Origin of the sequence: Shewanella glacialimarina, from assembly GCF_020511155.1 — a bacterium.
Classification (GTDB): Bacteria; Pseudomonadota; Gammaproteobacteria; order Enterobacterales; family Shewanellaceae; genus Shewanella; species Shewanella glacialimarina.
On the sequence record NZ_CP041216.1, the window covers coordinates 4,317,274 to 4,374,944 of the forward strand.

Genomic DNA, 57,671 nt, shown 5'->3' on the forward strand with positions numbered 1-57,671 from the left:
AGATACCCCAAGCTCTAATTGTTTTAGTGGCCTAATGGTGCCACGAAAATTCCACAGCAGTGGATTTGCTACAGCTCGCTCTTCTTCCAAACGGCTAAAACCAGCAGATAATGTCCAGGGGCCTACCCAGGATAAAAACGGAGTTTCAAATGCAGCTGCATTATTACGACTAAGCATCAATGAAGGTGCTGGACGGGCGTTATTTGACTTAATTAACCCGGAATCAAAACCTGGACCCCACCACTGACTCAAAGTACCTGCTGTTACAATCCAATTGCCTACAACCACAGAAAGATAAGAGTCATCTAAACGCACCTCTTTATCATCTAAAGGGTCGTAATGGGCTGATGCGCTCACCTTGTACGCGAATCGCTCCCCCATATATTCATAACTAGCGACTAGATCACCTTTTTCACGATAATCTGAACCAAAATGCTGAAAACGAGCAGCATCGCTAGCCGCATTTGCTTTAACTTTAGCATCGCCGCGATTATCTATGGCATTTTGATAATAGAAATTCACCCGAGAAAAAGCATCTACTAAATCAACTGACATCAGTGATGGTTCAGCTGTAGATAAATCAACACCTATACCTGACCACATTAACGGATAGGTATTAATAGGAACCGTGATGATACCGGCATCAGCTAAAGCTTGAATATCAGCCCGTAAATAAATATCAGATGTATCAACCCAAGGCGAAGCTTCAGACTGAGTAATCTGAAACATTGCTAGCACACCCAAAGCAACACTTAACGAAGAAGGCCTAAATCCTTTTAACATAACCCTATTTACCTTGTTGCAGCGCATGCATCTGCGCAATTTTCATTTTCAGTGCTACTGCCACCTGTGGATGAACAAATTGAGATACATCACCGCCGTGTAAAGCCACTTCTTTTACTAAGGTAGATGATATAAATGAATTTTCTTCAGCTGGAGTTAAAAAGACCGATTCTAAATCAGGGCTTAAACGACGATTCATGTTAGCCAGTTGGAATTCATATTCAAAATCAGACACCGCACGCAAACCACGAACCAATACACTAGCTTTTTGTTCTTTAGCAAAATCAACTAATAACCCTGTAAATCCTACCACCTCAACATTATTTAAATGAGCGGTAACCAAATTAACCTGTGCTACACGCTCTTCAAGGGTAAATCTAGGTTGCTTAGAAGGATTAGATGCTATACCAATAATTACGTGTTTAAACAAACGCGCAGCTCGTTCGATAAGATCGGCATGTCCATTGGTAACAGGATCAAACGTCCCAGGGTAAATTGCTCTTCTGTGCATAGGTCCTCTGTTATAGGCAATAGCTATATAAAAATCGAAAAATACCTGCCCTTTTTATCGGCTCAATATAGCATACATATTGCTATGATTGACTCGTAAGTCGTTTTCAAATAATTCGAAATATGACAAGACCAGCTCTTTATCACCTTTGATTTAGGTTAATCTGTAAAGCACATACTTAACTTTGCACTATCAATGGAAGTTATCATTTCAATCTTGCTTTTAATGAACTTTGCTCAAACTACCTAAAAAAGATATAACTCTTAAAACTATTTTATGGAATGAGTTTAAGATACTGAGTTGCACTATATTCAATATCAACTTGTTTAAATATTTCTGTATCTGCGATGAGAGGATACTCATTCAACGCTTGTTCCATTTTAATTGCTAACGCCTGCGGATCGCGTCTTGGTACTAGAAACTGTGCACAATCTTGAGTCAAAATCTCATTGGGTCCAAATGGGCAATCAGTGCTTACAACAGGGGTTCCGCATATCAAACTTTCCATAATGACATTGCCAAAACCTTCATAGTCGGAACTGAGTACTAATAAGCGAGCGTGTTTAATCCAAGAAAATGGGTTGTCTTGAAAACCAGGACAAATAACACGATCAGCGACCCCATATTTAGCAGCAAGTTTTAATGCCTTTTTAGGGTTATTACACAGCAATACTAAAGGCAGTTTTATCTGCATTTTTGCAAGGGCACTGAACAACACATCATGACGCTTTTGCTTAGCGACTCGGCCCACATGAATAATATAATCACCCTTCGGAATTTGCACATTGGGTAAGCTCGCACTTTCGCGGATACTTTCAATATCAAAAGGATTATAAATAGTCTGCATAGACATAGGTTTGATACGCTTTTGCTTAATGATATCTTGTTCAATACCTTTTGAAACCGTGATTAAACGTTGACCGCTTAATGCTTTTTTTGCCCGCCACATGCCAAAATAGGCCAACGGGCCAAGTTTCATTTCACGCCTAAGCTCTTCTTCAATCGCATTATGAATAACACAAAAAAGTGGGCTTACCTTTGCCTGAGTCAACAGTAAGTTGGTTCGGTCTAAATTAGAGAAAAACACATCAAATTGGCCCAAATGGTCCGATAATGTAGCTATCCAATCTTTAATGCGTTTAACTGAGCGATGTTGTACAAACAAGCCATCAATATGGCGTTGCCCTTTGGTAAAACAAAAATGTACTGGGATATCTTGAGGCAACGTATAATCACAATGTGGACTAAGCACTAATAAATGCGGCTCATGCCCTAGTCGCTTAAACTCTCTTGCCAGGGTTAGGACTATTTTTTCTGCGCCTCCACCAGCCAAACTATCAATAGCAAGACCTATGCGCTTAGCCATTTTAAATAACCTCACCGAGCAAACGGGTGACTTCAGCCATACAAATATCTAAACCTTCGGCATCACTTTCCAATTGCATCGCATTAATTAATTTTTGCCCATTAAGCGGCGTTAGTAATAATTGCACAGTATTAGTCATATCGACGACATTTGTATCACAACTCAAGGCTAACTGGTGCTGCGTACAACGTTCAATTCTACTCGGTTGATCTTTAGCTACAGCAACCGCTAACGTTGGCACATTTAGGGCGATTGCTTGTAATAAAGTATCGCCACCGCTAAGTACTGCAGCTTGGGCATCGCTCAGTAAGCTAATAAAATCCAGACTGGTAAGCTCAGGAATAACAATGATACCTTCCATGTCGGCTAACTCTTTAGGGTAGTTAGGACCAAAGATCATCAAGCTTGGAATACCCGTTAGCTTAAACAAGTTAGATGCTGTTTGGGCAAAAATATCTGCGGCTAAGCTATCACCAATTCTATGACCACCAGAACCGGCGCTGTAAAGTAAATATTGGCCTGAGGTAATACCATAATATTGCTGTAACACTTGTAGTCGAAGAGGATCCGGCTTTGCAAAAATAGACCCGGTAAAAATAGGAAAAGGGCGCTTAATCAGGTTGAGTTTGAACTTATCAAATCGGGTAATATCACCGATAACAAATTCAGGCTGAACCACCCAATGACTATCTGTTACTAGCGCACGCTCAATTTTCATTCCTCGAGAACGCTTACGCCTATGCTGGCTAACAAACACCACTTTTGCCCCACTTTTATGAGCATGTTTCAATTGTGCTTTTCGCCCTGCAGCATCAAAAATAACTAAGTCAGGCTTTAAATTATCCACCAGCAAATTAACTTCTTTAACTCGCTTTGTCGGAGTGTCATCGACTAAATGGGTAACATAAGGGCAAGAGCTGGCATAGGGGGCACGACTATTCAGTACAAACTCAATTTGGGCATCTGGCCAACGGGCAGCAATTTCATCAGCCACAATTTTAGAACGCATATATTCTCCAATTCCTTCTTCTGAAGACACTGGAACAAACAAGATAACATGCGCTTTTGCCATTAAATTTTTCCCATTGCTACATAACGTAAGCAATATTAGTTTCCATTATATTTACGACTAGAGACTTATTTATGACGCCAGTATTAATGCGCTTTATAAACCACAAGGAGGGTATTTATACCAGTTTTCACCTTAGGATGAAATGCAGTCAAAAGCTTGAACAACCATTTCAGTAGTGATCATCGTCATTAACTGATCGCCTTTGGCTCTTTTTCCCCAAGGAATGTCGCCCTGTACTTGTATCGCTATAGCTTGTGGATAAACGCTCACGGTATGTTGGCGATAGAAATAGGGCCCTGTTCTATCAGGGTTAGAATGTGCATATAGACCAATAACAGCAGTATCCTGAGTCACCGCCATATGTAATGGTCCGGTATCGGGGGCAAGCACCAGTTTAGCCTGTTTTAAGACCGCAAGCAGTTGCGTTAAGGATGTTTTACCGACTTGGTTGTCTAACATATGTTGACTGTGTGATTGAATCGCATCGGCTAAATCTTTTTCTAGTTTTGTGGGGCCACCGCATAACATCACGCTAAAGCCTTGCGATATCGCATAATCGGCCACGGCAGCGTAGCGATCAGGTAACCAGTTACGTTCAGCTTTACTCGCTGCCGCGCAAATCACCAATACCTTATCATCACCTATAAGTAGTGAGGCAAAGTCGGTATCAGCTTGTGGGACAGGAATATGCCAACGCGGGGTTAAGTCTGTCACACCAATGGCTTTGGCAAACCCCATAAAACCATCTAAAACATGTGGAGTTGCTAGTGGAGCTACCGCATGGTTGGTCACTAGCCATTGGCCTTCTTTGGCTCTGGCCTTATCAAAACCAACTCGAATACGGGCGTTAATCATCAATGATGCAATTGTGGCTCTTAAAGCCACTTGCATATGTAAAAGCACATCGAATTTTTGTCCGGCTAATGTTTTACGCAATGCAGCATAACTTCGCCAACCTTGGGACTTATCAAATATGACAAACTTTATCCCAGGGAGATGCTGTAATAATTGATATTCTACTTTACCTATAATCCAGGTAATACTTAACTCTGGATATTGTCGCTGAATGGCTTGTACCATAGCCACGGCATGACACACATCACCAATGGCGGACAGCCTTAAAAGGCATAATGATTTCATCTTGCTAGGGTCAAACTTCATGGGCGTCCAATGTAAGATTAAGCAAGCGAAGTTGCCAGTGAATGCAAGTGAGTGATCTTAAGGTATAATGCCCTTTTGATCTAGCAGGGTTATCAAGTATTCATGCAGCTAAAATCCATACCCGACGGCGTCATTGCATGGTGCCCACCATCGGCAGCACAATTAACTGTCGACAGCTTTACCGTTGAGCACTGGCAGGCGAAAGATGCTGTAGTTGGCCAATCCAAAGGACGCTACACCACCTGGTTTGTACAAACCGGTGCTGAACATCAGCAACAACAGTGGGTATTACGTCATTATTGGCGTGGTGGATTAATGGAGAAATTTAGCCGTGATGCTTACTTTTACACAGGATTAACCCGCACACGTGCCTATGCTGAGTTAGCCTTATTAGAGCTGCTTTATCAAGAAGGTTTTGCGGTACCAAATCCCATTGCAGCTAAAATTGAACGTTTTGGTCTGTGGTATCGTGCAGATATTATTATTGAACGAGTCGCTGGCGCGAAAGATCTGGTTGCTCACTTAGCTAGCCAGCCACTTACTGAGGCTCAGTGGCACGCATTGGGCGAAACTATTGCTAAGTTTCATCTGCGTGGGGTTTACCATGCCGATCTTAACGCGAAGAACATTTTAATCTCTGGTGATTCATTCTCGTTAATCGATTTTGATCGCGGTGAAATTAAATCACCGCAGAAACAATGGCAACAGGCAAATTTACAACGATTATTGCGCTCGTTTAACAAAGAGCAAACTAAGCAACCGGCCTTACCATTCACCACAGAAAACTGGCAACAATTAATCCAGGGCTATCAAACGCTAAACCCAATAGGGCTGTAAATTAAGCGCCAATAAAAGCAGCCTATTGAGCACTTTCGTGTATTTTAGTGCGTTAATAACTGCGCGATTAGCGCATATTGCTTTTCAAGTGCGCCTTTATTTTGCTCAACAACACCACGAGCAGCTAGCACAGCTTGTTGATAATCTTGCTGATGTTCAAAAAAGTGCAGTAGTGTGTCGGCAAGTTCACCAGCATTGGCTACCACTTTAAGACCTCCAGCTTGCTTCAGCAGCGCAGTAATTTCGGCGAAATCCCAATGATTAGGCCCCAGAGTGACGGGTAAACCCATTGCTGCTGGCTCAAGTGGGTTGTGACCACCGCTCTTAATTAACGTGCCGCCGACAAAAGCTTGGTCTGCGGCGCCATATAACATGACTAACTCACCCATAGTATCGCCAAGTAACACTTGAGTGTGTTCAACCACGTTATCATTCATACTACGACGCGCTAATTGCAGACCTGCTTGAGCAATGGTAATAGCTGCTAAATTAAATTGCTCAGGATGACGCGGCGCCATAATTAATAAAGCCTCAGGATATTTGGCTAACAGTTGTTTATGTGCAGTTAATATCGCGTCAAACTCACCGGGATGAACACTGCCCGCGACCCAAATAGGCGCTTGTTGGCGTTGCCATTGCAGCCTTAACGCTTGAGCTTGCTGCAATTTTTGTGGATCAATTGTAAGGTCAAACTTTAAACTGCCACACACATGCACAACGGCGGGGTCAATGCCTAACGAAGTAAACCGGCTAGCTTCTGCTTGGGTTTGCACCGCAATAGCACTTAATTGTTTTAACATAGGCTGAGTTAGCCATGACTTACTTTGGTACTTTTTAGCAGATTTAGCTGATAAACGCGCATTCGCCAGTACTAACTTAACGTGCTGTTTATCTGCAAAATATAACAGGTTTGGCCACAACTCGGTTTCCATAATGATCAACATTTGGGGTTTTGTCTGGCGTAAAAATCGCTTCACTGCATAAGCAAAATCCAGCGGTAAATAGCAATGCTGTACTTTATTGCCAAATGCTTTGAACACTTCGCTAGACCCTGTTGGGCTAGTCGTGGTGACGGTAAATTTATATTCTGGATAGGTTTTCATCAGCTTTTTGATTAGTGGCAATGCAGCTAATGTTTCCCCCATTGAGACACAATGCACCACCACATCGGTTTTTGCCCATTGGGTTAAAGCAAAACGTTCACTCCAGCGACTGCGGTAGTCAACACTCTTATAGGCACGCACGCCAAAATAAATCACAACTAATGGAAACAAGAGGTAAAGAAATATCGAATACAGAATTCGGAACATTAATTAGCTACTTTTGAGATTTTTGCTTGTCAGATAAACACAATGTTAACATAATCATAATTCATAGGGATATGGACTGTCGATTATCATGTCGCCATAAGCGTAAATGACTTTTTGTTGAATTTGGAAACCGCATGAAAACCCGCGATAAAATTGTTTTTGCAAGCCTCGAACTGTTTAATGAACACGGTGAACGTGCCACAACAACCAATCATATTGCTGCCCATTTAGGTATTAGCCCGGGTAATTTGTATTACCACTTCCGCAATAAAGAAGACATCATTAACTCCATATTCAGTTTGTATGAAAGTCATTTAGAGTCGGGGTTTAAGCCGTACGATGACATCCCAATTACGGTTGACTTACTGATTGGTTATTTTGATGCCATGTTTTATACCCTATGGCAGTTCCGCTTTATGTATGCCAATCTAGCCGATATTTTAAGTCGTGATGATGCGCTTAAAAAACGTTATTTACATGCCCAGCAGCAGGTATTAAATCGCTCTAGTGATGTATTACGAAAGCTGAAAAAAGATGGCATTTTAGCCGTAGATGATGATCGCATTATCGACTTAGCAGACACCATTAAAATGATGGTGAGTTTTTGGATTAGCTACCAGTTAACGCAAAAGAGTATTGGCACCATAACTAAAGCCACTTTATACGATGGTTTATTACGGGTTATGATGATTTTTAAAGCTTACTCAACGCCGTCATCCATCGCGACATTTGACCGTTTAGAACATCATTATCGTGATATCGCTAGCCAAGAGCGCGCTGCCGCAGCGTAAACTCTACAGCCATCAAACAATGTTGCCCGAACCCGCTACAATAGTATGTGGGTTGGCGGTATTTTCGATAACGATTCATTCATAATTCTGATTAGATTTTCTAATCGAAACACCTCAATTGCCCTAATCTTATTAATGTTGCATTTGCCACTATAAAAAACACTGTGGGACAACAAAAATACAGGTTAGAATGCCATCAACTCCAACTGACCTGCCCCGTGTAGACCGATTTTACACTGAGGTTTGGATTAGCATAATAACCAATATCTAGGAGAAAAAAGGTGGCCTCAACCTCTTTCTATGACCGTATCAACCAACAAATTGCCGATGTAAAAACCGATGGCTTATATAAAAGTGAGCGTGTAATTGCATCTGCTCAGCAAACCTCGATTGAAGTTAATCACACTCAAGTCATTAATTTTTGTGCTAATAACTATCTAGGTTTAGCGAATCACCCTGACCTTATTGCAGCAGCAAAAGCGGGTTTAGACACCCATGGTTTTGGTATGGCTTCGGTGCGTTTTATCTGTGGTACTCAAGATATTCATAAGCAATTAGAAGCAAGCTTAAGCGCGTTTTTAGGTACTGAAGATACTATTTTGTATTCTTCCTGTTTTGATGCCAACGCCGGTTTGTTCGAAACCTTATTAGATGCCGAAGATGCCATTGTGTCTGACGCACTTAACCACGCTTCAATCATTGACGGCGTACGCTTATGTAAAGCGAAACGCTTCCGCTACGCCAATAACGATATGGCTGATTTAGAGGTCCAATTAAAAGCGGCTCAAGACGCTGGTGCGCGCAATATTTTGATTGCCACCGACGGTGTATTTTCGATGGACGGCGTAATTGCCAACCTGAAAGGCGTATGCGATTTAGCTGATAAATACGGTGCATTAGTGATGGTCGATGACTCTCACGCGGTAGGTTTTATTGGTCAAAATGGTCGAGGTACTCACGAGTACTGTGATGTTATGGATAGAGTTGACATCATTACTGGTACTTTAGGTAAAGCATTAGGTGGCGCATCAGGTGGCTTTACTGCCGCTAAAAAAGAAGTGGTTGAATGGTTACGTCAACGTTCACGCCCTTACTTATTTTCAAACTCTTTAGCCCCATCAATTGTCAGTGCGTCGATTCGCGTACTGGAAATGCTACAAACAGGGCAAAACTTGCGTGAAGCCGTATGGGAAAACAGCCGTTATTTCCGAGAAAAAATGACAGCAGCAGGCTTTACTTTAGGCGGCGCAGATCATGCCATTATTCCGGTCATGATTGGTGATGCCAAACTCGCGGGCGATTTTGCTAACAAATTACTGGCAGAGCATATCTACGTGGTAGGTTTCTCATTCCCTGTTGTCCCTAAAGGGCAAGCACGTATTCGCACCCAAATGTCAGCCGCACACACCCGTGAACAATTAGACCATGCTATCAATGCCTTTACCCGAATAGGTAAAGACATGGGCATTATTTGATCTTAGCCAAAACGACAACAGCTCGGAAATAGTAGGTTATTAAGATGAAAGCACTAAGCAAATTAAAGCCTGAAGAAGGCATCTGGATGGTTGATGCACCAAAACCAGAAATGGGTCATAACGACTTATTAATCAGAATCCGTAAAACGGCCATTTGCGGCACAGACGTACATATCTATAAATGGGACGAGTGGGCGCAAAAGACTATTCCGGTTCCTATGATTGCAGGTCATGAATATGTCGGTGAAGTTGTCGGCATCGGCCAAGAAGTGCGTGGATTTGCAATTGGTGATCGCGTATCAGGTGAAGGCCATATTACCTGTGGTTATTGCCGTAACTGTCGTGGTGGTCGCACCCATTTATGTCGTAACACCTCTGGTGTGGGTGTAAACCGTGATGGCGCATTTGCTGAGTTTTTAGTATTACCAGCATTTAATGCCTTTAAAATTCCAGCGGACATTCCGGATGAATTAGCCGCTATTTTTGACCCATTTGGTAACGCTGTTCATACTGCATTATCATTTGATTTGGTCGGTGAAGATGTATTAATCACAGGTGCTGGGCCTATTGGTATTATGGCAGCGGCGGTTTGTAAGCATGTGGGCGCTCGCCATGTGGTGATTACCGATGTTAACGAATACCGCTTAGACTTGGCCCGCAAAATGGGCGTAACACGCGCAGTAAACGTCGCCAAAGAAAACTTAAAAGATGTGATGAAAGATCTTGGCATGACAGAAGGCTTTGACGTCGGCTTAGAAATGTCTGGGGTGCCATCAGCATTCCACGCCATGTTGGACACCATGAATCACGGCGGCAAAATTGCCATGCTAGGTATTCCTGGTGGCGATATGGCTATTGACTGGAGTAAAGTCATTTTCAAAGGGTTAATCATCAAAGGTATCTATGGCCGCGAGATGTTTGAAACCTGGTATAAAATGGCCAGTTTAATTCAGTCGGGATTAGACCTGTCACCTATTATTACCCATCATTTCAGTATTGATGACTTCCAACAGGGCTTTGATGCCATGTGTTCAGGCCAATCAGGAAAAGTGATATTAAATTGGGACTAATTTAGGCGTAATCCTAAATCTCACCAAATATCCACACCAATAAGGGGTTGTATCAATACAACCCCTTATTACATAATCACGTTTACTTTGTTATTTATTCAGTTATTTTATCTTAAGGTGAAGCATGTCGACTTTTAAGCATTTATCTATTAACGAACTCATCCATATGACTACAGATTCTAACGATGTACAGATTGTTGATATTCGCGATGGCGCCACTTTTAATGCCGGGCATATTGAAAACTCGATCAATTTAACTAACGAAAATATCGCTCAGTTTATTGCCGATGCAGATATGGATAAGCCGTTAGTGGTTGTCTGTTACCACGGTATCAGTAGCCAAGGCGCCGCGGGCTACCTTATTGAGCAAGGTTTTGATGACGTCTATAGTCTAGATGGTGGGTATGCAGCATGGGGAGCAGCCCACGCATGATAGAAATAGGCCAACTCGCTAATGCCCGTGCAGCCCAAGCCTTGATAGATTATCTAAAAGGTTTAGGCATTCAATGCCATATTGAGCCTTTACCCCAAGGCGTGGCCATTATGTTAGTTGAGCCGCAATACGAAGCAAAAGCTCGCAATGAATTCGCTCAATTTGTGCAGCACCCTTATGATGACAAATATCTACAGGCTTCGTGGGACAACGGTAATACCCAATCAAAGTTTGACTATGGTTCAGGTGTTTTAGGCTTAACCCAGCAATTCATTACCGGTGCTGGGCCACTGACGTTAATCACCTTTTTTAGTTGTGTTGCTGTATATGCATTAATGAATTTAGGCATGGGTAACGCCACATTTAGCGCGTTATCATTTTTTAGCGCAGTTCCTGACAGCAACCTGAATCAAGTTTGGCGAGTATTCACCCCCTCACTAATGCATTTCTCAGCTATGCATATTATTTTCAATTTACTCTGGTGGTGGTATTTAGGCGGCAAAATAGAAACTCGCTTAGGCACAAGACCCTTATTATTTTTACTGCTTATGGCGGGCACCTTACCTAATGTTTTGCAATTTTTTATCACGGGCCCAAATTTTGGTGGCTTATCAGGCGTAGTCTATGCGGTCGTAGGATATACCTGGTTAATGGGGGTCCGAAAATCTGATTGTGGTATTGCACTACCACAATCATATATGGGTTTTATGATGATTTGGCTAGTACTGGGGTTTACCGATTTATTAGGTATGCCAATAGCCAACGGAGCGCATGTTGGCGGTTTGTTAGTGGGCTTAGCCCAAGCACTATTTGATAGTCGAAAATCAGCTAAAAGCTAACCCAATATATCAATCTTTTTCAGAAAATAGAGTAAGAATTTAGCCTACCATTTCCAATACTTTATTCACTAACTTCTCAATCCCTGCATTGGCTTGTGCAATATTAGTAGCCAGCATATATGCTGGGGTAGTGACTATTTTATTCGCCTCATCAACAATAATATCGTCAACATTAGCAGCATGATGTTCGCCGCCCATTTCATTAAATGCATGAGCGGTTTCACTGTCACGGCCAATAGTACCTTTAACATTAGTGTAAATAACAGGCAGCATCATAGGGGCAATACACATGTAGCCTACTGGCTTATTCGCCAACGCAAACTCCCGCAAAAAGGTTTCAACAATAGGTGAAATAGTGCAATCACTACCGTTGGTGGCAAAATTAGATAAATTTTTTGCCGCACCAAATCCACCAGGCACAATTAGACCATCAAACAGTTTAATGTCTAAGGTTGTAACGTTAAGCACCTCCCCTCTGGTAATTCGTGCTGACTCAATTAACACATTACGAGTTTCTGCAACTATAACCTCACCAGTTAAATGATTAACAACATGCATTTGCTCAATATCAGGTGCAAAACACTGGTAATTTACACCTGCTCTGGACAGTGCCAATAAAGTTAATACTGCTTCATGTACTTCTGTGCCGTCAAACACGCCACATCCACTTAATAATACTGCAATAGTTTTCATTGTCGGTTCCTTCACCTTAATATTGATTACGTTATTTTTTAACAAATGCTCAACAAAACACTTGATCTGATTAAAAATCGTGCTAACTTAGCTCATCCAATTTTTTGTAAAGTCAGTTATTCAATTTTACAACGTCACTCACTACGAAAAATCAAAGAACTGGATTATTGGATAATTAACCCTATTAAATGGATGTATCTGATGTAGTTTGCAACGCTAAAAAATCTTAAATCTATCGTTTATATATCAAGGGGCTAACCCAGTTAAATAAAAAAGTCCACATAATAAGAATAATTTATAAAACTTATATACCGCTCACAAAAATTAAAATAGTAAATAAAATTCAACAAGTTAAGTTTTTCAATTCTAGTCGCATTTAAAACTATCCTGTTATTTACACAAAATGACTCACAGACTTATCCACAGGCTGTGACCATTTTACGTGGTCATTTTTCTTGACACATGCAGCTTGAGTTAAGTTACTCATAACGTTCAAACATTCACAGTCCATTTCATGCTATATTCACTGCTAGTATATTCTTTTCAACATAACAGAAACGAACTCATATTATGCCTATAGTTGCTCATAATCCGCTTATTTTGGTCGATGGATCGTCTTATCTTTATCGCGCTTACTACGCACCACCACACTTAACCAACTCTAAAGGGGAGGCAACAGGCGCTGTATATGGCGTAGTAAACATGTTGCGTAGCTTATTAAGCCGATATGAGCCTTCACATATCGCGGTGGTTTTTGATGCTAAAGGCAAAACATTCCGTAATGACATGTACAGTGAGTACAAAGCGCAACGTCCTCCTATGCCGGATGATTTACGCAGTCAAATTGAGCCATTGCACCGTATTATTCGCGCATTAGGCTTGCCGTTGATCAGTATTGAAGGTGTGGAAGCCGATGATGTAATAGGTACTCTTTCTCGTCAGGCGAGTAAAGAAGGTCGGGCTACATTAATCAGTACTGGCGATAAAGACATGGCCCAGCTCGTTGATGAACATGTCACTTTAATCAATACCATGACAGATACCATCATGGGACCAGAAGAAATAAAAACTAAATTTGGTGTCGGCCCCGAATTGATCATCGACTTTTTAGCCTTGATGGGAGATAAAGCCGATAATATTCCAGGCTTGCCCGGTGTAGGTGAAAAAACCGCCCTTGCTATGTTAACGGGTGTTGGCAGTGTGGCAAAATTACTAGCAGATCCTCAATCTGTACTAGAAGTGAACTTTAGAGGCTCAAAAACTATGCCTGCTAAAATCATCGATAACGCAGACATGTTGAAACTATCCTATGAACTCGCCACTATAAAAACCGATGTCGAGCTAGAACAAGACTGGCATGGACTTGATATTAAACCGCAAAACCGTGATGAACTCATTGCCTGTTATGGCGAAATGGAGTTTAAGCGTTGGTTAGCTGAAGTACTGGATAATAGCAATCCAACAGCATCTAAAACTGAAGAAACGGATGAGCCAAGTTCGTTAGCTGTAGTAATAGAAACTGACTACCAAACCATTTTGACTGACGAGCAGCTTGATCATTGGATAGCCACATTAGGTCAAGCAGAGTTAATTGCAGTCGATACCGAAACCACTAGCTTAAATTATATGGATGCTGAATTAGTCGGGATCTCATTTGCGATAGAGGCCGGAAAAGCAGCCTATTTACCTCTGGCACACGATTATGAAGGCGCACCACAACAGCTAGATAAAGCCGCTGCATTAGAAAAGCTTCGCCCTATTCTTGAAGGCACTAAACCTGAGAAAGTCGGTCAGAACCTTAAATACGACATCAGTATTTTAGCTAATGCTGGCATTAAGCTACAAGGGGTACGTTATGACACTATGCTTGAATCTTATGTGTTTAACTCAGTAGCATCACGTCATGATATGGACGGCTTAGCACTTAAATATTTAGGCCATAAAAATATCAGTTTTGAAGAAGTTGCCGGAAAAGGCGCCAAACAAATCACCTTTAACCAAGTCCCACTTGAAATTGCAGCCCCCTACGCAGCGGAAGATGCCGATATCACCTTACGTTTACACCAACATTTATGGCCAAGAGTCGAAAAAGAAGCCAAACTTGCCAGCGTATTTAATGACCTAGAATTACCCCTTATACAAGTATTGTCCGATATAGAGCGACAAGGTGTATATATCGACTCAATGCTACTTAGCCAACAAAGTGGTGAGTTAGCTCTAAAGCTCGACAAGTTAGAACAAGAGGCTTATGAAATCGCCGAAGAGAAATTTAACCTTGCATCGCCCAAACAGCTGCAAGTGATATTTTTCGACAAGTTAAAATACCCTGTTAAAAAGAAAACACCTAAAGGCGCACCTTCTACAGCTGAAGATGTCTTAGTTGAATTAGCGTTGGATTACCCATTACCTAAAATTATTTTGCAGCACCGCAGTTTGGCCAAATTAAAAAGTACCTATACCGATAAGTTACCGCTAATGGTTAACTCTACCACCGGGCGCGTTCACACAAGCTACCACCAAGCCAATGCGGCCACCGGACGCTTATCGTCTAGCGATCCTAACTTACAAAACATCCCTATTCGTACCGAAGAGGGTCGCCGTATTCGCCAAGCGTTTATTGCACCTGAAGGTCGTAAAATATTAGCAGCGGATTACTCACAAATTGAACTCCGCATTATGGCTCATTTGTCACAGGACAAAGGCCTGCTAACCGCTTTTGCCGAGGGCAAAGACATCCACAAAGCAACTGCAGCAGAAGTATTTGGAGTACATTTTGAAGAGGTCACAACAGAGCAACGTCGCCGCGCTAAAGCGGTCAACTTTGGTTTAATTTACGGTATGTCAGCATTTGGTTTAGCTAAGCAATTAGATATTCCACGCAATGAGGCTCAAACCTATATCGATACCTACTTTGCCCGTTACCCTGGCGTATTAAAATATATGGAAGACACACGAGCAGAGGCCGCAGAACAAGGATATGTCTCAACTTTATATGGTCGTCGCCTGTATTTACCGGAAATAAAAGATCGTAATGCCATGCGACGCCAAGCTGCAGAGCGCGCTGCGATTAATGCACCAATGCAAGGTACTGCTGCTGACATTATCAAAAAAGCGATGATTGCAGTAGCAAACTGGATCAAGCAAGACACTCATGGCGAGATAAGCATGATCATGCAAGTGCACGATGAACTAGTGTTTGAAGTGGACGCTGCTCAAGCAGAGGCGCTAAAACAAAAAGTGTGTCAGCTGATGGCCGATGCGGCCAAATTAGATGTTTATTTACTCGCAGAAGCTGGTATTGGAGACAACTGGGATCAAGCCCACTAAGCTTATAAATGCCAAAATAGTTAACTCGATTCAAGATCAAGCCAAAACCGCGCCGGAATAGCGCGGTTTTTTATCGCGTACAATTAACTCCAATCATCTGATATTAATAACTAAAATCTATGACAATGACAAATGAATAAAAAATAGATATAAGTCGACTGTGCTTAAGCTCACATTATTGTCGTTTTATATGAAAAACAGTTTTCCATTTAAAGTCCAATAGGGTATTATTCTTGTCGTAGGGTACAGAGGTTAAGATGTTCAGTCTTTCAAACCTTTATTTCACTAGCGATAGTGACCAGCCAAATTCGGCGCCTCAGCAATTTTTTGCTGGGGCTTTTTTTTGGTTTTTTTAATCGATTTGTGACTTTAAAACTGCATAGTGGACAAATTAATGGTTATTTGTAATTTTAATTCGAATTTTTAGAGTAAATACTTTAACTAAGTTAAAAATAGCGTTATTATATTTGTATTGAGAGTCATCAAATTGAGTTGATGTCACTTGAGTCTTGTTGAATTTAGCTTCTCCCCAAAAAGAGCTAAAGAATTTTATACCGATAGCCCTATGGTTATCGGTTTTTTTTGCTTGTAAAAAATGATAGACCAATAAAAAAGCGTAATGTGATTAACACATTACGCTTTTTTATTATCGATAAGTAGCTGCTAATCTTGCTGCTCTTGTTGTTCTTTTTCAAGCGCTTGCTGATCAAGTAGCCATTGTGGATTACACCACTTATTTAAAATACTCAGCACTTTTGGCTTACCTGTGCCTTTAGTTGACGAAAATGGCTCAACTTGAACCCAATCGCCAAATTTAGACAAATCTTTACGCACGGCGTTAACTGTTTTCATCTTCACGTTTTGCGCAAGCTTGTCAGATTTGGTCAACAAAGCTAACACGGGAATTTCACTGAACACCGCCCATTCAATCATTTGCATATCTAAATCTTTAAGCGGATGACGAATGTCCATCAATACCACAACACCACTTAAGCAAGCACGTTTTTGTAAATACTCGCCCAACGCAAGCTGCCATTTATTTTTTAACGCTAATGGCACTTTAGCAAAACCATAACCAGGTAAATCAACTAAACGGCGGTCAGCAGCGAGAGAAAACACGTTAATTAACTGAGTACGGCCAGGTGTTTTACTGGTTCTGGCTAAACCTTTTTGCTCGGTTAACGCATTTAATGCACTGGATTTACCGGCATTAGAGCGGCCCGCAAATGCAATCTCAACACCTACATCGCCAGGAAGATATTGATCTAAGTGTGCAATGTCAGGTGCACTGATTAAAAACTTAGTTTGACGAAAGTCGATTTGAGATTCAGACACGGTTTACTCCAGAAAATGTTTACCTAACATCATATTTATGTTTCAAATGCTGCCTTTTGCACGTTTTCGTGTAAAATATCAGCCAGATCACATTATAACTCCAAGCAAATCTTAATATTGTGATTTAAAAAGCTCTTAAATGAACTCTAAAAGCCTCATTTTAAGCAAAATTGTCGCTTGGAAAACTATTTTACCACGCTTGCGGGTTATCCTAGTAAGCTCAGGACAATAAATTAACAAGAAGTTGGAACGCCATGAAAAAGTTAGCTCTTGCGCTGTCTGTAGTAGCCGCTATGTCATCACCTGTTATGGCTGAAGGTAATGCCGAAGCGGGAAAAACTAAAGCACTCGTATGTTCTGCCTGTCACGGTGTTGACGGCAATAGCATGATTGATATGTACCCGAAACTCGCGGGACAACACCCATCATACCTTGAGAAACAGTTAAAAGAGTTTCGTGCAGCAATGCAAACAGGTGGTAAACAAGGTCGTATGGACCCAATCATGGGAAGTATGGCTATCGGGTTAAGTGACCAAGATATTGCTGATCTTGCTGCCTATTACTCATCGCAAAAGCTTATTGTGGCTGATGTGGCCGATGTTCCTGCTGCGGGTGAGTCGCTTTACAAAGGTGGTGATATGACTCGCGGCATAACATCATGTATTGCATGTCACGGTCCAGATGCAAAAGGTATGGCAGCGGCAGGGTTTCCAGCTCTTGGCGGCCAACATGCTAATTACATCAAAATTCAATTAACTAAATTCCGTGAAAAAAGTCGTAATAACGATATGAACGGCATGATGCAAGATATTGCGAAAAAGTTAACCGATGCTGATATGGAAGCTTTATCTAAGTATATTTCAAGCATTAAGTAGTTTTAAATCATAAATCTACTGATTAAATAATGGGTCTGGTTGACCCATTATTTTTGACCGCTAGTTTACGTTTACGTCAACTTCACACCATCAATGCTTGACAGGGTTGACACTTTTAGGGTTAAATACCCCCCGTACCGAGATGAACCCAACTGTTTATTGCTAATAATAATAATGTAAAAACAGATCTCGTACTTTATCATTTAAGATATAAGAATAAATTGAATCAATAATAATAATATACTTACGGCCACTCAATAATAATAACAAAGAGTCGCGATTTCGGTTTGAAATCCAGGTCAGATATTTTGTAAGGGACAGACCAATTGGTCGACATGCTATATAGCACTGCCTTACGCAACAGAGATAAAAGCCAACTGTATTCGCACACAAAGCTCACGCTTAGGATGCATTCACTGGAAGCGGAATATCACTGGAAGGTACTTTATACAAGGATAGTAAATTCACGTCACAGATGACGGTTAGGAATATGATGTGTCATTGATGACCGTCTACGGAAGCTGAAGTCAGGATGATTACAGAGCATATAAAAAAGCGTCATAGATGACCAATAATAATAAGCGCATGGAAAGCTTAAAAAACAAGAAGGATCCGACCGGGAAGTCGCATAGCAAGCATGGATACTTGGAATCAGAATAAGGTGCTTTTTGCACTGTTTATAAGGTGGCAGTTTACTGCCACCTTTTTTCTTGTCTTTTTTTCAAGCTACACTGTATCTCTTGGTGATTTTAAAGCTCAAAAAATCCCTATATACTGTCATGACACATCCTTCTATAGGTGTATAAATATTTAATGATACCCTGCCCTCTGTGCAATCATCAGGCTCAATTTTTTTTGCAGGATAAAAAGCGCGCGTTTTATGTCTGTCCTCATTGTGGCCTAGTTATGGCAGATCCTAAGTCTCATATAAGACCAAGTATTGAAATTCAACGTTATGGCCGAGCACAGAAAGGGGCTAAACAACGGCAGCTTTCACAATTCTTAATGCCACTTTTAGCGCAAATTAATTTACAACAATCGGGTACATTATCTGGGCTTAACTTTGGCCGGGTACTGGATGCACAATGTTTGCAATCAATTAATGAAGCCGGCCATAGTGTTAAGCAATACGATCCTTTTTTTGCAGCAGATCACAGTGTATTGCAAACAACCTATGACTTTGTCTGTAGCTATAAAGTTTTTGAGCATTTTCGCCACCCAAATAAAGAGTGGCAATTGTTTTCTCGTTTAGTTAAACCGGGGGGATGGTTAGCAATTAGTACCCCACTGATGACGGATTTAAGACATTTTAATAAGTGGCATTATAAAAATAATCCCACCCATGTAAGCTTCTATCAACGACAAACTTTCGAATATTTAACCGAAAATAGCGAATTTACGCTATTATTTGTATCGCAGGCGCTCATTTTGATGCAAAAATCATCAGGATCTGGTATAAAGCGCATCCTAATTTAATGCACGTTGGCATTTTGCCGACGTGAGCTGTTTTAAAAAGTAACTGAGATAATTCATGGCGCGCAGTAAAAAAACTCGCAAGGGCGGAGAGAACGGCCCTAAATTTGCACCTAGAGTCAAAAAAGCCGATCGTAAAGATGCTGAAGGAAAACGTGGCGAAACAGGCCGTAAGTCTGGAAGTCGTCATAACGAAGCCTTACTAAAGAAAAGTGCACCCTCTAATGCTGGCAAGTCGACAGACCCTCGTCATGGCAGTAAAAAGCCTGTAGCACTAGCACCTGTGGTCAAAGTATCTAAAGTTGCGGAACAGGATAAGCCTAAGCAACCTAAAATGACTGACGAGCAAAAGTTGCTCAAGTTAGAAGATGACCCACGCCTAAATAGCTTGTTAGACATGCTAGAAGAAGGCCGTGACTTGTCTGCAGAAGATCAAAAGTGGCTTGATGCTCAATTAGACAAAATTGAACATCTAATGGACCGTTTAGGGTTAAATGAGCCAGAGCCAGCGCCAAAAACAGTCAAGAAACCCGCTAAATCAGATTCTGATGATGACTTATTAGCCCGGTTTGAGTCTGGTGAGAATCACTTAAACGATTACTTCTCCAAAGACTAAATAAACTCCCCACTGGCGCTTAATGCGCCAGTTTGTTATTCGTCGTATTCAGCCAATTAAGGAGTCTTTGTGTCTACCGCTCTTATAATCATCGCCATTATCATCGTTATCGCCTCAGGTGCTTATGCCGCATCATTGTTGTTGAAAGTGAAACGCCAAGCTGCCATTAATCAACAAGCACTTGAGGAACGCCTAGCAAAAGCAGAGGTGCGTCGCCAACAAGTCCTTACCGATATTCGTTACATCGCGGCAGCGATGCTAGAGGACCGCTGCGAGCTTTCTGAAGGGGTAATGCGTATTGGTAAGTTATTCGATGCTTTGTCGATGACGGAACAAGTGACTCCGCTTTTCCCGAAGCTGTTCAGCCATTATGACATCATAAGATCTCATCCTATTATGGAAGCGCGTCAAGCGCTACCCAAGCAACAACGTATGAAACTGGATTTTGCCAGAATGCGCTCTGAAGCTGACTTAGGTGAGAGTATTTTGCAAGAAGCTAAAAATATTACTGAGTTCGAACAAGCCCCTACACATTAATTCACCTAACACCAATTGATCTATAATTTAAGCTCTACAGGCCGCTAGGCAGATGCGCCAGATCTACTTAAGCGCTTGCTAATCCAAATAGATTTGTTACTTTAAAATACATAATAAAATAATAAGGCTACCCGTTAAATGGTAGCCACAAATAAAGGGTTACTTATGTTTAATCGCTTCTGTAGCTGGTCACTCACCAAGCTTGGCTGGCAGTTTGATGGCCATATAAATCATAACCAATCATGTGTCATTATCGTTGGCCCGCACACGAGCAATTGGGACTTTGTTGTTGGTATTCTGGCGCGCGGTGCATTAAACACCCCAATCCATTTTTTAGGTAAACATCAATTGTTTGTTCCGCCTTGGGGCTGGATATTTAAAGCAATGGGTGGCAGCCCGGTAGACAGACGTAAACACAACAACTTGGTTGATTCTGCGGTACAGCTATTTAATCAAAATCCAAATTACAAACTTGCATTAGCACCGGAAGGTACTCGCAGTCCTGTTAAACGCTGGAAAAGTGGTTTTTATCATATCGCCCTGCAAGCAGGTGTTGATATTGTGCCGGTAGGCTTAGATTTTAATAGTAAGAAAATAATTATCACCACAGCATTAAAACCAACCGGGGCGATAGAGTTAGAAATAAATCAATTGATGGCTTTTTACCGCACCATTAATGGCCGTCACGCTAAAACCATTCCAGTTTATCAAAAGTAACAAACCAAATAACCACTAGGGCTGCGATTCACAGCCCTATAGTCTGCTAATTTTCTAGCTTATTGACTACTGTGTTGATAGAACGCATATCAATGCCCGTCGGATTTTGGAATGCTTGCAAACCAAACTCTGGTAATACAGCAAAAACATGATCAAATATATCGGCCTGAATCTCCTCGTAGTATGCCCAGCGAATATCATTGGTAAAGATATACAATTCAATCGGTAGCCCCTCAGTTGTCGGCGCCAACTGACGCACCATAAGGGTCATATCTTTGTGTATCTTCGGGTGCTGGCGTAAAAACTCCTGTAGGTAAATCCTGAAGGTGCCTATGTTGGTTAACCTTCTGCCATTAACTGGCATATCAAGATCGCTAATCAGTTGGTTTGCCGTGGTAATTTCTGACAGCTTTTGTGGAATATAAGCTTTTAAATGATTCACTTTTGATAAGCGGCTTTTTTCATCATCGCTGAGAAACTTAATACTATTTACATCGATATTAATTGAACGTTTGATACGGCGTCCGCCAGATTCTGACATACCGCGCCAATTTTTAAACGCATCGGACACTAAAGCATAAGCGGGGATCATGGTGATAGTGTTATCCCAATTACGCACTTTTACTGTCGTTAAAGTGACATCTTCAACCGCACCATCTGCACCATACTTGTCCATTTGGATCCAATCGCCTTTACTCACCATGCGATTAGCTGCTAATTGAATACCCGCAACAAAGCCTAAAATGGTGTCGCGAAAAACTAACATCACCAAACCGGTGGCAACACCTAAACCACTAAAAAAATATACCGGCGAACGGTCACTTAACACGGAAATTATAACAATCAGACCAATAAAAAATAAAAACAGCTTAGTCAGCTGTACAAAGCTTTTAACCGGTAAATTGCGGTTAATTCGTTTAACATCTGCTATCTCATTAACTGCATTCAAACCGGCGTATATTGCGCGGATAATTAATATCACCAGTAAAGCACCAAGCGCACGATCTAAAAACAAGCTTAATACTTTATGTTCGGTTAATACTATCGGCAATAAAAAGTCTAAAATGAGCAGGGGGACTAGCATAGCTAAACGTTCAAACATTTTGAAGCGGATAAAAATATCATCCCAGGTCACACTAGAACGTCGAATAATACGATTAATACCACTCACAAAAAAATGATGAGTGATAAAATAACCAATGCCTGCCACAAGCACACACGCGAGCAATAATACTGAGGTAGAAATACCATCGGTAGGCTGACTATTAATCCCTAAATCTGTTAGCCAAGAGGCCACTTCAACTCGCCAATTTGTATTCACATTCAATCCTATTCATTCAATAGTATGGCTTTTTAATAAGCACAAACATAATAATCACTGGGTAAAAGATGATCAGTTAAATCCATAATTACCCATCTAAAGCCAGTCACAAACTATTATTCTAAATCGTGATTTTAACATTATCATTTCAGCACTTATATGGAAGATTCAACAATATTGATATTGCTCACGCTAAACTATCCTAATCTTTATTTTTCAAGCCCTTAAAAAAGTAAAAAGGACCTTACGGTCCTTTTATTTATTGCTTAATTTCAGCATAGGTTTGAGCTCTAGGACAAAGTAGCATACCTAGCGGCTTGGTATCATGCCCATTGGTAAGTAAGTATTGAAGTTTGCTTGCATCAATAACTCAATAGAATTTTCGATATCAGGTGCAAAGAAACGATCTTGATCGTAAAACGTCACCACTTCACGTAACTCGGCTTTCGCTTTGGCTACCGCAGCACTGGGTTGTAATGGCTTTCTAAAATCAAGCCCTTGAGCCGCTGCCAACAATTCAATTGCCAACACTCCACGGGTGTTTTCACTCATATCCCGTAAACGACGCGCGGCAAAGGTTGCCATAGACACGTGATCTTCCTGGTTTGCAGAGGTCGGCAAGCTGTCTACCGATGCTGGGTGAGCATAGGTTTTGTTCTCAGACGCTAATGCCGCTGCAGTCACTTGCGCAATCATAAAACCTGAGTTTACCCCGCCGTTATTCACTAGAAATGGCGGTAGTTTTGATAAGCTAGAGTCAATTAACAAGGCCATACGGCGCTCAGAAATTGAACCTAACTCAGCTATCGCAATCGCCAAGTTATCCGCCGCCATTGCAACAGGCTCAGCATGGAAGTTACCACCTGATAGAATATCTCCGGTGTCTTGGAACACTAATGGGTTATCTGTTACCCCATTGGCTTCGACACATAGTACATCAGCGGCATGGCGAATTTGAGTTAAACACGCACCTAATACCTGTGGCTGGCAACGTAGTGAATACGGGTCTTGCACCTTGTCACAGTTTGCATGGCTTTGACTTATTTCAGAGTCATTACCCAATAAATGACGGAAAATAGCTGCCGAGTCAATTTGGCCTTTTTGTCCACGCGCAGCGTGAATACGCGCATCAAACGGACTGCGACTGCCCATTGCGGCTTCAACACTCATTGAGCCAATAACTGAACTTGCGGCAAATAAGTCTTCTGCATTAAACAAACCTTCTAACGCCAGCGCAGTTGAAGCTTGTGTACCATTAAGTAACGCCAAGCCTTCTTTAGCCGCTAACTCTAAAGGTTGTAGACCGGCAATTTCTAAGCCTTCTTTGGCGCTAATTAACTCACCTTGGTAACTCATTTCGCCTTCGCCTAATAACGGCAAACACATATGCGCCAATGGAGCTAAATCACCCGATGCGCCAACTGAACCTTTTTCTGGCACACAGGGATAAACACCGGCATTAACCAGCTTGATGAGGAAGTTGATAACCTCAAGACGAATACCCGAAAAACCCCGGCTTAATGAGTTAATTTTTAATACCATCATTAAACGCACGGTCGCATCTTGCATATATTGGCCGATACCCGCCGCATGCGATAATACAATTGAGCGCTGTAATAGCTGTAAATCACCTGGCGCAATTTTGGTGTTCGCTAATAAGCCAAAACCGGTATTGATACCATAAACGGTGCGACCATCTCGCAATACTTGCTGAACAATTTCAGCACTATTGTTAATATCAGCAAAGGCGCTATCGGCAAGTGTTAGCTCAACAGAATTACGACTAATTTGGCGCAGCTCTGCCAGTGTGAGTGTGCCCGGTGTTAATGTGAATTTATGCTTAGTCATTATTGTGTTCCTGCTTTATCACTTGAAATCATAGGTAAATCTAAACCTTGCTCTTTAGCGCACTGTTTTGCGATGTCGTAACCTGCATCAGCATGACGCATCACACCAGTTGCGGGGTCATTCCATAATACTCGACCTAATCGCGTAGCCGCTTCATCAGTACCGTCGGCAACAATAACCACACCAGAATGCTGACTAAAGCCCATACCCACGCCACCACCATGGTGCAGTGACACCCAAGTGGCGCCGCTAGCGGTATTCAATAGTGCATTCATTAATGGCCAATCAGACACCGCATCAGAGCCATCAAGCATAGATTCGGTTTCACGATTTGGACTGGCTACTGAGCCTGAGTCTAAATGATCACGACCAATAACGATTGGCGCAGATAACTCGCCATTTTTAACCATTTCGTTAAAGGCTAACGCTAAACGAGCACGATCTTTAAGACCCACCCAACAAATACGTGCAGGCAAACCTTGAAACGCAATACGCTCACGCGCCATGTCTAACCAATTATGCAAATGTGGATTATCAGGAATAAGCTCTTTGACTTTGGCATCGGTTTTATAAATATCCTCAGGATCACCCGACAAGGCTACCCAACGGAACGGGCCAATACCTTCACAGAATAAAGGACGCACATAAGCAGGTACAAAACCAGGGAAATCAAAAGCATTTTCAACGCCTTCATCAAACGCCATTTGACGAATGTTATTACCGTAATCTGTGGTTGCAGCGCCAGCAGCTTGTAATGCCAACATAGCTCTAACCTGAACAGCCATTGATTGTTTAGCCGCCTTAACAACCGCCGCTTCATCAGTTTTACGCATGCTGGCAGCGTGCTCTAATGTCCAGCCCTGGGGTAAATAACCATTTAATGGGTCGTGTGCTGAGGTTTGGTCGGTTACCACGTCCGGCGTAATGCCGCGCTTAACTAACTCAGTAAATACATCGGCCGCATTACCTAACAAGCCGACCGATACTGGCTTGCCGCTTTTATTGGCCTCATCAATCATGGCTAATGCTTCGTCTAACGACTTGGCTTTTTTGTCTACATAGCGGGTGCGCATTCTAAAGTCGATACGGGTTTCATCCACTTCACAGGTTAATACTGAATAGCCCGCCATAGTGCCTGCTAATGGTTGAGCGCCGCCCATACCACCTAAACCACCGGTTAAAATCCACTTACCCGCAGATGAACCGTTAAAGTGTTGGTTTGCCATAGCGACGAAGGTTTCGTAAGTGCCTTGCACAATGCCCTGCGAGCCAATGTAAATCCACGAACCTGCGGTCATTTGGCCATACATGGCTAAACCTTTTTTATCGAGTTCGTTAAAGTGCTCCCAATTAGCCCAATGCGGTACCAGGTTTGAGTTGGCAATAATCACTCGCGGTGCATTACTGTGGGTTTTAAACACGCCTACAGGTTTACCTGATTGCACTAATAAGGTTTCATCATCTTCAAGACGCTGCAGCACTTCAATAATTTTGTCATAGCTTGGCCAGTCTCTTGCTGCACGGCCAATACCACCGTAAACCACCAAATCTTCCGGGCGTTCAGCTACATCAGGGTGTAAGTTGTTCATTAACATCCGCATTGCCGCTTCTGTTAACCAGCTTTTACAACTTAGCGTTGTACCGTGTGGCGCAATAATTCGTCTGCTTGGGTCGTGTCTTTTATCCATATTTTCCTCTTCAACCTGTTCGGTTTGTTTTATTTTTTCTGTGGCTAACGGCTTGTTGTTCGTTAGTTAATCTGTTTACTTACGGCGAATAACTTATTTATCTATGGTTAACGCTTAAAGGTTAAATGGCCGCCTAATCTAAATTTACTGCCGGGGTGCACTAAACGGGCAAAACTCACCACGCCTTTACGTGACCAGGTACGGCGAGTAATTTGTAAGCAGGGTTCAGTGGCCACTATTTCTAAACGTTGCTGAGTTTGTTCTGTGGCAATAATCGCTTCGACTGTGTGGCGCGCTTCTGTTAATGGCGCAATTTGGGATAAGTATTCATGGGGTGTTTGCTGGCTAAAATCTTGCTTTAGGTAATCAGGGATCAAGTTAGGATTAACAAAGCGTTCCTCTAACTGTAATGGTATACCTTGCTCGCAATGCACTAATACCGAGTGAAATACGGCACTACCCACCTCTAATCCTAACGCGATAGCAATTGGCGCGATGGCGTCTATTTGGGTTAACTCTAGCTGCTTTACACTGTATCCATGGCCGCGCTCTTTAATTTCATCGGCAATATTACGAATATTCAGTAAAGACGATTGCGACTTAAGACCTGCTACAAATGTCCCTAACCCTTGGGTGCGCTCTAAAATGCCAGCCTCGACAAGTTCAGTTAATGCGCGTCTGGCAGTCATTCGACTACAATTAAACATCTCAGTTAATTGATTTTCTGATGGTATGCGGGCGTTCTCTTCCCACTCACCCGCCTCAATACGCGCAAGGATGAATTGTTTAATCTCAGCAAATTTTGCCAATGCCATATGCGGTTCCAATGCTAGAAATGAGGAATAATGGGATATCATCCTAGCTTGTATATACAAGCAAGATCAAGTATTGTTTGATTAACAATCAAAAGACTGAGTAAAGAACATGGCTATGAACTGGGACCACGTGTGGATTGATGTCAACGTTGCCACTATGGATACAGCATCATCAGTGCCATATGGCGCGATTGAAAGTGCAGCCATTGCCGTAAAAGACGGCAAAATAGCCTGGATAGGCCCTCGCGCAGATCTCCCTAAGTTTGATGCGTTAGCCACGCCGATTTACCGTGGTAAAGGTAAATGGATCACTCCTGGCTTGATTGATGCCCACACTCATCTCGTCTTTGCAGGCAGCCGCGCCAATGAGTTTGAACAACGCTTACAAGGCGCAAGCTATGAAGATATTGCTCGAGCTGGCGGCGGTATAATTTCAACCGTAACAGCCTGTCGCGAAGCCGATGAAGAAACCCTATTTGATCTGGGTCGTAAGCGTTTAAATGCGCTTGCTAAAGAAGGCGTTACCACAATTGAAATAAAATCTGGCTATGGTTTAGATACCGAAACCGAATTAAAACTCCTTAGGGTTGCGCGAGAACTCGGCGAGCATCACCATATCGATGTGAAAACCACATTTTTAGGCGCCCATGCCATTCCTGCAGAATATAAAACCCAACCTGATGCTTATGTCGATTTAGTCATTGATGAGATGCTGCCACAAGTGATTAAGCATAATCTTGCTGATGCTGTTGATGTGTTTTGCGAAGGCATCGCCTTTAATCTTGAGCAAACAGAGCGAGTGCTGACAGCTGCCAAACAAGCCGGCTTAGCAATAAAGCTGCATGCCGAACAATTGTCTAATATTGGTGGTAGTGAATTAGCTGCCAAACTTGGCGCTTTGTCTGTCGATCATATTGAACATTTAGATGAAGCAGGCGTACAAGCCTTAAGTCAAAGCGGTACCTGTGCGGTACTGCTACCTGGTGCCTATTATTTTCTACGAGAAACCAAATTGCCACCGATTGAATTGCTGCGTAAATACAAAGTACCCATTGTTATCGCCAGTGATTTTAACCCTGGTTCATCACCAATTTGTTCAACCAAATTGATGCTAAATATGGCGTGTACATTATTCCGCCTAACGCCTGAAGAAGCCCTTAAAGGCTTAACCATTAATGCCGCTAAAGCATTGGGGATTGAAGAAAGTGTTGGTAGTTTAGTGGTAGGTAAACAAGCCGATTTCTGTTTGTGGGATATTAGTTCACCTGCTGAACTGGCTTACACTTTTGGGGTAAACCCTTGCGAGCAAGTCATTAAAGCGGGTCAAATTATTCAGCAGTAAACCCACATAATCCGCTATAAAAAGAGCTTAAACCGACTAGCGATTTAAGCTCTTTTATTATTGGTAATATTAAGTCTAGGTAACCTAGAAACTAAACAATGCCTTCAGGAATAGCTTAAAATTACTCCATTGCATGACGTTTACCTTGTTTGTTTTTCATTGGATCGCCGTCATATCCTAGCGCTTTCCAATCTAAACGTTCACCTTTGTTATGGCAGTCATTACATTGTAATGCTTTGCCTTTTGGTGACACCATATGGTTGATGCGCCACCACATTTCGGTTTCAACAAAGCCATGCTTACCACTGTACTTGAAGCCTTTCTCTATCATAGTTGGGTTAGCTTCCATGCCTAATTTTGCTGCTAAGTCCCAATCAAACTTATCCCAATAGCCACCTTCACCGTACGTTTTAGGGGTTATCAAAATATTGAGTTTAGCATCATAAATTTGCTTACCCGTGTGCACTTTGAAAGGATAGATTTTAGCTTTAGGGTCATTAATATCCCCTAATGGATAAGTTAATTTAATTGTTTGAGTTGGGTCCATTTTATCGCCAGCCATATACGCATCGGCACGGCCATTAAACCAAGCATATTGTGGTTTAACGTCTTTTTGCCAAATAAAGCTACCTTTCTTTTTATTAAAAGTATGCTTACCATATTGATCTGTCGTATCAGGAAGATCTTGCCCTGCAGTTGACCAGTCCCAATGCATTTTTGTCGGTTCATTTTTCGCAAATGACGGTATATGACAAGTCTGACACGCTACGGTTTCCGAGTGGGTATTAAGCTTTTTGTTTTTATGAGGTGCGCCATCATGGCAGTTTTCACAACCAATTTTGCTTTCGCCTCCAGGTGAGACACCCATCGCATTACCGGTAATTTGATGACTTTCAGTGACGTGACAAGTTTGGCACTGGAAATCATTTCCATCGGCATTCATATGCACATCGGTCGCTTTATCTGGATAAGACATGGATGAGTCTAAATCACCGTGCTTAACCGCATCACCGCCACCACCGTAAAAGTGGCAGCTGCCGCAATTATCACGCACAGGCGAACCGACATTCTGGGCTACGTTGGCTAAATTGACTCTTGCTAATGCCTCGCCTGCACCCGCAGGATCTTTAATGTAAGTCCCCGTGGTGTCGTGACAGACTAAACAATCCACTTTAGTCGCGTCCTTAAAGTCGAATGTAGAATCTTTCCAACCATAGCCAGCATGGCAGCTGGTACAACGCGGTTCATTACCGGATATCGACACACAAAAGTTGTTAATACTGTTCTTTTTACCACGCATCACTGTGCGATCAGGTAGCTTTTGTTCTAATTCCCAAGTCCAATGTGAAGATGTCATAAATTCTTCAGCATGTTCTTTATGGCATGTTAAGCATTGTGTAGTCACTTCAGGGCCGTTGGAAAATGGCCCTTTTAGCGCCTCTTTATGGTCAAAGGCAGCCTGTGCAGTGGTGCTTATGGCAAGCAACATAAGGGCTGCAGTTAAGATTTTCATGGTGTATATCCTTACCTCCCTGAGCAGACACTCAGGGAGGAACCAAGTTAGAAGTTAACCGTCAGTGACGCATTAACGTCATAGGCGGTGTCGACAACGGGTAGCATTGAGAACGCGTTACCGGCAATCACATCGTCAACATTCATCGGTGCACCTACTGGTGAGCCACTTCCGGTATATTCATAGTCGTAATACAAACCGGCTAACTTGATAAACATTTTTGGATTTATATCAAAAATATAATAGGCTTCAGCTACATGGCCACGGGTCGCTAGCTTACTGCCGATAGGATCATCTTGCGCTTGGGTGAACGGACTCCAGTATTTAGAACCGTAGTTATATTCCAAGCCGAACTTTCCGTAGGGTGCAGGTATTTGCATACCGACATAAATGCCATAGCCATCTTTAGTGTCACTATGAACCGTTTCTTTTGGCACCATAATGATTTCAGTCCCCGTGCTGTTCAGCTCAGCTTCAAATACTGCGTCACTTAACATGCCGCCAAACAAACCGGCATTACCGTTTGGTTCTGCGCGAGTCCAACCGAATGAAGCAAACATTTTCATATCGTCATCGGTTTCATAGGCATAACCTAGTCCCCCTAAGAACAAATCACCAATCACACCGCTGGGTTGTACGCGGGTAACGAAGTTAAAGTTGTCAAATTTTTGCATGTCTTGATACATAGTTGGAGCAAAGATACCCGCCAGTTGAGTCGGGAATGCCATGGTGCCTGTAAAGCCATCATTGACATCTTTAGCGCCGAATAAAGTGAACTGTAAGAAGTGGTTTCCGTCACTGACAACGTCGATATTAAAACCACCGAGGTGAGTATCTTTGGTGATAATGTCGCCAAATAATTCGCCATTACCGTACTGTGATTCAAATCCTTGACCATAGCAAAAACGCACTGTTTGACCTTCGATACCGGTAATATCACTGAGATCATAGCCTAGCGTTAGGCCATCGAAGTTGAAGTTAACTAAATGACCTGATGGCGTGCCGCCTCTGAGTTCATTTTCACGATAGTGACTTGGTGGGCCGTAGGTTGAAGGGCGGCGTCCAATCGAAAGATAGGTGCCGCTGCCGTTAATGTCTTTCCAGTTAAAATAGGCGCGTTCTACTTTTAATTCATCACCACTGGTGTACCGCTACTGGTGCCATCCATAGTGAATGAATTCCACGAATCAAACACTTTAACGCCAGTAGAGTCTCCCCAACTTTTAAACATGGTTAAACGTCCGGAAAAACTGACGTTATCCCATACTTTAGCATCAATATTTAAACGCAACCGCGTGGTGTAAAAAATCTCATTATCAATATCTTGCTGGGTTTTTGCCCCTAACATCATAGGCATAACGCCTTGTAGCATACCGTTTTGAAACGCGCTGGCTAAATCAGGGTTCGCTATCATCATTTGGCCTAACGGAGAGGTAGCACTATTCGGGTCACCAAATGCTCCTGACATGGCTTTCGCGCCAAAGTCAGAGAAATTAACGTTCATGGCCGGGTTCCATGTGACATTTTGGTAATGTAAAGAATGCGCTTTAGTTCTAAAGTCACCAGTGATTGCAACTCTGTCTAACGCGGTGTGACGTTCGGTTTTATCAACCCGTGAATTTAAATCGTCAAGATCTTCAGTTATTGTTGCGAGCTGTTGTTTTAAATCAGCAATTTTCTGGGCATCTGCGTCTGCCGCAAGGCTAGCACCGCTCATAAAGAGCGCATTAGCAACGAGTATTGATATGAGAGTTCTCATGTTATTTCTCCCCAAACCTGCCTAATAAACAAGTCTATTTGGCAAATTTTAGTTGTAAAAATCCCTGAGGCTTAGCCCCATTATTTTTCAGTTTGATTAGTGGCTGACGTTTTCGCTTAAGACGAAAGGTACTCAGCGTTTATGATTTAGCCGCAGGTTGCTGGTTGATCTGAATCAGCGGCATGGTCATATAAAAACTGTTGAATATCTTTTAAGTCTTTTTCTGACAGTGCCTCAAAAACGGCAGGTTTGGCTTTGTGCATATCGCGAGTGAAAAAGCGATCCCACTGGCTCATGGTTTTGGTCATTGGAGTGAGTTCTTGCCCTTCACTATTTGCACTGTGGCAGGCTTTACATTCTTTTTTGTACAGGTGCTTACCTTTTTTAGGGTTTCCACCTTCAGCGGCCATAACTTGACTACCAAACGATAATGCTATGGCGATTGCTATACTAACTTTAATATAAGTGTTCATCTGTTTATCCTCTGTAGGGCTTTTTATGGGTGCTACGTTAGCAAGGTGTCATTATTTCTTTGCTGTAACTAATGTTACCTAAAAGGGGGTAGTGTTAATTTGAAGTAGATCATATCCATGCAAAAAATCTAATTGATAAAAATATAATTGATAAAAATCTAATGGATATGATTATAACGAGCATGTTATTAATAATTAATCGGTCTTGGCATTACTTAAAAAGCTACGCTAGGGAGGAAATAAAGCTAATAGAACAACCTCGAGGGGGAGTGTTAAGAATATGGGTAATGAGTTAAAACGAAAAAATCGCCCAAATGGGCGATTTTTAATTAATAACAATATAGCCTACGACTCGGCTAACTCATCCAATGGCAACCAATTTACTGTCACACCAGCCTGTTGAAACATCTCTTGTGAAAGCTTAATTTTTTCACCCCAGCGTGATAAAAAATCAGCATTTTGTTCAGGGCAAAAGACGCCAGTAATACCTGTTTGAATTATTTTTGCTGCACAATTAGGGCAAGGAAAGTGCGTCACCCAAATATCGCATCCATCAAGGTCACGCTTGGCAAATAAAATGGCGTTTTCTTCGGCATGCAATGTTTTAAGCAGCTTCATTTCCCTGTCGTCGGTTTCAGCACTGTCTGAAATACCGTGCGGATAACCATTAAAGCCAACTGACACAATACGATTATGCTTGGTGATCACCGCGCCCACTTGAGTCGACGGGTCTTTACTCCAAGATCCCACTAACTCAGCCATTTGAAAAAAACGTTTTGCCCACTTTGAAATCATACTAAAAGCCCTAAATGAATGACAAATAACAATCTTATTCGATAAAACATCATACCTGATTAATAAATCATACTACTAAGATATCTGATGAAGTAATACTTTAGAGACCCTCTAACATCTTGGTCCACTTATCCAAATAAAATGGATGCTCAGTTAAACTAAGCGCACTTCTCAGTGAATCTTTAGCCTTATCGACCTCGCCTAATTGAATATAAGCTTCAGCTAGGGCGGCATGTGCTCCCGCCTCTTTAGGATAAGTTTCAATAGCCAGCATAAAAGTACTTAACGCGGTTTGAGGATCCGTTTTTAACTGACTGTCTGCTAATAATGTTAACGATTCAACAGCTGAAATCTCAAAACCATATACCTGTTTTGACAAGTGCTGATAATACTCAACAATCGCTTTAGCGCCCTGCTTGCCGATAACTGAGTCAGGTTTAACCGTGTTATGCACATCATTAAATATCATCTCAATACCGTTGGCGGTAGCCAGTATAGGTTGGGTCATATAATAACTGCCGTCAAAGCGCTTTATTTGATAGTTCAATTGACTATTGGCATTGGTTTGAATGATACCTTCAAGCTTAGCAAATGAATCTAGTTGCCTCTGCTCAAAGTCACTATCACTGGTGCTAACAAATAGAAATCTTGGTTTGTCTTGCATGTTTTTAAGCTTTTTAGGCGCGTCATTTAGCACATATGCAAAGTCTGCTGATAACACTGGGCTAGCAGCAATATAGGCATTAAATAAGCTAGGACGATTAATTAAGCTGTAGAGCACTAAACCAGCATTACCAGTAAAGCCGTTAAAAATACGAAAGCCGTTGGTGCGATAGCGTTCATCAATTGCGGGCAGTAAATCTTGCTCAAAAAAGTCCAGTAGTGCCTGATCACCTTGTTGCTCTATTGCACGCTGCTTTAACTTTCCCAAGGCTTGATGGCCATCCGGTGCGGTAATAATGATCGTTTCAGGCCATGGCCAACCGCCGTTATGGCTCATCCAGTCGTGCATTCCAACCAGCATTAAATGACTTCTTGGATGTAAATCCAACAGAACAACATAACGTGTGTTCGGTGACTGTTGATAATTATGTGGCAAAGTCACCATGAAATTGGCCGACTCAGCACCCAGTAAAGTGGACGTTACCTTAAGTTCTTCGGTGGTCGAAATGGGGAAAGCGGGTTTAGCATAAGGCTGACTTGACCAGAATATAGCAATAAAAAACATGAGTGCTAAAAAGTAATAACAACGTAGGGATTGAATCATATTCGTCCTTGAAAATAGGTAGCTCAAATGAGTACATCAGTTGATCCTAACTTAACACCCAAAAGCTGAGCGTACAACTTTCAAAAATTTGTTGTGATTTATGATTTACTTACAACAAATCCTCAGCTTAGATAATGCAATTAAGCTAGCCATTAACAACAATAAAGCATAGGATCACAGGCAAGTTAATTTGTTTATTTGGAGTCACAAAACATTATGAGTATTAGAGCCATCATCGTTGATACCGCTGGTACCACTACCGATCTAACCTTTATTCAGGATGTATTATTTCCTTACTCCAAAAAAGCAATGGCTGACTTTCTTGAGCAAAATCAAAGTAATGCATTGGTTGATTACTGCATTAGTGATGTTAAAGATATCGCGCTTGAACCTGAAGCAGATCTTGCCCGTGTCAATGAAATTTTATGCCAATGGATTGATGAAGACCGTAAACTGACTCCATTAAAAACCTTGCAGGGATTGATTTGGAAACAAGGCTATAGCCGCTCTGAATTTAGAGGCCATATCTATCCAGATTTCATCGACAATATTGACCGCATTCTTAACGCAAACCTGCGTATTTATAGCTTTTCATCTGGATCTGTCGACGCGCAAAAATTACTGTTTAGTCATACCGACTCAGGTGATTTAACCGCTAAATTTAGCGGTCATTTTGATACTCGTACCGGTAATAAATTAGACAAGCAGGCGTACAGCAACATTTGTAACACCATCAGCTTAAAACCAAAACAGTTGCTGTTTATTTCCGATAGAGTGGAAGAGTTACAAGCCGCAGAAGCTGCGGGGTTAATGACTTGCCAAATGGTAAGAGAGCCAAGTGCCAACACGGCTAAATTCAAAACCATTACCACATTTGATGAACTGTCTGTCTAACAATCTCCCCCCACTATTAAGGTGGGGGAAGCATTATCACTCTACTTGATTCACTGGCTTTGGTAACATTCGACCAAAAGCAACTGAAACACATGGTTTAATAACAAAGTCATAATCATAAACAGCACTACTATTGCGTGTTATTGCCAGTATTTCATAATCATTCAATTCTACAACGTGTGAATCTGCCGATTTTTCACAACGAGACAAGTTATCTGCCTCGAACGTATAAGCAAATAATGCTACCGCCTTACGCACCCCTAAAGAGTAATTGTGGTGGACCTGCTTGAAGTCAATCTCTTGAAATATATTGATATTAAGGTTCATACCCTCTAGTTGTTTGTCATCTGTGGTACTGAGATTGTCATTCTCTTTGGCTAGAGGTTGTTCCAGCTGGTCTAATATATCCTCTCTCATATTTACATCTTGTTGGTTTAGCACCTGAGAAACTGGACTGTTCGGATCTTCAATATTACTTTCTAGATCAACACCTAACAACATCCACAAATGGTAAATCACCACAAAAGACAACATCACTCTGACTAAAAATGTACTACGTCGAAAAGTACTATGATGTATAAATTGAGGTGACTTGATACCTAATGGCCTCAATATCCATATAAATAAGAAGTAAGCAGGTGACATAATCTGCACTAAAAACATCACGATCCCGCTGATAATAATGAACCAAGCAGGGATATACAGCAGAATGGCGAAGTTATGAGTGTAATTAAAATGTTGAGCTGGCACGCCCACGACATCATTAACCACCGCGCTGGCATTTGCCAGAGCAAAATTAGCGATTATGGCATAAAACAATAACAGTACTGCTTTACCCGCCAGGCTATGCCAAACTTTTTCAAAGATAGGCCAAAACTCTAGCAATATGGCGAGTAAACTGACCAGTGCAACTAAAGCCAATGGCTGCTTAAAAATAAGTAACAAAATGGCAAGCAGATAGAACTTTTGCGCAATAGACAATTGATCACGCAATACAATCAATCGACTAATTAGCTGTTGGAATACTAATTTGGGTATTGCGGCAGCTTCTGGCAACTTAAACGACTTTATTCGTGCAAACATGATTCTCTTACTCACTTTGGCCATCGCATCAGAATACGTATGTTATTTATAAAAGCAGCCATTTAAGCTAATGGCAAAACAATAACATAACGTGTTTTTATACTTGTTGTCAGTATCAATGATTGCTAAATTGGTGTTATATATTAAACGACCGTTTAAAAAAACTTATACCAACTTATAAGAATAAGGATAAGCCACATGGAAGACTTTATCGCTGAACACCCTATCCACACCAAGATCCCGGTCGCATGGGGCGAAATGGATGCCTTACAACATGTCAATAATGCTGTTTATTTTAAATATTTCGAAACTGCTAGATTAGACTTTTTTAATCAAATAAACTTACTAGAAGACTTACATAAAACGGGAGTTGGCCCTGTTTTAAGTGAAACTAACGCACGCTATAAACGCCCAGTAACCTTTCCCGACACCTTAATTATTGGTGTGACGATTAGTGATATTCAAGCTGACCGTTTTATCATGCACTACACTGCATTCAGTGAGGCACAGCAAGCGGTGACAACCCAAGGCTGGGCTAAAATAGTGATGTTTAACTTTAAAACAGGTAAAAAAGCCGATCTAACCCCGCCATTACTCAATGCGCTAACGCTTTATGCCAAATAATAGAGAAAAGAGTATGGATAATATTGCTGTCGTACATCAGCCAGAGCTGCATCGTTTTGTAGCTGGTTCAGAGGATGGGCAAGCGTTGTTGGAATATCACTTAGCCAATAAAACCATCAATTTTCACCATACTTTTGTACCACCATCAATGTGCGGCAAGGGGATGGCTGAAAAATTGGTACGAGTAGGGTTAGGCTGGGCGAATGAGCAACAACTGACTATAGAAGCCAGTTGCAGTTACGTACAAAAATTTCTGCGTTAAATTAGCTAGCATCTCACTTACAGTCGCTAAACGCTTACCCCCGTTAGGTCAGCTAATTGCGTTTTTACCGCATCAGACAATGGCTGACTTTTTTCTGCTTGATAATCGTAATGCACCATAGTGGTTTTTGCTTCGGCGGTTTGCTTGCCTTCTTGCCAGCAACTTTGAGCGATTTCAAAACTGCTGTTACCGATACGGCTAATGTGGGTTTTTACCGTTACCGTTTTACCGTAAAACGTGGGCGCATTAAACGCTATGGTAAAACCTGCAATAATCATATTCCATTTTGATAAATCTTGTCCTGGATTTACAATTTCAAAAACAGGATCTCTTGCCGCCTCAAACCACACCGGAATAACGGTATTGTTAATATGGCCTAGGGCATCGGTTTCACAAAAGCGCGGTGTTAAATCCAAAGAAAACTGAGTCACTGGCACGGTAATTCCTTATTATTATAATCGGTATATTCAGGGTCATCATCGCCAAACTCAATTCAGCGGCAACAAGAGTTTAATAGAGTCATCAAACATCATCAAAGAAGTCTTTGTCTCGAATATACTTATGCATGTAATGATATGCAAACGGTGATATCAACCAGCTTATAATACTTAATAAAAATCGATTTACCGGATGGATATTGTCATAAATTCTTTCATTATGTAGCCACAGCATTTTACCCACATGGTAGTAAATACCCGGTAAAGGAGGCAGAAATGTCACTATATCGACGCCACAGCAAATACGATAAGTACGTCTATGTAATAGATATTGCTGCTGAAAACTCTTAAACCCCGGCGCAGGTTGACCAAATGTCACTACCCGCTTAATTGCTCGGGGAAAGTCTCGCTCTAACCTATCGGCAGCCAGAATAGCCATCGCACCGCCAGATGAATGTCCCGTTAAGCTAATACGTTTACCGGATTGAATTAGAGGAGTCAAAATAGTAAGCAGTTGTTGATAAAGGCTGACACCCGTCAGATACTCAGGAGGTTTAGGGTTGGCTGTTTGCTCCAGTAAATACTCATATCCTCCATGCACTCGATACTCGGCATCAGCAAAAACTTTGGTTACTGGCCAGCACCAGGTATTAATCCACCACTCATTCACCGTTTGCGAACCGCGAAATACCACCAGCACTTCCGTTTGATCTTCACGCCACAGAATTCGTGCACAAACATTGCCCCAACGATTGGCAATCTGTTGATAATTCTCTGCCGCAAACCCTAACTTCTCAGGCGAAAAATCAGCTTTATACGTTACCTTACAAAGCACCGCATAACGTTCATATTGATAGCGCTTAAGTTTTTTCAAATCACTGTAGTCAGTCAAATATTGCTACAAACTAGTATAGTAGCAACTGATGACAGTTCTGTGATGTGTGTAACCAGAAAAAGTTTGTACTTAATCAATTTATCAATTACAAACGCCTTTCGCGTTTAGCTAGCTCTTCAGCTGCAATCTCTGCTTGAACTAATTTATAATCTTCTACGCTATTTAATCGATGCTGAACAAAAATATGATATTGCTTACTACCCAGAATAAAAATAGAGAACACCGCAGCCAAAGCAGCAACCAGCTTAAAGACAAATATCCCAACATAGAACTCATCTATTATAATTAATGGTGTAAGTAGGATTAACAGAATATAAAGGAGACCCTTTAATATCTTTACTGCATAAAATGAACCCTGCACAACCAGAAAATTAACCACGCAAAAAATAAAACAACGACAGCAAGGGCTACTAACGTGACTTCTGGTGGTGAGGAAAAATAAAACGACATTATTAACGAGGTTATAGTGCTTATTGATACGGTCATTAACAGTGAAGCGATTAAAAAGAGTACTATCGACCGTATTGGTGGAATCAACCCAACCTCGGCATTGTTTGTGTTCTGTTTATATTTCATCATTCAACAGCCATCTCTTGATAAATGCCAATAGCCAAATTCTTTACGGTGCCAGAAAATGCACTACCAGAAAAACTCATCGCAGCCCCTAAAGCATCGGTTATTTGAAGCCTAAAAGACGCAGTGATATGTTTTCCTGAGTATTGTTTAACAACGCCTTTTTTAACCATATTTTTCAACGCTTTTTTAGATGCACCAGGGATATTCAATCTTAATAACTCAGCACTTAATCTTCTTTGCTCGGGTCGTGATAGCCCTTTTAACAAATCATATGTCGTCTTTCCCGTTTATGCCTGCATTAACTTAATACTTTTTAGTGTTACTGCCGCAGATGCTCCCGCTCCAGCAAGAGAAACTAAATCTAATGCAGAACAAGTATTTTGATACTAATCTTAGAAATCTAGAAAATAATTAAATGTAGAGCTATTTTCTCTTCTTTGTTGACATTTCAGCCTTAAAAGCCGCTTGAACTTCTTTAAGGTCTTCCGCTGCATCAAATTGATACTGAACAAAAAAATGGTAATGCTTATTATTTAATAAATAAAATGTCAAAAGTGCGGCTATCATACAGATAAAGTAAAAAGGGATATAATGTGTCTTATATTCCATCAACAACACTGAAGGCAGAAACACTACAAATAACACAGAGAGGTAATATTTAAAAATTTTAACAGCAAAAAAAGAACCTCTTAAAATGGCAACATTAACACCGCAAAATACAATCGCAGATCCAAATAGATAAAAAAGTTTTCCTGTAATTTCTACATCTACGTAAAAATCTAGAATAATTAAATTTAATGCTCCAATACAAAATAACATCAGCATAGTAGAAGCTAAAAATGCCAAAATAGACTTAGTTGGCGGAACAAGGCCTACAATATCATCGTCGCTTTTTTGCTTCTTTTTATGTTGCATCAATCAGAAATCTCCTCATAAATACCTATAGCAATTGTCTTTAAGGTCCCACTAAAAGCACTTCCTGTAAAACTCATCGATGCACCTATTCCATCTCTAAGTTTCAGGCGAAATGCATCAGTTATTTGTATTCTGGTATACTTCTTCATCAATCCTTTTCTGGCCATGCTTTTAAGCACTCGACCTGAAGCTCCAGGTAAATTTAATCGATTTATCTCATAATTAAGTCTTTTTTTATCAGACCTAGATAAACCTTTTAAAATTTCTAGAGTGTTTTTACCAGTACCTAACTGCATTAATTTAACAGTTTTAAGAGTCGCTAATGATGCTGCGCCTGCACCTGCCAAGGATATTAAATCTAAAGCTGTACTCGTATTTCTATACCATTCTTGTGAATCTAATAAGTCATTAATACTAGGATCGTACCTCTCGCTATAAATTCTGACCCCACTATTAAAGCATTGCATTGTACTTGCTGTAGATGCTCCAATAGCCAAATAAGTTATAGCACTGCTTGTTCCTCCAGTTAATGGAATAGCAGCCCCGCTTCCCAGTACAACAGTCCAGCCAATAATGGCAGCACCGCAACTTAATACTGAACCAGCAATCTCGCTGACTAGCTTTGACTCTCTAACATTACCTTGGCTACCTCGAAGATGTGAGGCAAACTCAGCTTGATTTAGCATTCTAGGAGGTTCACGCAACACGATTTTAATTGGATTAATTTGACAAACTGGCTCAAATTTTCGTAATTCTATAATCGTAAAATTACTATCAACGAATACAACACCTGCGCCAGCTAACCCATATATATCATCAATATGCTTAAATAGTTTTTCTAAATCTATTTGAGTGTTTATACGATCTCTAAGCTGCTGCTCTTCGAAGCTTTGTAATGCAGTCTTAAAAACAGGCTTACCATTAACCATAGCGATACCCATGGTTCCCTCCACAAGCTATAAGAAAAAATCTATTTTACTTTTATTTCAAATTCACACAATTATCACTAAGTATTAGCTTTTAAAATCAACGCACCAAAAGATTAAAGGACACCTAAGCGTCCTTTAATCAATTACTAACAATCAATCCCTACATTAATAAGAGGTATTAATACATCGCATTAATCTCGTTAGCATACTTGTTATAGATATTTTTGCGCTTGAGCTTCATCGTGGGGGTAATTAAGCCTGACTCCATGGAAAAGGCTTCAGGAAGTAACGTAAACTTTTTGATTTGTTCAAAGCTAGCAAGCTCATGTTGCAACTCTTTCAAACGCTGCTCAAAATGCTCGACCACTTGAGTGTTACGCAGCAAATCGATTGGATTTTCAACGCTAATCCCTTTCTCTTTCGCCCATACCTCTAATGCTTCAAATGCTGGTACAATTAACGCGGACACATAGCTTCTAGCATCCGCAATTATAGCCACCTGCTCTACAAACGGGCAGCAACTGACTTTGCCTTCAACACGTTGTGGAGCAATATATTTGCCGTTGGACGTTTTCATCAACTCTTTAATACGGTCAGTAATATGCAAGTTGCCATCAGCATCTATCATGCCTGCATCGCCGGTTTTTAACCAACCGTCTTCAAAGGCTTCTGCGGTGTCTTCTGGGCGATTAAAATAGCCGCGCATCACAGTATCACCACGCACTAGAATTTCACTGTTGTTACCGATTTTTATTTCCATGGCGTGTAACGGTTTGCCATTTGACCCAGTTACGCGATTACTTAATGTATTACAGGTAACCGTGGCACAGGTTTCTGTCATGCCATAACCACATAAAATAGGCACACCAATACTGTGAAAAAAAGCGGTAACATTCACGTCAAGGGCTGCACCGCCGACAGGCATAAACTTCAACCGCCCGCCTAAGACATTTTGTAACTTGCTAAACACCAGCTTGTTAGCCAATTTCCACTGCACAGACAACATCAAGTTGGCTGGTTTACGGCCTTGGCTAACTTCAAATTGGCGCGCACCTATGCCTATTGCCCAATGAAATAACTTTTGTCGTAAGGCTGGTGCGGTATTTACCTTGTCATGTACTGCGCTATACACTTTTTCAAGAAAACGCGGTACAACACATAATGTGTGTGGTTTTACTGCTGCAATGGCCTGTTTAATGCGATGAGTATCATTTAAATACACATTTCGGCCACCACGACATAACACGTAAAAGCTCCAGCCACGCTCAAACACATGACTTAGCGGTAAGAAGGCTAATGACACATAACCTTCTTTAAAGGCTATTTCAGTATCATGTTGTTCAACCATTGAGGCGATATTACGATAATCCAGCATCACACCTTTAGGATCACCCGTGGTACCTGAAGTATAAATTAGCGTCAATAAGTCATCCAAAGAGGTCTGCGATAAACGCAGTATTAACTCATCTTCGTTAGCCGATGACACAACTGAACTTAACAGAGTGTCTAAATGAAAATGTTCATCTGAAGCTAACACAACTGCACTGTCAAACACCACAATATGTTCAACCGTTGAACACTGAGCTTGGATTTTACACGCTGTGTGATATTGGCTTTCATCACCTGCAAAAATCACCTTTGCCCGAGCATCATTAACAATGAATACAGCCTGCTCCATGGTGCTTGTGGGGTAAACCGGCACAACTACATTACGCGCCTTTAATGCCCCAATATCAGCACAGCTCCACTGGGGACTGTTCTGCGCCAAAATGACCACTTTATCTTGAACATGCAAACCAAAACCAATCAACAACTGTGCTATTTTACTGGTGATAGTATCAAACTGCTGCCAGGAAACCGTATTCCACGGCGCAGCCATTTCAAAACCTTCAAGGGCAATTTTGTCGCCTAAAGCTTGGCTTTTTTGTTGAAGAAGTCTGACGATATGATATTTTTCAAGGATCATTTAAGTGCTACCTTTTTAGCTTACAGCTGTACTGCTTTTTGTTGCATTCTACCTGAAGCAATAATAAACAATAAGAGTTTTTGCTCTATTCATGAGCTAAAGTTCAACTTTTAAACCATTACATTGAGATTTATTGATCCATTAAGCCATTTTTCCACAACTGCTTTCGCCCCAAGGTTAATAGTATTATTGCCAGTAGCAGTAGCGTGCCGTCAGCGACTAGCCAATAAACCATGTTAGCTTGCACCTCAAATGAGTCAAAACTTAACGATATAAATACCGAATGGGCAATCATCAACACCATAGACACTGACAACTGGCTAACACTTCGACTTATGGCCCCAAACCCCAGAGCCATAGCAACGCCCCAACCCGTAGCTAACAGCAAATGAATAATGAATAAGAAAGATAACCCTTGGCCAAATAGATTGCCCACCAAGCAAACTAATAGCATCACTATTAAGGATAGCCCAACAAATCGATAAGAAGCATCATGAAACGCTTTTTGTAAGCCCACTAAGCCACTAAAACAAGGGAGTAAAAATAAAGTTTCACTACTACGCCAACGCTGCAATCGAGTCCAATGCACTAAACTTGCCGCCATTAGTAATAATTGTCCCGCTAAAAATGGTACCGGAAAATCCCAGCCAAATAAGTTAGATAAAACAAATAACAATGAGCCAATAAGAACAATAAAGATAAGTAATAGCGCCAATAATGGCCCCACAAAGAAATTAATAGGATGTAGTTGACGGTTCAACCAATGAAGCAAAATACTTTGTTTTAAGTTAGGTACCCACACCCACCCCATTTCCATGCCATTTAAGTAAAGTTGCCGGGCGTTGGCATGCCAACTTAATAAACTAAACTGTATTCTTACGGCTGCAATCATCACCGCCATCAATACGATTAATAACACTGGAGAAAACTGAGCTGCAACGCTATCGATAAACACTATGCCAATAAATAACAACATTGAAAATTGAAAACCATGTTGCCATCGTAAGCTTAAAACCAAAAAAGCTAACGCCACAATTGAAGACAGCAACACAGTATTAATACCCTGGGGAGCCAAACCTAAAGCAAGTAGCATAGTCAGAATAAAGCACCCAAATAAAATAGCGCACGCTTGCACAACTACATTACGTTGATAGCCTGGAATAAGTCGGCTAGTTTCGGTGGCGACTAAGCGATTTATTTGCCACGCCACCGCCAGTACGGTTGACGCTATAGACATTGACAGCATCATGCTAACGGCACTGGTTTTACCCACGTAAGCACTTAATAATGCGATTGCTATACCCACTAACGCGGTTAACAAAAAGCTAATGCTGCCAATATCGTATGCCCACAAACGCCACATACCTCGATAGCATTGGGGGTTAATAAAATCAGCTAACTTAACACTACCTGGAATAAGCCGTTTACTGGCATGTAAAAAATCGCTGAAAAGGGCTTTCATCGATGCAGCTCCATAAACAGCTGTTCTAAATTCAATGATTGTTGATTTAATAATCCTGGGAATAGCTCATCACCCACACAATCATCCGCCACTATCGTACGGGTGCCTTGGGTTTCAGTTTGATGCAACACAACTAAGTGGGCAGGCAATTGCGCATCAGAACTGACTTTCAATAATTTAACCTGTTCACGTAACGCGTCAATTTCTTTAAACAACACCAACTGGCCTTGCTTAATTAACGCCACATGGCTAGCTACGCGCTCTAAATCTGAGGTGATATGTGATGAAAACAGCACAGCAGAACCAGACTCCAGCGCCAAATCAAACAAATCTGTCATAAATTTGCGTCTTGCTATTGGATCAAGGCTGGCCACTGGCTCATCAAGGATTAACAGCTGAGGTCGATACGCCATTGCCATGATTAACGCTAACGCTTGGCGTTGTCCTACCGACAGTTTCTGCACAGATTGAGTGGCATCTAAATCAAACCTGACCAACCAATCTTGTTCTAATTGAATATCCCAATCAGGATAAAAACTGCGATGTAAATCTAACGCGCGATCGACGGTAAAACCTTCGTAACCAAAAGGCTGCTGTGGCACATAACCAATTTTAGCTTTGGCTTGAGCTGATAACATTAAGGGTGCTTGATTTAACGTACTGATTTCGCCTTGATCAATATCCAATATACCTAATGCACAGCGCATTAAGGTCGATTTCCCTGCACCGTTTTGTCCCAATAACCCCACAACCATGCCCGGTGTGAGTTCTAATGACAGATTATTTAACGCCACACGCGCCGCTTGTTTTCCCTTGGCAGGATAAGTTTTACTGACATTTGAAAATGTGAGTATTGGCGAGACTTCTCTGGTCATTTTTAGCGATTCCTTGCATGTATAATCTAAGTGTTCACTTGGTTGTGTGAGCTTACTCTTGCCAATGCTGGCCAATTAACACTTCTAACTCAGCTAAACTCACACCTAGCTGCTGAGCTTGAGAAATTAATTCTTTAATTTTGGGTTGTAATAAACTGCTACCAGAAGTGGTATGAGTATCTGTGCGAGCCGCGACTATTGAAGGCTGCCCACGACGACGCTCAATCCAGCCTTGATCGACTAATTGTTGTACCGCACGTGATACCGTCATTGGGTTGACCGCTAAAAACTCAGCCATTTGCCTTACTGAAGGTAATACCTCATCAGCTTGCAACTGTCCGCCCACAATCAAACTGACTATTTGATCATGTAATTGACGATATATAGGTTCGCCGCTGCTGGGGTTGACATTTAATAGTTCTAACATTAGTCTCTAACAACTGTATTAATACATTGATACACTCATACACTTATAGTAAGTTAACACAATCATCTAAAAATGCAAAAAGGAAACGTTGCGATGATCTATAGGAAGTTTGTCAGCAAAGCACTTATCTCAAGGCTAAGCCCAACCGCTTTATGCCAATCGGCAAAACTTGCTCGTCGTGGTACCGCTATCGTTATTGCGATGGTGTTTGCCAATATTAGTATTGCAGCTGAAGTCGACAATCAGCTGAATATTATCAAATCAGCTAAAACCAGCGCGTGTTACTTAGAAGGGATGTCTGAGCAGCTACAATGTGGCAAAATTAGTGTGCCAGAAAATCCGCAAAAACCAGATGGAAAGCATATTGATATCCACTTTGCGATATTACCGGCGATTAAAGATACTCACCCAAACGAAGCCTTATTAGCGATAGCCGGTGGCCCAGGACAATCAGCGATTGATAATGCCGCTTGGTTTGACAAATTACTCAGTAAAGTCCGTCAGCAACGTGACATTTTACTGATTGATCAGCGCGGCACCGGTCAATCAAATCTCCTTAACTGCGAAGACAGTGAAGCGATATCTATGTTGTCATTTAACGATGAAAACATAGATGTAATAGCTGAAACAGAAAAGTGTTTAGCGCAAACCGATGCCGATATAACCCAATACGGTAGTGAGACAGCCTTAACCGATTTTGAAGCGGTACGAGAATATTTAGGCTACCAAAAACTGCATCTTTATGGCATTTCGTACGGCACAAGAATGGCGCAGCTTTATCTGCGTCATTACCCCGAAGTACTTGCCACAGTCACACTTGATGGTGTTGTGCCAATGCAACAAAGTGTTATTGCAATTGGCAGTGCTATTGAGCGTGGGTTTGAGTTATTAATGCGAGATTGCGCCAGTAACACCGCTTGCCAAGCACAATATCCAGATTTATTAGCCGACTTTACCACCGTCAATAAACGCCTTAGTGAAAAAGCCATAACCCAAAGCGTGCGTGACCCACAAACCAATGATCCAAGCACATTGTTACTGACCCGCAGTAAGTTTACCGGTGCAATTAGAATGGGACTATATACCCCTGTTATACGCGCACTATTGCCCCACGCAATTCATCAAGCAGCCAAAAAAGATTACCAACCCATTCTGGGTATTTATACTTTAACTTCAGATAGTATCGGCATAGCAATGGGCATGCATGCCTCGGTGGTATGCGGTGAAGATATACACCGTATATCTGATCAAATGCGTAAAGACGCCAAAGAATCTTACATCAGTGCGAGCATGATTGAAGGCCTTGAGAAAACCTGTGAAGTATGGAAAATACCGCCGGTTAAAGACACCTTTAGTGAGCCCATCCGCAGTGATTTACCGACATTATTGTTATCTGGTGAATTAGATCCAGCAACTCCACCTAACTGGGGCGCATTAGCGCAAACAGAAATGACTAATGCTAAGCATTTTATATCGCCATTCGCCACCCATGGTGTGGCAGCTCAAACCTGTGCCAACGATCTCATTGCTGATTTGGTTGACAGTGGTAGCGTGAAAAACTTGGATGCCAGCTGTTTACAAAAAGATGTTCGTCGCAGCTTCTACCTCAACGCTAACACCGTTGAGCCACTCACCGTTGCCACGCAGTCAAACGTTGAAGGCAATGCCACAATCACACCAGCGGCTGAAAATACCGTCGACATGATAAAAGAGACTGCGGCAGATAATGCAACTGACAGTGTAATAGATAACCCAACTGACAGTGTAATAAACAACTCTACCGATAATGCCACTGGCACGGATAAGGAATAATCATGATTTCAGTGACCAATTTATCGAAAAAAATCGGTGATGTTCAAGCATTGAATAAACTGAGCTTTAGCGCCCAAGATGGCCATATAACCGGTTTACTCGGCCCAAACGGTGCCGGAAAAACCACCTGTTTACGCACTTTGTTCGGCTTGTTAAAGCCAGACGAAGGCTATGCAGAAGTAGACGGCATTAACATTGCCGATAATCCTATTGCCGCCAAACAACAGTTAGGCCTATTTCCGGATCCGTTTGGCTTATATGAGCGCCTAACCCCGCGCGAGTATATTACCTACTTCGCTGAACTGAGTGGCATGTCACGCAAAGACGCTAAAGTCGCGACCGAGAATGTCATCAACCAGCTCAATTTAAGTGACATTAGTGACCGACGCTGTAAAGGGTTTTCACAAGGGCAACGGATGAAAACCGCCTTAGCACAGGCGATAGTCCACCAGCCAACCAATATAATTTTAGATGAACCCACCCGTGGCCTAGATGTAATGAGTACCCGCTTATTACGCGATATTTTAGTAGACCTTAAAGCACGTGGGCACTGCGTACTATTTTCAAGTCACGTTATGCAAGAAGTCGCCGCGTTATGTGATCACGTTATCGTTATGGCCAATGGTCAAGTGGTCGCCACAGGCAGTCCAGACGAGCTGTGCCAACAAACGGGTGAGGCTTCATTAGAAGAAGCCTTCATTAAACTTATCGGAACTGACGAAGGGATCGCAGCATAATGAATAAACTCATCGCAATGGTGCGCAAAGAACTCATTGATGCCGCACGTGACAAACGTTCAGTAATGGCGGGTTTATATTACGCCATCGGTACGCCTTTACTTATGTGTGCCATGTTTATGGTGCTAATTGGTCAGCTAACCAGCCCTGAAGATTTAAACATCACCATTAATAAAGCAGATAACGCACCCGATCTAGTGCGTTACTTAGGCAGAAAAGGCATTAACCAAGCAGACTTAACTACTGAGCCAGACGCCGATGTTAAAGCAATTATATTAACCATTAGTGATGATTATGCCGCCAACATGGCCAAAGCAAAACCTGCAGAAGTCATTTTAGAAGCAGACAACTCTAATGAAAAACTGCAAAAGTCGATCCGTCGTCTACAGCTTGAATTACAAGCCTATAGTTCAGAAATGGGCAGCTTACGTTTAATCGCCCGCGGCATTAACCCGCAAGTGATGCAACCATTAAAAGTGAATGTAAAAGATCAAGCCACTCCTGATTCAAAAGGCGGCATGATTTTAGGTATCGCAATTTTCACCATGATTTACTCGGTATTTATTTCGGGAATGAATTTAGCCATCGACACCAGTGCCGGCGAGCGCGAACGTAATTCATTGGCATTAATGCTCAGTCACCCCATTAGCACCCGTCAACTTGTGTTAGGCAAAGTGATTGCGGTAACCACTTTCGCCTTACTCGGCTTAGTGCTTATTTTGCTTATATCCAAAGTGGCCTACACCTTTGTGCCATGGCAAGAGCTGGGCTTTAGCATCAATATCTCCACCGACTTTATGGGACTGATGTTCGTCATTGGTATTCCTGTCGCCTTGATGGCTTCAACCTTACAATTGTTTGTGTCATTTATGGCTAAAAGCTTCAAAGAAGCTCAGTCATATTTAACCATGGTGTTGTTTGTGCCACTGGCACTGTCAATGGCAGCCAGTTACAACATTGCCCCAGATGCATTGCAGTGGTTGCCAGTATCGGGACAACAGCAAGCATTAATGGACTTTATCAAAGGCAAAGATATCCCTATGCTGCAGTTAGCAGTGTCCTCTATTGCCACATTAGTAATCTCAATCGGCCTAATGCTTGGGATGGAAAAAATGCTTAAAAGTGAAAAGGTCGTATTTGGCCTATAACCTTTGTCATTCACCCAATCCTTAGTGTTTATCGGTAAGGATTGGGTCATTAAATACTAGAAAATGAGGAATTTAAAATGGAAAATGATTTCGCAATAATGGCCCTAGTGTTGATTATCGTCATTGGCACTACTGCATCAGAAATGTTTAAGTACTATATGAAGCACAAGCAAAACTCAGACACAGGGAGCATGGCCGAGCTTAAGTCACAAAACCAAGCACTGATTGAACGAGTACAAGTGCTAGAAAGGTTAGTCACCGACAGTGATTTTGAGCTAAAGCAGCAGTTTAAAAAGCTATAATCAGCTGAACTGCCATCAGTTGATTAATTGTTGAGGTTACATTTTGATCCTAATACAGCATCTAAAATGTAGCCTCAATACTAAAAATCTTACGCAATTGCTGTACCTGGCGCCGGCAACGATTTCAACATCAGCAAAACTCGCTTTGTTATGAGTTAATTGGGGTGGATTGATAGTAGCAACGGAGAAAAATAACAGCGCTAAAGTGTGGCTAACGGTCGAACAAAAGGATTTTCGGCATAAATAATAGACAAGCCCACACCAACTCAACCGCTCAAACCGACTATCCTAAATAGAGTATTAGGCGAACCTTAACAACACCGGATTTTATAAGCCTATCCATCAAGACGACTATCCCTAGAGACTATTTGGATTCAGGCTTTACTGATTAATAGCTCTGTGTGCAAAAGCATTTCAACAAAAGCCAAGTCTAAGGCAGCACATTCAGCATCACTTTATTTCGGCCAGTATTTTTAGCTAGGTAGAGCTGCTTATCTGCCAATTTTAATAAATCATGAAATTGGTACTGCAGAGCATTTTCAAGCGACTTAGGCACCACCTGTACCCCAATACTGATTGTCAGCCACAAAGTATCATCAACATGGTGCTTAATGTGTAAGTTTTCCACCGCACTTCGTAATGTCTCAGCGATAAAGGCTACTGCTTGGGTATTATCATCTTTCACAATGACACAAAACTCTTCACCGCCATACCGGGCAACAAGCGCATCATGGGACGCCATGGTCTCCATTAAACAACAAGCAACATCCACTAAAGCCTTATCGCCAGCAAGATGATCATGCTGGTCGTTATAAAGTTTGAAATGATCAATATCTATCATCATCACACTAAAACCCGTCGCTTGTTGATGCCATTCTGCCATCACATTGTCCGCAAAAGCCTCTAATCCACGACGATTAGTGATTTCGGTTAACGCATCCTGAACCGTTAATGTTTCTAAATAGTTTTGTTGTTCATAAAACCGAATTAACAGCTTATTAAATGAATTAGACACATTGTCTATTTCATCAATAAAGTGCTGATTAGGAACCTTAGCCATTAGATTATCATTTGAAGAGGCATTAATACTGCTGTTGAAATGGATCAGAGGTAAAATTAAAAATCGCGATAACATCATCATCGACAATGACACTATCAGGGTAGCAATTAACAATAACAAAATAATTGAAACAGCATCTAACTTAGGGCTTGATCCTTTTCGATGATGCACTGTGATAACCATAGTCTGATCATCAAAGGTATTACGGATCAGCCAACTGTGTGAAGCATTTACTACCTGTAACTGATCAAAGCTAAAAAAATCATTCATGGGTTGTGCATCAGCAGGCGTATTAATCTTTTTATCCATAGAAAAATGCACCATAGAATAGCCGGCAATTTCGTCTATCATCTCCTTATCGACTAACCTGGCCATAGTGATACTACCCGCGATAACGCCATAGCCTTCTGAAGGTAAAATAGTCGTGTTAGTGATATAAAATAACTGTTCTGCTATCACATAATATCCATGACGAGTTGAAGCTTGTTGTGCAGAGATATCTGCCGCAGATGGTAATAAAGTTTTTGCTTCGGTTGCTGTTTTTCCCTCAACAAATTCTCTTAACGCTGAGGAGCCATCACGGATCGATTCATCTAGGTATTGCCAAACCAACTGCTTATCAACAGTATGGATAAACACCGCATCGACATTAGCCACTTCAAATGCATTTGATAATAAATTACTGGCTATGAATTCGTCCGATGGCGCATAAACAAACTCCACCAAACTGTCCCAAACCGCGTAGTCATAGGTTAGGGTGGTTAAATTTTTAGCCGATGCGGAAAAGGCAGCTTTAAGCAAAATATATTCTTGTTGCTGCTGGTCAACAACTTCAGCATTAATGCCAGGAAGGTAAAAAAAGTAATAAATAGTCATAACTAAACACGCAACACTTATCAAAAGTGATGATAACAGCAGCAATGAAAAGCGTTTTAACGTCATGCATATTCACTCAAATTCAAATATTACTATTGAGTGTAGTCGTGATTTTTCATAACGATAATTTATCTATTTATAAATTATCGATAGATTTCATATTTTTAAAACATAAAAAAGCCCAAACAATGTTGGGCTTAAACAGGGTAACAATCAAAACCTATTTTGCCTTAGGCCTAAACGGCTTTATTACCGTTTCATCGCACTCAAGAAACGGCCCCTCCATTAAATCGATACAATATGGAATAGCGGGAAATACTGCATCTAAGCATTCGCGAATTGATTTAGGCTTACCGGGTAAATTAACGATTAATGAATCACCTCGAAGACCTGCGGTTTGACGGGAAAGAATTGCGGTTGGCACAAATTTTAATGACTCTGCACGCATTAACTCACCAAAGCCAGGCATCATTCTATCGCATACCGCTTCAGTAGCTTCTGGGGTTACATCGCGTTTTGCAGGGCCTGTACCACCAGTAGTCACGATTAAACTGCAGCCTTGGTTATCGGCCATATCAATTAAAGTTGCTTCAATAACATCCCGCTCATCGGGTATCACTTGATAAACAGGTTCCCACTGCGAGGTTAAATACTCATTAAGTACGTCAATAATGGCTTTGCCTGATAAATCTTCATAAATGCCTGCGCTGGCACGATCGCTCACTGTAACAATACCGATTTTCGCTTTACTCATGTTATTTATTCCCTAGTGTGGGTAAAAAGTAATATTGATAATAGGCCGTTAATTTAACAAAAAAACCTATGTTCACAAAATCTTAAACTGATATCTTGATCACTGAATGACTATTTGAGTTGTTTAAACGGCATTGTCAGCCATACACGCTATTAAAAGCCGATATAACCGCGCGAAGAGCGGGAGTGTGAAGAGGTGATAACGATAAAGGTTAACAAGACAGCATCATTCTGATGGCAAATTTAAACTGATTAGCACTGATAAAAAACGTCCTCCAACTAGCTAATTATTAACATACTGGGCTAGCACACAGTCGACAGCCATTTGGGCCACTTTGATTAACGCTTCAACGTTTGTTCCTTCTGACGCCTGTACCGACATCCCCTGAAACAAAATTGCCATTAACCTAGCTAGGTCTTCAGGACAGCATTCCTCCTTCAACTCACCCTGCTTTTTAGCGGTTTCAAATCTTGCGACTAAATTTTGATTATGTTGTGCCTTTCGTTCAAGTATGGCCTGTTTGATTGACTCGCTCGCTTCGCTGCACGATAAGGTGCTGTTGGCCAAGGCGCAACCTTGCGGGTGATTAGTATCGGTAAACTGCATAGCCGCGCCGAGTAATAATCCCTTAATAACATCACCAATATGATCACATTGAAATGCCTGATTAAAGAATGATTCAGGTCGACTTTCATATAAATCAATCGCCTTTAGAAACAATTGCTCTTTATTACCAAATGCGGCGTAAAGGCTCGGTTTTTTAATTCCCATCGCAGCGGTCAGCTCGCTTAAAGACGCCCCTTCATAACCATGACGCCAAAATACATCCAATGCTTGTGCTAAAGCAAAATCAATATCAAATCCACGAGGACGTCCGACACAAGCTGTCTTTATTTCTGTCAAAACATCACCTCTTTAAATTGATTAATTGTTGATGATTAATAAGTTAACCAAACACTGAAAAAGAATCAGCACACTTTACCACAACGCCATACTTTGACTCAAAGTCTGAATCACTTACCTGTGGGGATTATTGAGTATGTTACACGCTACCAACATCAAATAAAGACCTTAATGTATCAAGGTTGACCCAAGTCACTAAAGCTAACTTGCCCGGTAACAGATTGCCTCATCGTAAATAACATATCTTATAAAATAATTTAATACTTATCGGTACACATTTAATTGACAGGTCTATTTTAATCTATATATTACCGTTCGGTACAGAACATTTTTTACCTTTTGGTACAAATTTAACTATTAGACAACAAAAGCAACACACTAGATGACATCAAAGCCATTGTTGAAAGGACAATTACATGAACAGATTTACATCAATTCAATCCACACTGATAGTAAGCCTAACCGCATTGCTATTAACCGCATGTGGTAATGAATCGCCTCCACAACAAGCTATGCCACCAGCAGCCATCGAAGTGAATGTTGCCAATGTGATCCATGAACGTATTACCGAATGGGATCAGTTTACCGGACACTTACAAGCTCCTGAAGAAGTTACCCTAGTGCCTCGCGTATCGGGATACATAGAGTCGGTGAACTTTAAAGAAGGGGCGCTGGTTAATAAAGGCGATGTGTTATTTACTATCGACTCGAGAGTTTTTGCTGCCGAAGCTGAACGTTTACAAGCTGAGTTAACCAGTGCCATATCCGCCAATGAACTGGCTAAAAATGATTTTGAACGCGCTAACAAATTGTTTAACCAGCAAGCCGTATCTGAAGAATTAATTGATACTCGTCGCAGTAACTTACACCAAACTGCGGCTGCGGTGGCATCGGTAAAAGCGGCACTAACACGCGCTACACTCAATGTGGAATACACCCAAGTCACAGCACCCATTGCTGGCCGGGTATCTTACGCCAATGAAACTGCGGGGAACTATGTTACTGCGGGGCAAACCCAGTTAACAAGTTTAGTGTCGACCTCAAATATGTATGCCTATTTTGATATCGACGAGCAAACTTACCTTAAATACTCTTCGCTATCGGCTCAAAACCAGCGTCAAGATCCGCGCTCTGGTAACAATACTGTACTAATGGCATTAGCCAATCAAACCGAATTTACTTATCAAGGCGTTATCGACTTTGTAGATAACGCTGTTAATCAGCAAACAGGCACTATCAGAGTGCGTGCTTCATTTGAGAATTTAGACAATCGTTTACTACCAGGCTTATTTGCCCGTATCAGTATTGCTGGCAGTGCGTCATATCAAGGTATTTTAATCGACGACAAAGCGATTTTTACTGACTTAAATAACAAGTTTGTACTTGTGGTTAACACGCAAAACACCCTTGAATATCGTGGTATCACTTTAGGTGAAAAAATTCATGGCTTACGTATTGTGACCGCGGGTTTACAGCCAAAAGACATCATTGTGGTGAATAGCCTGCAAAAAGTGCGTCCCAACGTCACTATCACCCCTAAATTAACAGAAATGGCCGATAGCAGCCAAATTGAAGCACTACATCAAGCACAGCTACTCTTTGATACTCAGCCACTCACAGCACGCGTTGCTGATGACGCTAATCAAGGCTAAGGAACCACAAAATGTTATCGCAATTTTTTATTAAAAGACCGATTTTTGCCGCGGTTTTATCGTTGCTATTTTTTATTTCGGGCGCACTTGCTGTTTGGCAATTACCGATCACCGAATACCCTGAAGTAGTTCCACCAACGGTAGTGGTGACTGCAAGCTATCCCGGTGCCAACCCAAAAGTTATCGCTGAAACAGTCGCCTCCCCACTAGAGCAAGAAATCAACGGTGTTGAGAACATGCTATACATGTCATCTCAGGCCACATCTGATGGCCGTATGACATTAACCGTCACCTTTGCCATTGGTAGCGACGTTGATTTAGCCCAGTCTCAAGTACAAAGCCGAGTTGAGCGAGCTAAACCACGTTTACCGCAAACAGTGCAAAGGTTAGGTATTGTCACCGAAAAGTCATCACCTGACTTAACTATGGTGGTGCATTTAACCTCTCCAGATAATCGTTATGACATGTTGTATCTGTCTAACTATGCGGTGTTAAAAGTAAAAGATGAGCTCGCGCGTATTGAAGGCGTAGGCGCTGTGCGGGTATTTGGCGCGGGCGACTACAGCATGCGTGTCTGGCTAGACCCTAACAAAGTGGCAGCGATTGGTTTATCACCGAATGATGTCGTGGCCGCTATACGTGAGCAAAACCAACAAGCAGCAGCCGGCAGTTTAGGCGCGCAGCCCAGTGGCGATAGCGATTTCCAGCTACTTATCAATGTTAAGGGCCGTTTAGCCAACGTTGAAGAGTTTGAACAAATCATTGTTAAGGTAGGCGAACAAGGTCAAATCACCCGCTTAAAAGATGTGGCTCGGGTTGAATTAGGCGCATCGACTTATGCACTGCGTTCAATGCTAGACAATCAAGACGCTGCGGCATTGCCTGTTTTTCAAGCTTCTGGATCTAATGCGATTCAAATATCTGATGATGTTCGCCTTAAAATGGCAGAACTGTCTAAGTCATTCCCAGACGGCTTAGCATATGACATCGTCTACGACCCTACTGTATTCGTGCGCGGTTCAATTAAAGCCGTGGTACAAACATTACTTGAAGCCTTGTTGCTGGTAGTACTTGTTGTTGTGCTATTTTTACAAACCTGGCGTGCATCCATTATTCCATTAGTGGCGGTTCCGGTATCGCTTGTGGGTACTTTTGCCTTTATGCACCTAATGGGCTTCTCACTGAATGCCTTATCATTGTTTGGCTTAGTGCTGGCGATTGGTATCGTGGTCGATGATGCTATTGTGGTGGTTGAAAACGTTGAACGAAATATTTCTGATGGTTTATCACCTGTTGCTGCCACCCAAAAGGCAATGAAAGAAGTGACCGGTCCCATTGTTGCTACCACATTGGTACTGGCGGCGGTATTTATTCCAACCGCCTTTATGTCAGGTTTAACCGGACAGTTTTATAAGCAGTTTGCACTAACCATTACCATTTCAACCTTTATTTCGGCGATTAACTCGTTAACCCTTAGCCCTGCGCTATCGGCATTATTGCTAAAAGGACATCACGAGAAAAAAGACGCACTTACCCGCGGCATGGATAAGCTATTAGGCGGCTGGTTATTCAATCCGTTTAATCGCCTGTTTGCACGTATGTCTAATGGTTACGGTTGGTTAGTTAAAAAAATCATCCGCTTCGGTGCTGTTGTTGGCATTCTATATATTGGTTTAGTGGGCTTAACTGGCTTACAGTTTGCTAATACCCCTACCGGATATGTACCAGGCCAGGATAAACAGTATCTTATTGCTTTTGCTCAGCTGCCTGACGCCGCATCGTTAGACCGCACTGAAGCCGTGGTTAAAGAAATGTCGCGTATTGCCTTAGCACAACCAGGTGTCGCCCATGCTGTCGCCTTTCCAGGTTTAAGCATTAACGGCTTTACCAACAGTACTAACAGCGCGATTGTATTTACCCCATTAGATAGCTTTGATGACCGCAGCGATCCATCATTATCAGCAGGTGCTATTGCAGCGGCGTTAAATCAAAAATTTGCAGCCATTGACGGCGCATTTATTGCTATTTTCCCACCACCGCCAGTACAAGGCTTAGGCACCATTGGTGGCTTTAGATTACAAATTCAAGACCGCGCTAACTACGGTTACGAAGAGTTGTATAAAGTGACCATGCAAGTGATGCAAAAAGCATGGGCAACGCCAGAACTAGCAGGAGTGTTCTCGAGTTATCAAGTCAATGTGCCACAACTTGAAGTGAACATCGATCGCACCAAAGCCAAACAGCAATCGGTGTCGTTAGACGAATTGTTCTCTACCCTGCAGGGATACATGGGTTCGGTTTACGCCAACGACTTCAACCAATTTGGCCGCACTTATCAAGTGAACGTACAAGCAGATGAGCAGTTTAGACAAACGCCTGAACAAATCGCCCAACTTAAAGTACGTAACAACCAAGGTGAAATGGTGCCTATTGGATCGTTTATTAATGTCACCAATTCATCTGGTCCAGACCGAGTGATGCATTACAACGGGTTTACCACAGCCGAGCTTAACGGCGGTGCTGCACCAGGGTTTAGTAGCGGTGAGGCGCAAGCTGCCATTGAAAAGATTTTAGCGGAAACCTTACCTAATGGCATGACCTACGAGTGGACTGAGATCACCTACCAACAGATCCTCGCAGGTAATGCTGGCGCGTATATTTATCCATTAATTATCTTATTAGTGTTTATGGTATTAGCGGCGCAATATGAAAGTTTAAGCTTACCTTTAGCCATCATTCTCATTATTCCCATGACGCTGTTGTCGGCATTAACAGGGGTGCTTATCTACGGTGGAGATAACAATATTTTTACCCAGATTGGGTTAATTGTCCTAGTAGGGCTAGCAACCAAAAATGCCATCCTCATTGTTGAGTTTGCCAAAGAGTTACAAGATGAGGGCATGGAAGCATTAGAAGCCATACTTGAAGCGGGCCGTTTACGTTTAAGGCCTATTTTAATGACCTCGATAGCCTTCATTATGGGCGTGGTACCTATGGTTTTTTCTAGCGGACCTGGTTCAGAAATGCGTCAAGCAATGGG

At 41.7% G+C, this 57,671-nt stretch carries 52 protein-coding genes and 1 pseudogene (2 of these 53 only partly in view); 22 read left to right on the forward strand and 31 right to left on the reverse strand.

Going from position 1 to position 57,671, the window contains the following annotated elements; translation table 11 throughout:
* From FJ709_RS18940 to FJ709_RS18960, 5 genes are all read right to left on the reverse strand, one after another.
* Nucleotides 1-729, reverse strand: partial view of a capsule assembly Wzi family protein gene (locus FJ709_RS18940; protein WP_226412033.1) — the 5' portion only. 726 nt of this gene lie to the left of the window's left edge; the window shows 729 of its 1,455 coding nt (coding positions 1-729); the start codon lies at nucleotides 727-729; the stop codon falls past the left edge of the window.
* A gap of 58 nt (nucleotides 730-787) precedes the next feature.
* Nucleotides 788-1,294, reverse strand: coding sequence for a pantetheine-phosphate adenylyltransferase (gene coaD, locus FJ709_RS18945; RefSeq protein WP_226412035.1), 507 nt, complete (start codon nucleotides 1,292-1,294; stop codon nucleotides 788-790).
* Nucleotides 1,295-1,568: 274 nt separating this feature from the next.
* Entirely contained in the window at nucleotides 1,569-2,660 is a 1,092-nt protein-coding gene (locus FJ709_RS18950) for a glycosyltransferase (protein ID WP_226412037.1), read from the reverse strand.
* 1 nt (nucleotide 2,661) lies between these two features.
* Nucleotides 2,662-3,732, reverse strand: coding sequence for a glycosyltransferase family 9 protein (locus FJ709_RS18955; protein ID WP_226412039.1), 1,071 nt, complete (start codon nucleotides 3,730-3,732; stop codon nucleotides 2,662-2,664).
* Between the two features lie 132 nt (nucleotides 3,733-3,864).
* On the reverse strand, nucleotides 3,865-4,893 hold the full coding sequence (locus tag FJ709_RS18960; RefSeq protein ID WP_226412041.1) for a glycosyltransferase family 9 protein: 1,029 nt from the start codon (nucleotides 4,891-4,893) through the stop codon (nucleotides 3,865-3,867).
* A gap of 102 nt (nucleotides 4,894-4,995) precedes the next feature.
* Between FJ709_RS18960 and FJ709_RS18965 the strand changes: the two genes are divergently transcribed.
* Nucleotides 4,996-5,730 carry a 3-deoxy-D-manno-octulosonic acid kinase gene (locus tag FJ709_RS18965; protein WP_226412043.1) on the forward strand — a complete coding sequence of 245 codons (735 nt, stop codon included), beginning with the start codon at nucleotides 4,996-4,998 and terminating at the stop codon, nucleotides 5,728-5,730.
* Between the two features lie 44 nt (nucleotides 5,731-5,774).
* Here the strand turns inward: FJ709_RS18965 and waaA are convergent, their stop codons facing one another.
* Nucleotides 5,775-7,040 (reverse strand): lipid IV(A) 3-deoxy-D-manno-octulosonic acid transferase, encoded by a 1,266-nt coding sequence (gene waaA, locus FJ709_RS18970; RefSeq protein WP_226412045.1) that lies wholly within the window; start codon nucleotides 7,038-7,040, stop codon nucleotides 5,775-5,777.
* 134 nt (nucleotides 7,041-7,174) lie between these two features.
* Here waaA and FJ709_RS18975 point away from each other — a divergent pair, with 134 nt between their 5' ends.
* The 5 genes from FJ709_RS18975 (at nucleotide 7,175) to glpG (ending at nucleotide 11,648) form a co-directional block, all read left to right on the forward strand.
* A complete protein-coding gene (locus FJ709_RS18975) occupies nucleotides 7,175-7,831 on the forward strand; it encodes a TetR/AcrR family transcriptional regulator (RefSeq protein ID WP_226412047.1) in 657 nt (218 codons plus the stop codon).
* A 281-nt stretch (nucleotides 7,832-8,112) separates the two neighbouring features.
* Nucleotides 8,113-9,306 (forward strand): glycine C-acetyltransferase, encoded by a 1,194-nt coding sequence (locus FJ709_RS18980; RefSeq protein WP_226412049.1) that lies wholly within the window; start codon nucleotides 8,113-8,115, stop codon nucleotides 9,304-9,306.
* 44 nt (nucleotides 9,307-9,350) lie between these two features.
* A complete protein-coding gene (tdh, locus tag FJ709_RS18985; protein WP_226412051.1) occupies nucleotides 9,351-10,376 on the forward strand; it encodes an L-threonine 3-dehydrogenase in 1,026 nt (341 codons plus the stop codon).
* A gap of 124 nt (nucleotides 10,377-10,500) precedes the next feature.
* Nucleotides 10,501-10,809 carry a thiosulfate sulfurtransferase GlpE gene (gene glpE / locus FJ709_RS18990; RefSeq protein WP_226412053.1) on the forward strand — a complete coding sequence of 103 codons (309 nt, stop codon included), beginning with the start codon at nucleotides 10,501-10,503 and terminating at the stop codon, nucleotides 10,807-10,809.
* Nucleotides 10,806-11,648 (forward strand): rhomboid family intramembrane serine protease GlpG, encoded by an 843-nt coding sequence (gene glpG, locus FJ709_RS18995; protein WP_226412055.1) that lies wholly within the window; start codon nucleotides 10,806-10,808, stop codon nucleotides 11,646-11,648. Before glpE ends, glpG begins: the two co-directional genes overlap by 4 nt.
* Before the next feature lie 39 nt (nucleotides 11,649-11,687).
* Here glpG and elbB read toward each other — a convergent pair whose 3' ends face one another.
* Nucleotides 11,688-12,341: an isoprenoid biosynthesis glyoxalase ElbB gene (gene elbB / locus FJ709_RS19000; protein WP_226412057.1), complete on the reverse strand. Its 654-nt coding sequence runs from the start codon at nucleotides 12,339-12,341 to the stop codon at nucleotides 11,688-11,690.
* A 570-nt stretch (nucleotides 12,342-12,911) separates the two neighbouring features.
* Between elbB and polA the strand changes: the two genes are divergently transcribed.
* Nucleotides 12,912-15,668 carry a DNA polymerase I gene (polA, locus tag FJ709_RS19005; RefSeq protein WP_226412059.1) on the forward strand — a complete coding sequence of 919 codons (2,757 nt, stop codon included), beginning with the start codon at nucleotides 12,912-12,914 and terminating at the stop codon, nucleotides 15,666-15,668.
* Nucleotides 15,669-16,331: 663 nt separating this feature from the next.
* Here the strand turns inward: polA and yihA are convergent.
* Nucleotides 16,332-17,003, reverse strand: a complete 672-nt coding sequence (yihA, locus tag FJ709_RS19010) for a ribosome biogenesis GTP-binding protein YihA/YsxC (RefSeq protein WP_226412061.1) — start codon at nucleotides 17,001-17,003, stop codon at nucleotides 16,332-16,334.
* A gap of 254 nt (nucleotides 17,004-17,257) precedes the next feature.
* Between yihA and FJ709_RS19015 the strand changes: the two genes are divergently transcribed.
* The 5 genes from FJ709_RS19015 to FJ709_RS19035 all read left to right on the forward strand — a co-directional run bounded on the left by FJ709_RS19015 (nucleotide 17,258) and on the right by FJ709_RS19035 (nucleotide 21,221).
* A complete protein-coding gene (locus FJ709_RS19015) occupies nucleotides 17,258-17,878 on the forward strand; it encodes a c-type cytochrome (protein WP_226412063.1) in 621 nt (206 codons plus the stop codon).
* An 813-nt stretch (nucleotides 17,879-18,691) separates the two neighbouring features.
* Nucleotides 18,692-19,354 (forward strand): methyltransferase domain-containing protein, encoded by a 663-nt coding sequence (locus FJ709_RS19020; RefSeq protein WP_226412065.1) that lies wholly within the window; start codon nucleotides 18,692-18,694, stop codon nucleotides 19,352-19,354.
* Between the two features lie 55 nt (nucleotides 19,355-19,409).
* Entirely contained in the window at nucleotides 19,410-19,967 is a 558-nt protein-coding gene (gene yihI, locus FJ709_RS19025; protein WP_226412067.1) for a Der GTPase-activating protein YihI, read from the forward strand.
* 69 nt (nucleotides 19,968-20,036) lie between these two features.
* Nucleotides 20,037-20,504 (forward strand): DUF2489 domain-containing protein, encoded by a 468-nt coding sequence (locus FJ709_RS19030; RefSeq protein WP_226412069.1) that lies wholly within the window; start codon nucleotides 20,037-20,039, stop codon nucleotides 20,502-20,504.
* A gap of 165 nt (nucleotides 20,505-20,669) precedes the next feature.
* The gene (locus FJ709_RS19035) at nucleotides 20,670-21,221 is read left to right on the forward strand and encodes a 1-acyl-sn-glycerol-3-phosphate acyltransferase (RefSeq protein ID WP_226412071.1); all 552 of its coding nucleotides are present in this window, start codon (nucleotides 20,670-20,672) and stop codon (nucleotides 21,219-21,221) included.
* A 46-nt stretch (nucleotides 21,222-21,267) separates the two neighbouring features.
* Here the strand turns inward: FJ709_RS19035 and FJ709_RS19040 are convergent, their stop codons facing one another.
* The 4 genes from FJ709_RS19040 to hutC form a co-directional block, all read right to left on the reverse strand.
* Entirely contained in the window at nucleotides 21,268-22,542 is a 1,275-nt protein-coding gene (locus tag FJ709_RS19040) for a mechanosensitive ion channel family protein (RefSeq protein ID WP_226412073.1), read from the reverse strand.
* Between the two features lie 309 nt (nucleotides 22,543-22,851).
* Nucleotides 22,852-24,390 (reverse strand): histidine ammonia-lyase, encoded by a 1,539-nt coding sequence (gene hutH / locus FJ709_RS19045; protein WP_226412075.1) that lies wholly within the window; start codon nucleotides 24,388-24,390, stop codon nucleotides 22,852-22,854.
* The gene (hutU, locus tag FJ709_RS19050; protein ID WP_226412077.1) at nucleotides 24,390-26,078 is read right to left on the reverse strand and encodes a urocanate hydratase; all 1,689 of its coding nucleotides are present in this window, start codon (nucleotides 26,076-26,078) and stop codon (nucleotides 24,390-24,392) included. The genes hutH and hutU overlap by 1 nt, the downstream gene beginning before the upstream one ends.
* Nucleotides 26,079-26,185: 107 nt before the next feature.
* The gene (hutC, locus tag FJ709_RS19055; protein ID WP_226412079.1) at nucleotides 26,186-26,893 is read right to left on the reverse strand and encodes a histidine utilization repressor; all 708 of its coding nucleotides are present in this window, start codon (nucleotides 26,891-26,893) and stop codon (nucleotides 26,186-26,188) included.
* A gap of 115 nt (nucleotides 26,894-27,008) precedes the next feature.
* On the opposite strand from hutC, the gene hutI reads away from it, so the two are divergent.
* Nucleotides 27,009-28,235, forward strand: coding sequence for an imidazolonepropionase (hutI, locus tag FJ709_RS19060; RefSeq protein ID WP_226416060.1), 1,227 nt, complete (start codon nucleotides 27,009-27,011; stop codon nucleotides 28,233-28,235).
* 121 nt (nucleotides 28,236-28,356) lie between these two features.
* Here hutI and FJ709_RS19065 read toward each other — a convergent pair whose 3' ends face one another.
* The 5 genes and pseudogenes from FJ709_RS19065 to FJ709_RS19085 form a co-directional block, all read right to left on the reverse strand.
* Nucleotides 28,357-29,748 carry a tetrathionate reductase family octaheme c-type cytochrome gene (locus FJ709_RS19065; RefSeq protein ID WP_226412081.1) on the reverse strand — a complete coding sequence of 464 codons (1,392 nt, stop codon included), beginning with the start codon at nucleotides 29,746-29,748 and terminating at the stop codon, nucleotides 28,357-28,359.
* Nucleotides 29,749-29,795: 47 nt separating this feature from the next.
* Nucleotides 29,796-31,507 (reverse strand): annotated as a pseudogene (locus tag FJ709_RS19070) (DUF3373 domain-containing protein).
* 146 nt (nucleotides 31,508-31,653) lie between these two features.
* Nucleotides 31,654-31,980: a c-type cytochrome gene (locus tag FJ709_RS19075; RefSeq protein WP_226412083.1), complete on the reverse strand. Its 327-nt coding sequence runs from the start codon at nucleotides 31,978-31,980 to the stop codon at nucleotides 31,654-31,656.
* A gap of 345 nt (nucleotides 31,981-32,325) precedes the next feature.
* Complete coding sequence (locus FJ709_RS19080; RefSeq protein ID WP_226412085.1) at nucleotides 32,326-32,775, reverse strand: dCMP deaminase family protein; 450 nt, start codon at nucleotides 32,773-32,775, stop codon at nucleotides 32,326-32,328.
* 100 nt (nucleotides 32,776-32,875) lie between these two features.
* Nucleotides 32,876-34,042 (reverse strand): alpha/beta hydrolase-fold protein, encoded by a 1,167-nt coding sequence (locus FJ709_RS19085; RefSeq protein ID WP_226412087.1) that lies wholly within the window; start codon nucleotides 34,040-34,042, stop codon nucleotides 32,876-32,878.
* 216 nt (nucleotides 34,043-34,258) lie between these two features.
* Between FJ709_RS19085 and mtnC the strand changes: the two genes are divergently transcribed.
* Complete coding sequence (gene mtnC, locus FJ709_RS19090) at nucleotides 34,259-34,936, forward strand: acireductone synthase (RefSeq protein WP_226412089.1); 678 nt, start codon at nucleotides 34,259-34,261, stop codon at nucleotides 34,934-34,936.
* Between the two features lie 36 nt (nucleotides 34,937-34,972).
* Here the strand turns inward: mtnC and FJ709_RS19095 are convergent, their stop codons facing one another.
* Nucleotides 34,973-36,019 (reverse strand): hypothetical protein, encoded by a 1,047-nt coding sequence (locus FJ709_RS19095; protein WP_226412091.1) that lies wholly within the window; start codon nucleotides 36,017-36,019, stop codon nucleotides 34,973-34,975.
* A gap of 198 nt (nucleotides 36,020-36,217) precedes the next feature.
* Between FJ709_RS19095 and FJ709_RS19100 the strand changes: the two genes are divergently transcribed.
* Nucleotides 36,218-36,643 (forward strand): acyl-CoA thioesterase, encoded by a 426-nt coding sequence (locus FJ709_RS19100; RefSeq protein ID WP_226412093.1) that lies wholly within the window; start codon nucleotides 36,218-36,220, stop codon nucleotides 36,641-36,643.
* A 13-nt stretch (nucleotides 36,644-36,656) separates the two neighbouring features.
* Complete coding sequence (locus FJ709_RS19105; RefSeq protein WP_226412095.1) at nucleotides 36,657-36,905, forward strand: GNAT family N-acetyltransferase; 249 nt, start codon at nucleotides 36,657-36,659, stop codon at nucleotides 36,903-36,905.
* 26 nt (nucleotides 36,906-36,931) lie between these two features.
* Here the strand turns inward: FJ709_RS19105 and FJ709_RS19110 are convergent, their stop codons facing one another.
* The 10 genes from FJ709_RS19110 to FJ709_RS19155 form a co-directional block, all read right to left on the reverse strand.
* The gene (locus FJ709_RS19110) at nucleotides 36,932-37,342 is read right to left on the reverse strand and encodes an acyl-CoA thioesterase (protein WP_226412097.1); all 411 of its coding nucleotides are present in this window, start codon (nucleotides 37,340-37,342) and stop codon (nucleotides 36,932-36,934) included.
* An 85-nt stretch (nucleotides 37,343-37,427) separates the two neighbouring features.
* Nucleotides 37,428-38,234 (reverse strand): lipase family protein, encoded by an 807-nt coding sequence (locus tag FJ709_RS19115; protein ID WP_226412099.1) that lies wholly within the window; start codon nucleotides 38,232-38,234, stop codon nucleotides 37,428-37,430.
* 88 nt (nucleotides 38,235-38,322) lie between these two features.
* Nucleotides 38,323-38,598 carry a hypothetical protein gene (locus tag FJ709_RS19120; RefSeq protein WP_226412101.1) on the reverse strand — a complete coding sequence of 92 codons (276 nt, stop codon included), beginning with the start codon at nucleotides 38,596-38,598 and terminating at the stop codon, nucleotides 38,323-38,325.
* 214 nt (nucleotides 38,599-38,812) lie between these two features.
* Nucleotides 38,813-39,079, reverse strand: coding sequence for a histone H1/H5 family protein (locus tag FJ709_RS19125; protein WP_226412103.1), 267 nt, complete (start codon nucleotides 39,077-39,079; stop codon nucleotides 38,813-38,815).
* 157 nt (nucleotides 39,080-39,236) lie between these two features.
* On the reverse strand, nucleotides 39,237-39,728 hold the full coding sequence (locus FJ709_RS19130) for a hypothetical protein (protein WP_226412105.1): 492 nt from the start codon (nucleotides 39,726-39,728) through the stop codon (nucleotides 39,237-39,239).
* A complete protein-coding gene (locus FJ709_RS19135; RefSeq protein ID WP_226412107.1) occupies nucleotides 39,728-40,669 on the reverse strand; it encodes a hypothetical protein in 942 nt (313 codons plus the stop codon). Before FJ709_RS19135 ends, FJ709_RS19130 begins: the two co-directional genes overlap by 1 nt.
* Before the next feature lie 166 nt (nucleotides 40,670-40,835).
* Complete coding sequence (locus tag FJ709_RS19140) at nucleotides 40,836-42,623, reverse strand: AMP-dependent synthetase/ligase (protein WP_226412109.1); 1,788 nt, start codon at nucleotides 42,621-42,623, stop codon at nucleotides 40,836-40,838.
* A 130-nt stretch (nucleotides 42,624-42,753) separates the two neighbouring features.
* Nucleotides 42,754-44,085 (reverse strand): hypothetical protein, encoded by a 1,332-nt coding sequence (locus tag FJ709_RS19145; RefSeq protein WP_226412111.1) that lies wholly within the window; start codon nucleotides 44,083-44,085, stop codon nucleotides 42,754-42,756.
* Nucleotides 44,082-44,960 (reverse strand): ABC transporter ATP-binding protein, encoded by an 879-nt coding sequence (locus tag FJ709_RS19150; protein WP_226412113.1) that lies wholly within the window; start codon nucleotides 44,958-44,960, stop codon nucleotides 44,082-44,084. Before FJ709_RS19150 ends, FJ709_RS19145 begins: the two co-directional genes overlap by 4 nt.
* Before the next feature lie 52 nt (nucleotides 44,961-45,012).
* Entirely contained in the window at nucleotides 45,013-45,387 is a 375-nt protein-coding gene (locus FJ709_RS19155; RefSeq protein ID WP_226412115.1) for a GntR family transcriptional regulator, read from the reverse strand.
* Between the two features lie 93 nt (nucleotides 45,388-45,480).
* Between FJ709_RS19155 and FJ709_RS19160 the strand changes: the two genes are divergently transcribed.
* The 4 genes from FJ709_RS19160 (at nucleotide 45,481) to FJ709_RS19175 (ending at nucleotide 49,386) form a co-directional block, all read left to right on the forward strand.
* Nucleotides 45,481-47,199: an alpha/beta hydrolase gene (locus FJ709_RS19160; RefSeq protein WP_226412117.1), complete on the forward strand. Its 1,719-nt coding sequence runs from the start codon at nucleotides 45,481-45,483 to the stop codon at nucleotides 47,197-47,199.
* Nucleotides 47,200-47,201: 2 nt separating this feature from the next.
* On the forward strand, nucleotides 47,202-47,936 hold the full coding sequence (locus FJ709_RS19165) for an ABC transporter ATP-binding protein (RefSeq protein WP_226412119.1): 735 nt from the start codon (nucleotides 47,202-47,204) through the stop codon (nucleotides 47,934-47,936).
* Nucleotides 47,936-49,084, forward strand: coding sequence for an ABC transporter permease (locus FJ709_RS19170; protein WP_226412121.1), 1,149 nt, complete (start codon nucleotides 47,936-47,938; stop codon nucleotides 49,082-49,084). Before FJ709_RS19165 ends, FJ709_RS19170 begins: the two co-directional genes overlap by 1 nt.
* A gap of 77 nt (nucleotides 49,085-49,161) precedes the next feature.
* Nucleotides 49,162-49,386, forward strand: a complete 225-nt coding sequence (locus tag FJ709_RS19175) for a hypothetical protein (RefSeq protein ID WP_226412123.1) — start codon at nucleotides 49,162-49,164, stop codon at nucleotides 49,384-49,386.
* Between the two features lie 430 nt (nucleotides 49,387-49,816).
* Here the strand turns inward: FJ709_RS19175 and FJ709_RS19180 are convergent, their stop codons facing one another.
* The 3 genes from FJ709_RS19180 to FJ709_RS19190 all read right to left on the reverse strand — a co-directional run bounded on the left by FJ709_RS19180 (nucleotide 49,817) and on the right by FJ709_RS19190 (nucleotide 52,979).
* Nucleotides 49,817-51,388 (reverse strand): diguanylate cyclase, encoded by a 1,572-nt coding sequence (locus tag FJ709_RS19180; protein WP_226412125.1) that lies wholly within the window; start codon nucleotides 51,386-51,388, stop codon nucleotides 49,817-49,819.
* Nucleotides 51,389-51,542: 154 nt separating this feature from the next.
* A complete protein-coding gene (mog, locus tag FJ709_RS19185; RefSeq protein WP_226412127.1) occupies nucleotides 51,543-52,076 on the reverse strand; it encodes a molybdopterin adenylyltransferase in 534 nt (177 codons plus the stop codon).
* A gap of 282 nt (nucleotides 52,077-52,358) precedes the next feature.
* Nucleotides 52,359-52,979 carry a TetR/AcrR family transcriptional regulator gene (locus tag FJ709_RS19190; protein ID WP_226412129.1) on the reverse strand — a complete coding sequence of 207 codons (621 nt, stop codon included), beginning with the start codon at nucleotides 52,977-52,979 and terminating at the stop codon, nucleotides 52,359-52,361.
* 416 nt (nucleotides 52,980-53,395) lie between these two features.
* On the opposite strand from FJ709_RS19190, the gene FJ709_RS19195 reads away from it, so the two are divergent.
* Nucleotides 53,396-54,631, forward strand: a complete 1,236-nt coding sequence (locus FJ709_RS19195) for an efflux RND transporter periplasmic adaptor subunit (RefSeq protein ID WP_226412131.1) — start codon at nucleotides 53,396-53,398, stop codon at nucleotides 54,629-54,631.
* 11 nt (nucleotides 54,632-54,642) lie between these two features.
* Nucleotides 54,643-57,671: the 5' portion of an efflux RND transporter permease subunit gene (locus FJ709_RS19200; protein WP_226412133.1), read on the forward strand. It continues 133 nt past the right edge of the window; the window shows 3,029 of its 3,162 coding nt (coding positions 1-3,029); its start codon is at nucleotides 54,643-54,645; its stop codon lies off the right edge, out of view.

Excerpts from the sequence above, each read along its gene's own strand:
- FJ709_RS18975 (WP_226412047.1), top strand. The coding sequence starts at position 7,175 with ATGAAAACCCGCGATAAAATTGTTTTTGCAAGCCTCGAACTGTTTAAT.
- FJ709_RS19015 (WP_226412063.1), top strand. The coding sequence starts at position 17,258 with ATGAAAAAGTTAGCTCTTGCGCTGTCTGTAGTAGCCGCTATGTCATCA.
- FJ709_RS19130 (WP_226412105.1), bottom strand. The coding sequence starts at position 39,728 with ATGCAACATAAAAAGAAGCAAAAAAGCGACGATGATATTGTAGGCCTT.
- hutH (WP_226412075.1), bottom strand. The coding sequence starts at position 24,390 with ATGACTAAGCATAAATTCACATTAACACCGGGCACACTCACACTGGCA.
- FJ709_RS19160 (WP_226412117.1), top strand. The coding sequence starts at position 45,481 with ATGATCTATAGGAAGTTTGTCAGCAAAGCACTTATCTCAAGGCTAAGC.
- FJ709_RS19175 (WP_226412123.1), top strand. The coding sequence starts at position 49,162 with ATGGAAAATGATTTCGCAATAATGGCCCTAGTGTTGATTATCGTCATT.
- FJ709_RS19105 (WP_226412095.1), top strand. The coding sequence starts at position 36,657 with ATGGATAATATTGCTGTCGTACATCAGCCAGAGCTGCATCGTTTTGTA.
- tdh (WP_226412051.1), top strand. The coding sequence starts at position 9,351 with ATGAAAGCACTAAGCAAATTAAAGCCTGAAGAAGGCATCTGGATGGTT.
- mtnC (WP_226412089.1), top strand. The coding sequence starts at position 34,259 with ATGAGTATTAGAGCCATCATCGTTGATACCGCTGGTACCACTACCGAT.
- waaA (WP_226412045.1), bottom strand. The coding sequence starts at position 7,040 with ATGTTCCGAATTCTGTATTCGATATTTCTTTACCTCTTGTTTCCATTA.
- glpG (WP_226412055.1), top strand. The coding sequence starts at position 10,806 with ATGATAGAAATAGGCCAACTCGCTAATGCCCGTGCAGCCCAAGCCTTG.
- hutI (WP_226416060.1), top strand. The coding sequence starts at position 27,009 with ATGAACTGGGACCACGTGTGGATTGATGTCAACGTTGCCACTATGGAT.
- coaD (WP_226412035.1), bottom strand. The coding sequence starts at position 1,294 with ATGCACAGAAGAGCAATTTACCCTGGGACGTTTGATCCTGTTACCAAT.
- FJ709_RS18965 (WP_226412043.1), top strand. The coding sequence starts at position 4,996 with ATGCAGCTAAAATCCATACCCGACGGCGTCATTGCATGGTGCCCACCA.
- FJ709_RS19150 (WP_226412113.1), bottom strand. The coding sequence starts at position 44,960 with ATGACCAGAGAAGTCTCGCCAATACTCACATTTTCAAATGTCAGTAAA.
- FJ709_RS19080 (WP_226412085.1), bottom strand. The coding sequence starts at position 32,775 with ATGATTTCAAAGTGGGCAAAACGTTTTTTTCAAATGGCTGAGTTAGTG.
- FJ709_RS19145 (WP_226412111.1), bottom strand. The coding sequence starts at position 44,085 with ATGAAAGCCCTTTTCAGCGATTTTTTACATGCCAGTAAACGGCTTATT.
- hutC (WP_226412079.1), bottom strand. The coding sequence starts at position 26,893 with ATGGCATTGGCAAAATTTGCTGAGATTAAACAATTCATCCTTGCGCGT.
- hutU (WP_226412077.1), bottom strand. The coding sequence starts at position 26,078 with ATGGATAAAAGACACGACCCAAGCAGACGAATTATTGCGCCACACGGT.
- FJ709_RS19180 (WP_226412125.1), bottom strand. The coding sequence starts at position 51,388 with ATGACGTTAAAACGCTTTTCATTGCTGCTGTTATCATCACTTTTGATA.
- FJ709_RS19195 (WP_226412131.1), top strand. The coding sequence starts at position 53,396 with ATGAACAGATTTACATCAATTCAATCCACACTGATAGTAAGCCTAACC.
- polA (WP_226412059.1), top strand. The coding sequence starts at position 12,912 with ATGCCTATAGTTGCTCATAATCCGCTTATTTTGGTCGATGGATCGTCT.
- FJ709_RS19075 (WP_226412083.1), bottom strand. The coding sequence starts at position 31,980 with ATGAACACTTATATTAAAGTTAGTATAGCAATCGCCATAGCATTATCG.
- FJ709_RS19100 (WP_226412093.1), top strand. The coding sequence starts at position 36,218 with ATGGAAGACTTTATCGCTGAACACCCTATCCACACCAAGATCCCGGTC.
- FJ709_RS18950 (WP_226412037.1), bottom strand. The coding sequence starts at position 2,660 with ATGGCTAAGCGCATAGGTCTTGCTATTGATAGTTTGGCTGGTGGAGGC.
- mog (WP_226412127.1), bottom strand. The coding sequence starts at position 52,076 with ATGAGTAAAGCGAAAATCGGTATTGTTACAGTGAGCGATCGTGCCAGC.
- FJ709_RS19165 (WP_226412119.1), top strand. The coding sequence starts at position 47,202 with ATGATTTCAGTGACCAATTTATCGAAAAAAATCGGTGATGTTCAAGCA.
- glpE (WP_226412053.1), top strand. The coding sequence starts at position 10,501 with ATGTCGACTTTTAAGCATTTATCTATTAACGAACTCATCCATATGACT.
- FJ709_RS19035 (WP_226412071.1), top strand. The coding sequence starts at position 20,670 with ATGTTTAATCGCTTCTGTAGCTGGTCACTCACCAAGCTTGGCTGGCAG.
- FJ709_RS19135 (WP_226412107.1), bottom strand. The coding sequence starts at position 40,669 with ATGGGTATCGCTATGGTTAATGGTAAGCCTGTTTTTAAGACTGCATTA.
- yihI (WP_226412067.1), top strand. The coding sequence starts at position 19,410 with ATGGCGCGCAGTAAAAAAACTCGCAAGGGCGGAGAGAACGGCCCTAAA.
- FJ709_RS19095 (WP_226412091.1), bottom strand. The coding sequence starts at position 36,019 with ATGTTTGCACGAATAAAGTCGTTTAAGTTGCCAGAAGCTGCCGCAATA.
- FJ709_RS19065 (WP_226412081.1), bottom strand. The coding sequence starts at position 29,748 with ATGAAAATCTTAACTGCAGCCCTTATGTTGCTTGCCATAAGCACCACT.
- FJ709_RS19155 (WP_226412115.1), bottom strand. The coding sequence starts at position 45,387 with ATGTTAGAACTATTAAATGTCAACCCCAGCAGCGGCGAACCTATATAT.
- FJ709_RS18960 (WP_226412041.1), bottom strand. The coding sequence starts at position 4,893 with ATGAAGTTTGACCCTAGCAAGATGAAATCATTATGCCTTTTAAGGCTG.
- elbB (WP_226412057.1), bottom strand. The coding sequence starts at position 12,341 with ATGAAAACTATTGCAGTATTATTAAGTGGATGTGGCGTGTTTGACGGC.
- FJ709_RS18955 (WP_226412039.1), bottom strand. The coding sequence starts at position 3,732 with ATGGCAAAAGCGCATGTTATCTTGTTTGTTCCAGTGTCTTCAGAAGAA.
- FJ709_RS19020 (WP_226412065.1), top strand. The coding sequence starts at position 18,692 with ATGATACCCTGCCCTCTGTGCAATCATCAGGCTCAATTTTTTTTGCAG.
- FJ709_RS19170 (WP_226412121.1), top strand. The coding sequence starts at position 47,936 with ATGAATAAACTCATCGCAATGGTGCGCAAAGAACTCATTGATGCCGCA.
- FJ709_RS19140 (WP_226412109.1), bottom strand. The coding sequence starts at position 42,623 with ATGATCCTTGAAAAATATCATATCGTCAGACTTCTTCAACAAAAAAGC.
- FJ709_RS19085 (WP_226412087.1), bottom strand. The coding sequence starts at position 34,042 with ATGATTCAATCCCTACGTTGTTATTACTTTTTAGCACTCATGTTTTTT.